The following is a 53,735-nucleotide window of genomic DNA, read 5'->3' as shown; positions in this document are numbered from 1 at the left end:
TCATCGGCTAACCGGAGAAGACGATGATCAAGATCCAGTTCAGCGGCCCCGCCCTGCCGATGGACGACCGGCGCTGGATGGCCTGCGCGCAGGCCGAGATGGACGCGATGATGCTACGCGACCACCTGCCCCTCGACAGCGCCTTGCGCAGCGTGCCCCACAGGATGAGGCAGCTCCTCGGCGCCGACGCGGCCGCACCCGGGGTCGTCGAGGCCGCGGTGGTCGCGGTCTACCTCGCGCGTGGCGTCTGATGAGCAAGATCACCCCCGAGCAGTTGGCAAGGTTGTCTGCGCGAGTCGATGCGCGTGTCCACGCCTACGGAGGCGCCCCGATCGAGGTCGCGCTGCGATACAGCAGGGATCACCTCGCGCAGCAGTTCGGCGCGGCACCCCTACCCGAGATCGTGGTGCTCTTCTACGCCGAGCTTGCGGCAGACCGCGAGCTGGAGCGGCGGAAACGCCGGGACGTCACCACCGCGGCTCGCCGCTACCCCGACGCGGTGCGCCTCCTCAAGCGGGTTCAGAAGCGCGCTCGCGCGACGGCGCGTCGGCTATCTCGATGAGAATCGCCTCGATCGCCGCGACGCGCGCGGCCTCGTCTTCGGGATGGGCGTCGGCGTAGTCGGCCAGCAGCGCGACGGGGTCGGGGACGCCGGCCTTCTTCAGGGCTTCGAGCAACATGGTGACCTCCGTGGTGGAATGCTTCATGCTGCCGCAGCTCTTGCCCGGTGTGGAGTAGCGGGCGCTACGATTCTCGCTACTGCCTCTCTGCGCTTGCGAACTCGATCACGCGGCTGGCCGGAGAACTGCCGGCGGCGGCCGACGTGGCCGGAGAGCTTCCGCTTCATCGCAGGCCGAACCAGCTATCGCTGCCGGGGTCCGGCAGCTGCAGCGCGGCATCTCGACTCTCGTCGATACGCTGCCGCACGCGTCGGATTGCCCGCTGCTCGTCGGTGAACTCTTGCACCTTGTGCGGGCTCTCGACGCCGGTAAGCGCGCCTCGCGCCCAACGGATGGAGCCGAAGGCCGCGCGCTGGGCATCGGTCATCGGCTTCATTGCCTACCCCAGTAACGTGGCGCCGCCGGTCGCCGCCTTCTCGGCCTCACGCGACTGGGCATCAGCAAGCAGTCGGTTTGCGGTGGCCAGCAGCTGGTCGGCGGGCACGGGCTCGCCGTCGGCGGTCACGGCGAGGTCGCCTTTTTCGACGAGGTAGAGCAGGGTCGACCACGCACCAGCGAGCTGCTGTGCGGCGCCGCGATGCCGATCGCCCTCTTCGCGATCGCGCTGGCCGTTCTGCTCGACGCGCTTCGAGTGGCTGGCCGCCGCGGCGACCTCGGTGAAGACCTCGTCGAGGTCGAAGGCCAGCCCGTCGAGCCCCTGCTCGCGTGCAAGGTCGACGGCCTCACGCAAGGCCTTGGTGTGCTTGGCTTGTAGCGCCATGACGTGCTCCTTCAGTGGTAGATCGACGGGGTGGCGATGTGACCGGGCGATGCTGCCGAGGCCGACACGTCCGAGACCCACGCGAGGGCATCGCTTCGGTTCAAGACGGCCTGCCCACGCTCGTAGCGGCGCCCGATCTTGATCGGGATGTTCGTGTCGGGTGGCACGACGACCGGTCCTTCGTGGCGGTCCAGCTCGCGGATGGCCTGCTGGGCGAGCACCCACCGGTCGCGCCGCGACTTCATGCGTAGCGGCCCGGCGTGCGCGGCGGCCGAGCGGGCGACAGCAGAGTCTTGCCGACAGGTTTGTTGGCCTGCTCCCACATCTCGCGAGCCCGCAGGCGGTGGCCGTCGAGCAGGGGCACGCTCACGATCACCTCGATCTCCGCGGCCGTCAGCCCCGGGGCCGCTGCGATCGCCGCGCGGGCGTTGCGGGCCGCGCGGTGGAGCACGAAAGCACAGCTGATGCTCGGTCGCATCACAGCCCCCCTGCAGCCGACCAGCGCGGACGCACGGCGTAGGCATTGCCGCCCGACGGGTCGTGGCTGGCGCCGGCCTTGTCGTGCGTGCTGCGGTTCGAGTCGCGCTGCGCACTGTTGTCGGCCAACGTGCGGTTCCTGACGAAGTCGCCCGACTGGCCCGCCGCGATCTTGACCGCCTTCGGGAGAGAGGCTGCCTCGCCCGCGGAGACGGTGCTCGCAGGTTGAGTGGGCGACTCGACTGTGGTGCCCGGCTCGATCAGCTTGCCGTCGACGAAGGCCGGCTCGACGTAGGTGAACTTCGCCATGGCTCAGGTCTCCTCGGTGCCGACGACCAGCTCGCCGCGCCCGATCCGGGCCTCGATCTCCTGCTCGTCGTGTTTCGCGGCGATCTCGTCCGCGAGGCTCAAGGTGAGATCGAACGCGCCCGCCATTGCCCGCTCGTGGTCATTGGCTGGGTCGCGGGTCAAGAGACCGGCGCGCACGTACTGGCCCGCGAGGAGCAGCAGGTTGAACAACCTGTCGATTTGCCCGCAGTAGTGGACGAGCACGTGGAGGCGCTCGCCTGCAGCGTCCCACCTGTCGTACATGGTCTCGTGGAGCTGGTCGATCTGCTCGTCCTTCACCGCCGCCTCCTGTTGCAGCTGCTCGACCTCGGCTTCGAGGCGGGCGACCTCGGCTTCGAGACGGGCCACTGCGCCGCGGGTGTCGTCCAACTCGGCCTCCGACATGCGCAGCAGACCTTGGACCTCGTCGCGCTGCTCGCGGGCACCGCGCAACTCGGCATACAGCTTGCGCTCCTGCATTGGGGTCATCGCTGCGCCTTCTCGATGATCGCCGCGGTCTCGTCGTCGAACGACCGCAGGTCGGCAGCCGCTGCCCGAAGCTCGGCGGCCGAGGCGAAGCCGATGGCCTTCTCGATGAAAGCCTTGAGCGACAGCAGCGAGGCTGTCGGCCTGTAGCGCGCGCGAGACAGGTGCTTGCTGTGCGCCGGCTTGGTGGCGGCGTCGATCCGATCGACCTCGGTGGCGATCGAGTTCACGAGCGCGGCGATCACCTCGTCGGTCGTGATGGTGGTGGTCTTGGTCATGCTTGGTCCTCCAGCCGCAGAACGGCTTCATTGAGTTCGCGTTGGGTGCTGCGGTTCTTCATCGCGGCGATCCCGTACAGGAACGCATGCCTCTCAACCGGCAGCTGCTCGCCGGCCTTCGCGAGGTTCGCGACGCGCACGCCCTCGGCCCAGTCGACGGCGGTCCTCTTGGGCGACATGGCGACCATGTCGGCCAGCTCGCTGATCGACGTCGCCGTGGCGAAGTCGGGCTCGTGATCCGCCTGCGGATCGAGGCAGTGGCCAATCACGACCGGCCTCGCTGCTTCAAGTAGGCATTCGTGAGGCCGACCAAGACGCCCGTGTCCAGACCCGCAGAGCTGCGGCCCAGCGCGGCATGGACACCGGGCGCGGTCTTGCGCAGCCACCCGTCGGTCTCGCGCAGCAGCTTCTCCGCCGCGGCGCGGCCACCGTGCATGTCGGCGAGCCGCGTCAGCGACTGTCGCTTCAGGTCGGCAATCTCGGTCTGGGAGCTGGGGAGCGGCCGGGAGAGCGCGCTGACCAGCTCGGTGGTCGACAGATTGGCGCCGATGCCGTTGATCTCGGCATCGACGCTGCGCGCAGCCGCGGTCGCCTGCTCGGGGTCGACGCCGTGCTCTTCGAGCAGCGTGCCGATGGCCGCGGCGGGGCCTGAGATCGTGTTCCCGAAGAGCGCGGCGCCGAGGTCGGCCTTGGCCGGATCGTTGCGCACGACGTTCAGCTTGGTCGCGCCGTACAGCACGTCGGCAGAGCGGCTCGTTGCCGCATCGACGTGGCTGGTGTCCTTGTGCGACGCGTCGGCGTTGTCGCCGCCGTAGATGGTGTCGGCCGCGTTCATCGCGCACCCCCAGCCAGTTCATCGCGGTGCCGCGTGGCCTTGGCCAGCGCCGCCTTGGCGGCCTCGGCGGCGGCGTGCGCCTTGCGATAGGCCTTGGGGTCGTCGACAGCGGCCAGCCGGGCGAGCACGGCGACGTCGAGCTGGCGCGCGGCCTCGATGACAGCGCCCTCGGCAGCCTGCAGCTCGGCAGCTGCGCGCTGCGCAGTGGCCGCATCGGCGGCCTCCTGCGCTGCAACCTGCGCGTCGAGCGCGGCCTGCAGCTCGTCGACGATCGACTGGGCCTCGGCGGCCTTGCACTCGGCCTGCGCGGCATCGGCTTCGCTGGGCGGGTTGATCACCACGCCCTGAAGGCCATGGCGGGCCTTCTCGATCGCGGCGCGCAGCTCCGCTGCCTCGCGACGGTGTGACTCGGCGACCTGCTTGCGGCTGTACAGCGCGTCGGCGAGGCCGAGACGCTCGACGGCTTGCTGGGCGGCGGTTGAAAGTTGACTCACGTGATGCTCCGGTGATCGTGTCCGGACATCTTCTTCGAGTATCAGAAGTATCACTGGTGGCAGTGCGCGGCCTTGTGCGATCCGCCTACACCTCACCGCGGGGCCAGATCCCCTCGCCGGTTTTTGGGTGAATCACTGGCCCCACGAACCAAACCGGCACGGCGCTGCGCACGCGCCAGCGTCCGGTGCCGCCCCACTCGACGGAGATCGCGTCAGCCAGTCGCGTACAGGCGTCCGAGATAGCCTCGCGGGCCCGCCGCAGGTCGGTCAGCACCTGTTGCTGCGGCACCGATTTTTCAGGCGCCATCCAGCCATCGTGCGCGATCTGCGCCAACACCCTGAAGATCGGCACCGTGTTCCTCACCGACACGCCGTCGATGGTCACGACCGCCGCGCTAGGCTGCACGATGACCGGGGCCTCGGCAGTACGGCGCGCCAGCTCGGCGTTGGCGAGGTCGTACAGCACCGGCTTGACACGGACGAGATAGGCGAGATCCTCGTCGAGCATCTCGTCGACGGTGGTCGGGGACTTGGCAGTCAGTAGGCTGGGCATCTGGCGTTCCTCGGCGACGGGGTGAGGGTCTGGTGTGGGTTGGCGGCGCCCGATGCGGCCGATCAGCTGTAGACTTTGGCGGATATCCTGTCCGCTTAACGGGCGCAGGAGCGCGTTAGCAGATGTCTGCATGCCCTTCCCCTTCCGACGAGTCGATCGGCGCGCCTGCGGCCTCCTGAGCGGCCGCAGGCACCTCGATGAGCGGGCCGGGATCGACGACCGGCACCGGCAGCTGCCCCTGCACGCGATTGGCGAGCTGCGCGTGAAGGTTGTTCAGCTGGTCTGCGAGCCGCACAGCGTCGACATCGGGCACGGCCGACTGCGTGGTGTTGACCTGCAGCGCCACGTTGGTGCCGGCGGGGCGCAGCGCGGGCTCGATGACCTTCATCGACAGGGTCAACATCGAGGTCTCGCCGGCCAGCGCCATCTCGCGCACCTTGGCGCGGATCGCGTCGTTGGCCGCTTCGATCGCCTCATCGACCGCGCCGAGGAACTCCTCGTCGCCGCGCCAGTTGCCCACGGTCTTCGTGGTGACGCCCGCAGCCTTGCGGGCCTGCACCTGCGAACCGGTCTTCGCGAGCACTTCGAGGTAGTGAAGCTGGCGCGCGTTCATTCGGCCCCTCCCTTGCGCCGCTTGGCGTTGTGCGCGGCCCAGCGCGACGGCAGGCCAAGCGCCCGCCTGCGCACCGAGTCCGCGTTCTTCGGCTCCCGGCCGGTGCCCGGTGCCCGGAGCAACACCAGCCGAGAACCCGGCAGAAGGCGCCCGCGCTCGTCGCGCTTCACGACGACGGGCTGGCCATCGGCGGCCACGTAGCGGTGAGCCACGGTGCCCGAGTTGGATTCGACCGGCTCACCGGTCTGGGTTGTGCTTACGAATTTCATGCTGTTCTCCCTCCTTGTGATCTGACGACCGGATCTGTCCCGTCGTCCCTTCCTGACCCTTCCTTTTCCCTATGTAGGCTGAATCCCCTCCCCCTGCTTCTCCCTTCTCTCCTCTTCACTCCTTCCCTTTTTCAGCGCACATATAGAAGAGGAAGGGACAGGATGGGTCAGCGGGACAGCCTTCACCGTTTTCTCTCCCAGAAACGCCCGCGGACACCGTCGACCCGCCGACGCAGTGACTCGTAACCGAGGCCGCGAAGGATTTTTCCGACCCGGTTCTCGTCGGCGCGTTTCACCTTCGTCGCGTCTGCGACGTCGATGCCCAGTGCGCTGACGAGGATCTGGGTCATCGTGAACGGCCTGTCCCCCGGTCGCACCCCATCGAGACCCGCGGTGTCGAGGAAACTGACGATCCGGTCTTCCCACAGGTCCGGGGCCTTGTAGGCCTCGTGCTCACCCGCGGCCAGTTGCTCCGCCCGTTGCCACTCGATCCCGTTCGCGCGGAACCGAGCCAACCCCTCTGCCCAGAGCTGCAGTCGATCCCGCTCGACGAGGTCTGGCCGGCATTCACCGACCGTGACCGGCAGCCACCGCCGCTCACCGGTCTTGTCGGCAAGGAACTGCTCTTCGTTGGTCGATCCGATGAACACGCACCGTCGCGCGAACCTCACCGGGATCTCCTTGAACTTCGGGGTCCATGTCTCGTGCCGCTGGGTGATGAAGTTCTTGATCGCCTCGATCTCCTTGGTGCCCAGCCCGCGCAGCTCGGCCAGCTCGCCGACGAGCAAACCCTTGAGCTTGCGAGACAGATCCGCGTCTTTGGTATCGAAGGCGATCTCGTTGAAGAAGTCCGGCGAGGGCGAGATCGCGGCGATAGACGACGACTTCCGCGCGCCCTGCGCGCCGACCAGAACGGGCACCATGTCGACCTTGATGCCGGGCACCATCACTCGCCCGGCCGCCGCAGTCCACAGGAACGCGCTCACCGCACCCGTGTATTCGCGGTCTTCGGCCCCAAGGTAGGTCGCACAGAATCGGTCGACCCGGGGCACTCCGTCCCAAGGGGGGAGCGACTCCAACCATTTCTGTGCGGAGTCGAAGGAGTTGTGCTGCCCTGCCGCGTAGACCTGCCGGCGCAGCAACTCCATCGGGATCGGCATGAACCGGTGCTCGTTCACGAGTCGCACCTCGATCTGCGCGTAGTGCTCGTCGCGGAACGACGCCCAGTTCTGGCCCCCGTCGTGCGACAACATCAGCTCGTCGCGGAAGGAGTCGAAGCCGATCACACAGCCGATCATGTCCGGCGACTGGCAAGCGAGCGCCACGTTGGGCGCGGTGGCGAGCGCGCGACGCTTGTCGTTGTAGGCGATCGCGCTCGGCAGTTCGACCGTGAGACCCACCGAAGACAGCAACTTCCTCTGCGCGCCAGTCTTGCTAGCCCGCACCGCCTCGATCGCCTCGGCAGCCTGCGCGATCGCCCGAGCATCGGCCGCCCCGACCCGATCGGCGACGGTCGCGCGCACCGGCGCCGGCAGCTCGGCAGCGCGGGCGATGCCGGCCTCGTCGAGCCCGGCCACTTCCCAGCCCGGCACCGCGGCGAGGAACGCGTCGGCCCGCGCCTCGTCGTTCGCGGCGAACAGCTGCTGCAGCTGCGGGTCGCGCCAGCCGGCCTTCTTGGCCACCGCGAAGAGCGTGTCGACCGTCACCCCGCCCGGGCGAGCGGGGTCGCACCACGCCCACTGCTTGTCCGTCTCCGCCTCGTCGTAGACACCGGCGCGGCTCGACCACTCGTGGAAGATCGCCAGCCCGGCGTCGCTGCCACCGGTGCCATGGCTGACTGCCATCAGCATGCGCAGCCAACCGTCGTAGTCGAGCGTATTCGGGTCGATGGCCGCCAGCGCAGACTGGATGCTCGCGACCGACGCGTCGGTCACCTCGATCGGCTCGACGGGGTCGCGCTGCTCATCGGGCGGCAGCACCTCCACGTCGCCCGACATGCGCCAGTCGACCGATGCCCACGCGATCACCTCGCCTGTCACCGAGCCGAGCGCAGCGGACTTGCCGCTGCCCGGCAGCACGAACATCGAGCCCCACCCGTCGGTTGGCACCGAGTCTTGCTTCGGGAAGACCTCGACGAAGCCGCCCTTCACCCCGCCCTTGCCTGCGCCGTCCTTGAGCCGGCAGCTGGCGAGCAGCTCACGCATCGCCACGCGTACGCTGCGCGCGTCCTGCGGCTCGGCCCACAGCGCGTAGAGGTGGATGCCTCGGCCGCCGGTGGAGCGGAAGGGGATCAGCTTCAGGTCGAAGACCGCCTCGGCCACCTCGATCAGCTGCTTGGCGCAGGCCCACATCTCCGGCCACGTGGCCTCGCCTTTGTGGGAATCAAGGTCGAGCACCGCGATGCGCGTCGTTCTGCCGCCCCGCTCGATCGGGCAGGCGCCGACGCCGTTGCCGGCGGCCCACTCGCGCTCTATCGTCAGGTCCGCGAGCGGGAGCTTCGTGTGGACCGGGCCGCTGCCGTTGGGTTTGCGCCAGTGGTCGCCTCGACGAACGCGGTCGAGTAGCGGCTGGATGTTGGCGATGGTCGGCGCCTGATCGTCTGGGTCGACGACCGTGGGCACGACGGCCAGCGCCGGGGCCTGCGCGCGCTGCCTCGCGAGCAGAGCGCCGATCGACGGTGATGGCCTCGGCGTCATCGCTGCCCCTGCTGCGCGAGGAAATCGCGCACGTCACCTGCGCGCCACACTCCCGGCGCTATCGGCGCAGGCGCGCGTCCTTCGCGGACCCATTTGTAGAGCGCCGATCTGCCAAGGTTGAGCAGTGCCGACATGTCCGCGCTGCCGATGCGAGCGCAGGCGGGCAGGTCGTTGATGCGAAGCGCGCGCTCGGTGAGCGGGCGGCCGCGATAGGTACTGCGGGTGGTGCTACGCGGCGCGTGAACGCCAGAACTCTGAACGGACATGACATGGAACCTCCCCCCGCAGACGTGGGTAAGCCGCACGTCTGCGCGCGAGCGGGGAAGATCGCGCCGACGCTTTTAGCCTGTTGGTTCCCGTCGGCAAGTCGCGGATAAATCCACGGGGCCAGTGAGTCACTGGCAACGGACCTACGCCACTATATGTGGTCGTGTTAGGCCGTATGTGCACTAATTGTAGCGGTTGCGCGTGCTGGCGATCACGTGCGATCGAACCGATTCGGATCCCGCGTGCGGCTGGCAGGCGCACGGCGCCTACATCCACACGAGCGAGGCGCGCACCGGCGCGGGCTGCAACGCAATTTACCCCCGAAACCCGCGAAATTGTTACCCCCGACCCGGACTCGATCATGCTGCGAGGAGTGCGGCACAGCGAGACACGGACAGCCGGCCTGAAGCTCCCCGACAGTGAACGAAGCCCGCGACGTCCTCGCAACGCGGCGGCTACACTGGGGCGTAGCCATCGCTGAAGGTCCTCCCATGCGCGCCGCCATCTACGCCCGCTTCAGTACCGACAAGCAGAACGACAAGTCCGCTGACGACCAGCGCAGATTGTGCGAGCAGCGGCTTCCAGCAGACGCCACGCTCGTGGCATTCCACGCAGACGACGGCATCAGCGGCTCCGTACCCGTCCTGAGCCGGCCCGGCGGCCGTGCGCTCATGGCTGACGTCCTCGCTAAGCGCGTCGACCTACTTCTCGTCGAGTCGCTCGACCGCATCAGCCGAGATCAGGTCGACCTCGAACAGACGGTGCGCAGAATCGAACGCGCTGGCATCCGCCTTGTCGGCGTGTCGGACGGCTACGACTCGCAAGCTGGTGGTCGGAAGGTCCTGCGCACGATGCGGGGCCTGATCGGCGAGTTGTACCTCGACGACTTGCGCGAGAAAACGCACCGGGGCCTCGTCGGCAAAGTGTCGCGCGGCTTCGTCGCCACCGGCCCCTCGTATGGGTACTCGATCGAGAAGGTCGATGGCGGCAGCCGCTACGTGATTGCCCCCGAGCAGGCCGACGTAGTGCGCGAGATCTTCGAGCGATACGCGAATGGGTCGAGCGTGCAAAAGATCGCGCACGAGCTGAACCGACGCGCAGTGCCCTCCCCTCGCGGCAGCTCATGGGCAGTGTCCGCGATCTACGGAAGCCCCGTGAAGGGCTCCGGCATCTTGAACAATACGATGTACGTCGGCCGTCTGGTCTGGAACCGGAGCCAATGGCTGAAGGATCCCGACACCGGCCGGCGCCAGCGAATAGACCGGCCACGCGATGAGTGGATCGAGTCGATCGACGACTCGCTGCGGATCGTGGACGAGGAGACTTGGGCAAAGGTGCGCGCGCGGATCGACAGGGGGCGCGACGAGGTCACCGGCAGGAAACGGGCTGGGCGTCAGCCCCGCACCATTTTCGGAGGCCTGCTTCGCTGCCCCCACTGCCACGGCGCGGTGGTAGCGGTTGACGCCCGGTCCTACGGTTGCGCGGCTCGAAAGGACCGCGGCCCTTCGGTATGCCCGGGCATCATTCTTCGGCGCGATCGGGTCGACAAGCTCATGCTGGGCCTGCTCCGACTTGCACTTGAGGACCCGCGGTTCGCCCAGTCCTTCCAGCGCGAGCTGCGCGAACAGCTGGCTGCGGACGACGAGGATCGGGGCAAGCTCGCCGACCGCCTACGTGTGCTCGGAGGGCAGATCGACCGACTGGTCGACGCAATCGCGACAGTTGGTATCTCGGACTCGCTCGCAACCCGTCTGAAGACCGCCGAAGCGGAGCGTGATGCCGTGCGCGAGCAGCTGGCGGCGGCACCGGCCCCAGTCGACGTTGCTGCGCTCTGGGTGGAGGTCAAGGCGAGGCTTCAGATCGTGCTGGCCTCGGGTGACCCCGCTGAGATTCGTGCCGGTGTTACCGATCTACTGGGGCCCGTGCTCCTGCGCGTCGACCCTTCGACTGGACACACATGGGGCGACGTCGCGGTGCGCGCGCTCGTCGACGAGCAGACCGGCAACAAAAAACGCCGGCCCGACGAATCGGAACCGGCGCTTCTAAAAGTGGTTGCGGGGGCAGGATTTGAACCTGCGACCTTCGGGTTATGAGCCCGACGAGCTGCCAGACTGCTCCACCCCGCGTCTGAGAACGAGACTATAGCACCGTTTCGCTGCGCTGCGCAAATCGGGGCCTGTGTCCCCCTCTCGGGGAGCGCGCTGCTACACTGCGCCGAACCCCGATCCGACCCCATGAAATTCTGTTCGCTCTGTGGCAACGAGGTCTCGCTGGGCGTGCCGCCCGGGGACAACCGCCCCCGCTATTCCTGCGCACGCTGCGGCACGATCCATTATCAGAACCCGAACATGGTGCTTGGCACCATCCCCGTGTGGCAGAACCGGGTGCTGCTGTGCCGGAGAGCCATCGAGCCGCGCTATGGCTACTGGACGCTCCCGGCCGGCTTCATGGAGAACGGCGAGACCACCTCCGAGGGCGCAGAGCGCGAGACGACGGAAGAGGCCGGCGCGCGCATCCGCATCGGCGAGCTCTTCTCGATGATCGACGTGCCGCAGGTGCAGCAGGTGCACGTGTTCTTCCGGGCCGACATGCTGGGCCCCGAGCTGGACCCCGGCCCGGAGAGCCTCGAGGCGAAGCTGTTCTCGGAAGAGGAGATTCCCTGGCCCGAGATCGCCTTCCGCACGGTGGAGCAGACCCTGCGCTGGTACTTCGAGGACCGGCGCAACGGCAGCTTCGGCACGCACACCGGGGCGGTGCGCTACTCGCGCAGGTCCGGCAGCTGAACCTGGCGGGCCCGATCCGTTCGCCGGGGAAGCGCGACAACAGACGAACGCAGGAGGCAGCGACATGGATCGTCGAGGATTCCTGATCGGATGCGCGGCCGCCGGCGCGGGTGCCGGCGCGACGGACTCCGCCGCGCTGGCCCAGGCCATCGGCCAGGCGGCGGCGCAGGCCCCGGGCGGCGAAGCCCAGCCCTGGCATCGCGCGCTGCTGGTCGGCGAGAGTGGCGAGCCGCTGAGGGCCTCGCAACTGCCCGAGCGGCGCAACCTGCTCTTCCACTACCCCTTCGTGGGCACGCCGGCCTTCCTGCTCGACCTGGGCAAGCCGACCCGGCGCAAGGTGGCACTGAGCACCGAGGACCGCGACCGCTACACCTGGGCGGGCGGCGTGGGCCCGAAGCGCTCGATCGTGGCCTACTCGGCGATCTGCGCCCACCAGATGGCCTACCCGGCCAAGGAGATCAGCTTCATCAGCTTTCGGGCCGAGGCCTCGCCCATTTCGAAGCGCGCCGACGTGATCCACTGCTGCGCCGAGCACAGCCAGTACGACCCGGCCGACGGCGCGCGAGTGCTGGCCGGTCCGGCCACCCAGCCCCTGGCGGCGGTCCTGCTCGAGCACGATCCGGCCACCGACCGGCTGTACGCCACCGGCACTCAGGGCGGCGAGCTCTTCGACCGATTCTTCGAGCGCTTCGCGATGAAGCTCTCGCTCGAGCACGGCGGGCGCGAGCGCCAGCCCGCCGGCGAGCGCTGCCTGGTGCAGCCCATCGAGAATTACTGCCGGCAGCTGATGCGCTGCGCCTGATGAGCGGCCGCCTGCGTACCCCTCTGCCCTGGGTCGGCGCGCACGAACCGTTGCCCGATCCCCGGCTGGCCTGGCACGAGCCCAACGGGCTGCTCGCGGCCGGCGCCGACCTGTCGCCCGAGCGGCTGCTGGAGGCCTATGCGCGCGGCATCTTCCCCTGGTATTCCGACGGCCAGCCGGTGCTGTGGTGGTCGCCGGATCCGCGCATGGTGCTGTACCTGGACGAGTTCCGGCTGCACCGCTCGCTCGCGAAGACGATCCGGAAGAACTGCGCGGCCGAAGCGCCGCGCTGGCGCGTCACGCTCGACCAGGCCTTCGGCGAGGTGATGCGCGCCTGCGCCGCCCCGCGCGACGAAGACGGCGGCACCTGGATCACCGCGCAGATCCTGTCGGCCTACCAGGGACTGCACCGGATGGGCCGCGCCCACTCGGTCGAGGTGTGGGAAGGCGCGCGCCTGGTGGGCGGGCTGTACGGCGTGGCGATCGGCCGGATGTTCTACGGCGAGTCGATGTTCGCGCGGGTGACCGACGCGTCGAAAGTGGCGATCGCGGCGCTGGTTTGCACGCTCGAGAAGCAGGATTTCCGCGTGATAGACTGCCAGCAGAATACCCGCCATCTGGCCTCGCTGGGCGCGCGCGAGATTCCGCGCGAGGCCTTCCTGAACGAGCTGGCCGGCCTGATCCGGCAACCCGGTCCCGACTGGCGGGCAATGCGCATCGAGCTGCCTCACGCATGACGCACCCGAAGGAACTGCCGTTCGCGGCCCTGCAGTTCTACGCCACCGCCCCCTATCCCTGCAGCTACCTGCCCGGGCGGCAGGCGCGCTCCCAGGTCGCCACGCCGAACCACCTGATCAACGCCGACGTCTACGGCGAGCTGGTGCGCGCCGGTTTCCGGCGCAGCGGCATCTTCACCTACCGGCCCTATTGCGACGGCTGCAAGGCCTGCGTGCCGGTGCGCGTGCCGGTGGCGCGCTTCGCGTCCACCCGCAGCCAGCGCCGCGCCTGGGCGCGCCACGCCGACCTGAAGCCGCTGGTCACGCGGCTGGGCTTTTCGGCCGAACACTACGAGCTCTACCTTCGCTACCAGTCGAGCCGGCACGCCGGCGGCGGCATGGACCACGACAGCCGCGAGCAGTACGCGCAGTTCCTGCTGCAGAGCAAGGTCAACACCCGGCTGGTCGAGTTCCGCGACCCCGCCGCGGAGTTGCGCGCGGTGTCGATCATCGACGTGCTCGACGACGGGCTCTCCTCGGTCTACACCTTCTTCGACCCCGACACGCCGCGCGCAAGCTACGGCACCTGGAACATCCTCTGGCAGATCGAACAGTGCCGCGAACTGGGCCTGCCCTACCTGTACCTGGGCTACTGGATCGCCGAGAGCCCCAAGATGGCCTACAAGGCGAGCTTCCGGCCAATCGAGCGACTGGTGGCAGGCAACTGGGAACCGATGCCGGACGTCTTGCCCGCCCCCGGGCCCTCCCCCCTGGCGGCCGCGGCGCCCGACGCGCCGCCCGCCTCCTCCTCCGACGCATGAACCCCTATCCCTTCGCCCGCCCGCTGCTCTTTTCGCTCGATCCCGAACGCGCCCACGAACTGACCCTGAACGCCCTCGACGGCGCGGCCTGCAGCGGCGTGCTGCGGCTGGTGGCCGGCGCGCCGGTCGAGGATCCGGTGGAGGTCATGGGCCTGCGCTTTCGAAACCGGGTGGGCCTGGCCGCGGGGCTGGACAAGAACGGCGCGCACATCGACGCCTTCGGCGCGATGGGCTTCGGCTTCGTCGAGGTGGGCACGGTCACGCCGAAGCCGCAACCGGGCAATCCGAAGCCGCGCATGTTCCGGCTGCCGGCCAGGCGCGCGCTGATCAACCGGTTGGGCTTCAACAACGAGGGCGTGGACGCCTTCGTGCGCAACGTGGAGCGCGCCAGGTGGCAGGGCGTGCTGGGCCTGAACATCGGCAAGAACGCCAGCACCCCGATCGAGGACGCGGCCAGCGACTACCTGCTGTGCCTCGAGCGGGTCTATCCGCACGCCAGCTACGTCACCGTGAACATCTCCTCGCCCAACACGAAGAACCTGCGCGACCTGCAGGGCGGCGACGCGCTCGACGCGCTGCTGGGGGCGCTGGTCGATCGGCGCGAGGCGCTGGCCGCGCGGCACGGCCGCAAGGTGCCGCTGGCGCTGAAGATCGCGCCCGATCTCGACGAGTCGCAGGTCGACGCGATCGCCGGGCTGCTCGCGCGCCACGGCATCGACGCGGTGATCGCCACCAACACCACGATCTCGCGCGAGGCGGTGGCCGGGCTGCCGCACGCCGACGAGGCCGGCGGGCTGTCCGGCGCGCCGGTGTTCGAATTGTCGAACCGGGTGATCCGTATGCTGCGCGCACGGCTGCCGGCGGCCTTCCCGATCGTGGGGGTGGGCGGCGTCATGAGCGCGGCCGACGCGCGCGCCAAGCTGGAGGCCGGCGCGACGCTCGTGCAGCTCTACACCGGGCTGATCTACGAGGGGCCGGCGCTGGTGGGGGCCTGCGCGCAGGCGCTGCGCGAGGCGGCTCGGGCGGGCTGAATCAGTCCGCCTTGAGCAGGCTCGCCGAAGGCGCCACCCGCGCGTAGGCGCGGATCGCCTCGCGGTGCGAAGCGAGCTGCAGCGGGCCCGCCAGTTCCTTGTCGTGCAGAAGCCGTTCCAGCGCCGCGAGCCAGTGCAGCCAGTAGGTGTCGCCGAGGTCGGGATCGCCCGCGGCCTGCGCGCCGCGGATCGCCTGCGACAGATAGCCCACCCACTCGGGCCACGAGAAATGGCCGGCCTCGTGCATGGCCAGCGTGATCGCGAAGAGCTGGGCCTGCCAGGGCTCGGCGAAGGCCGCGCCGGTGCTCTCGGGCAGGCCGCAGGCGGCCACCGCGTCGGCGATCGAGCGGATCGGGCGGTCCGGCGCCGAAGCGGCCATGGGCGCCCTGCCCGCGATTTCCACGGTTCTGCCGCTCACGCCGGCTCCAGGTACGGCTCCCAGCAGTCCACGTGCACCGCCGAGGCGGTGGTGTCCGGGCCCCAGAGCTCGTGCGCGTCGAAACGCACCGAGTACAGCCACTGCGGGTTCTCGCCCCGGCCGTTGCCGCTGGAATCGGGGAACACGTGCACGCCGTGGACGATGGCGATGGTGCCGCGCCTGCCGCGCGCGTAGCGCGGCAGGCGGGTGTGGCCGCTCGGGTTCATCGCGTGCGTGCGCACCGCATCGCCCACCTTGAATCGCGCCGGCTGATTCGCCTCGCGCTCGGTGGGTCCGCCGCGGGCGAGCATCGGCCCGACCTTGTCGGCGGTCAGTGCCGGCGGGATCGAGGCGCGGGGCGCGAGCGGCTTGCCGGCGGCGATCTCCTCGGCGCTCAGGATGCCGCGCTCGGCCATCAGCTTTTCGAGGCCCGCGAGCCAGATCTCGTAGTAGCTGCTCGACAGGTACTGCACCGGCGGCAGCGATTCGCGCGCGGCGCGCGACTGGTCGATGTTCCAGCCGCCGATCGGTCCCATCAGGATGGTGAGCGCCATCGCGCGGCGCTCCCACTCGTCGTGGAACAGCGGTTCGTTCGACTCGGGTGCGACCGGACCGAAGCCGTGCTGGCCGCCGAGGTCTTGCGCGCCGTTCATCGTGCGGCTCCCTGTCTCGAGGTGCCCACCTTCGCGGCCGGCATCCTCGCCTCGCTGCCGGGCAGCCGGACCAGCGCCGTGCCGATCATCGCGTCGCGCGTGACCAGCTCGGCCAGCGCTTCGGCGCTCCAGCCTTCCGTGCCGGCAGGGCGCACCGGAATCACCAGGTAGCGGATCTCGGCGGTGGAGTCCCACACGCGCACCTCGACCCCGGCCGGCAGCTCGATGCCGAAATCGGCCAGCACGCCGCGCGGATCGGCCACTGCCTTCGATCGATAGGGCGCGGACTTGTACCAGACCGGCGGCAGGCCCAGCACCGGCCATGGATAGCAGGAGCACAGCGTGCAGACCACGAGGTTGTGCACGGTGGGCGTGTTGCGCACCGCCACCATGTGCTCGCCCTGCCGACCGGTGTAGCCCAGGGATGCGATCGCGGCGGTGGCGTCGCGGTCGAGCCAGCGGTCGAACTCCGGGTCGGTCCAGGCGCGCGCCACGACCCGCGCGCCGTTGCGCGGTCCGATGCGGTTTTCGTAGGTGTCGAGCAGCGCGTCGATCGCGGCAGGGTCCACGTAGCCCTTGGCGACCAGCAGCGACTCGATGGCCTTGACCCGCACCGCGACGGGCGAGGCCGGCTCGCCGTGCGCCCCTGTTCGCGTGGCGCCCGCCGCCGCGTCGGCGCCCGGCGCGGAACCCATGTTCGTTCTCGTTGTCACGTGACGTTTCCTCCTCGGTGCGAGAATAGCGCGATGGCCGACATCCTGCTCGTGACGCTGAACGCGCGCTACAGCCACGCCTCGCTGGCGCTGCGCTGGCTGAAGGCCAACCTCGGCGAACTCGAGCCCCGCAGCGAGATCCTGGAGTTCGTGGCCGGCGCACGCGCCGAGGCCATGGCGCAGCGGATCCTGGCGCGCAGGCCGCGCGTGGTGGGCTTCGGCGTCTACATCTGGAACGTGGACGAAACCGCGCGGCTGGCCGCGATGCTGCGCGCGATCGAGCCCTCGCTGAAGATCGTGGTCGGCGGCCCCGAAGTGAGCCACGAGACCGACGCGCAGCGCATCTGCCGCGAGGCCGACCACGTGATCACCGGGCCCGGCGAGCTGGCCTTCGCCGCGCTGTGCGGGCAGCTGCTTGCCGGCGACGGCACCTCCCCGAAGATCATCGCCGGCGCCACCCCGGACCCCGACGCGCTCGCCCTGCCCTATCGCCTCTACGACGATCGAGACCTGCGCGAGCGCTACCTGTACGTGGAGGCCTCGCGCGGCTGTCCCTTCAAATGCGAATTCTGCCTGTCCGCGCTTGACCGCACCGCGGTGCCCTTCGACACCGACCGGCTGCTGGCGGAGCTCGACGCCTTGCACGTGCGCGGCGCGCGCACCTTCAAGTTCGTGGACCGGACCTTCAACCTGAAGGTGGACACCAGCCGGCGCATCCTCGAGTTCTTCCTGGCCAGGATCGAGGCCGCGCCCGACGACCCGGTGTTCGCGCACTTCGAGCTGGTGCCCGATCATCTCCCTGATCGCCTGCGCGAGGCCATCGCGCGCTTTCCCGCCGGCGCGCTGCAGTTCGAGATCGGGATCCAGACCTGGAACCCCGAGGTGCAGAAGCTGATCAGCCGCCGGCAGGACGATGCGAAGGCCGAGGCCAACATCCGCTGGCTGGTGGCGCACACGCAGGCGCACCTGCACGTGGACCTGATCGCGGGCTTGCCCGGCGAGGACCTGGCCAGCTTCGGCGCCGGCTTCGACCGCTTGCTGGCGCTCGGGCCGCACGAGATCCAGCTCGGCATCCTGAAGCGGCTGCGCGGCGCGCCGATCGCGCGGCACACCGAGGCTTGCGGTCTGCGCTTCAACCCCGACCCGCCCTACAACGTGCTGGCCACCGACCGTATCCCCTTCGAAGCCATGCAGCGGATGGCGCTGTTCGCGCAACTCTGGGACCGGATCGCGAACTCGGGGCGGCACGCCGCAGCGCTCGCGGCCATGCTGGGAACCGGGGCCGGCGCTCGGCCCGCCTCGCCCGTCCCCGATTCGCCCCTCCCCGCCTCGCCCTTCTGGCGCTTCATGGCCTTCGCCGACTGGATGGCCGCGCGCGACGACGGAACCGGCCGCTGGTCCGAAGAGCGGCTGCGCACGTCGATCGGGCAATGGCTGCGCGAGGCGACCGGGGCCGATCAGGAAGCGGTGGACGCCGCGCTGGCCGCGCCCGGACGCGCCGCGCGGGCGGCACGCGCGGGCCTGGAGCGTCAGTCGCGCCGCTGATCCGCGTCGGGCGAAACGTCCGAAGCGACCGGCCGGGTCTCACCCTGCGGGGCGGGCGCCGTCGACGAAGCGGGCGCCCCGGGCGACTGCCCGCGCGCGCGCTGCTGCCACTGCTCCTTGAAGGTCGCCGTGGCTGGCGCCGGCATGTCGCGCGTGCCGGTCCAGCCGCCGGCCAGCGGCAGCGAGCGCAGGCGGTGACGGTCGCCGCCCATCCAGCGCAGCACGCGGGAAGCCACCTTCACCATCGGACGGTAGAGCGCCGGCCGCTTCGCGGCGAAGGCCCAGGCCGCCAGGCCGAGCCGCTCGGTCATCGGCCTCAGGTGACGATCGAACTGCTTCTCGCGCAGCTTGCGCAGCAGGTCGGGCAACGGGATCTTCATCGGGCAGACCACGTGGCACTCGCCGCACAGGGTGCTGGCCTGCGGCAGGTCGAGCGCCTTGTCGATGCCCACGTAGGACGGCGTGAGCACCGAGCCCATCGGCCCCGGATAGACCCAGCCGTAGGCGTGGCCGCCGATCTTCTGGTAGACCGGACAGTGGTTCATGCAGGCGCCGCAGCGGATGCATCGGAGCATGTCCTGGAACTCGCCGCCGATCAGGCCGCTGCGGCCGCCGTCCACCAGCACCACATAGGAATGCTCGGGGCCGTCGCTGTCGCCCTCGCCGCGGGTGCCGGTCAGGATCGAGAAGTAGTTCGAGATCGACTGGCCGGTGGCGGAGCGGGGCAGCAGCCGCGCGATGGCCGCCAGGTCGTCGAGCGTGGGCAGCACCTTCTCGATGCCGGTCACCGCCACGTGCACCTTGGGCAGGATGGTGCACATGCCCTCGTTGCCTTCGTTGGTGAACAGGGCCACCGAGCCGGTCTCGGCGATCACGAAGTTGCCGCCCGACACGCCCATGTCCGAGGACAGGAAGTGCGGGCGCAGCACCTCGCGGGCCTCGTGGGTCAGCTCGGTGATGTCGGTGAGCTTGGGCTTGCCGTGGACCTTGGCGAAGAGCTCCGAGACCTCTTCCTTGTCCTTGTGCACCACCGGCGCAATGATGTGCGAAGGCGGCTCGGAGTCGTTGATCTGCAGGATGTACTCGCCGAGATCGGTCTCCACCGGCTGGATGCCGGCGGCCTCGAGCGCCTTGTTCAGCGCCATCTCCTCGGAGACCATCGACTTCGACTTGGTCACCTTGCGCACGCCGTGCTTCTTCGCGATCTCCACGACCAGGCGCGAGGCCTCGGCCGGGGTCTCGGCGAACAGCACGGTGGTGCCGCGCGCGGTGGCGGCCTTCTCGAAGCGCTCGATCCAGACGTCGAGATCGGCCAGCGCCAGGTTGCGCCGCGCGACCGCGTCGTCGCGGGTGGCTTCGAAATCGTCGAGCTCGGTGATCGCCTGCGCGCGACCGGCCACGAACTTGGTGGACAGCTTGCGCAGGTTGTTCTGCAGCCGCACGTCGGCCAGCTTCTGGCCGCTGCGCGGCTTGAAATGCATCGACTGGACCTGCATGGCTCAGGCCTCCCCTGCCAGGACCTGGGCCACGTGCAGCACGCGGGTCTGCTCGTCGCCCTGGCGGCGCAAGCGGCCCTCGATGTTCAGCATGCAGCCCAGGTCGCCGAGCACCACGCACTTCGTGCCGGCGCCGTGGATGTTCTCGATCTTCTCGTCGACGATCGCGGTGGAGATGTTCCCGTACTTGATCGAGAAGGTGCCGCCGAAGCCGCAGCAGGCGCGCGCATCCTTCATCTCGGTGACCCGGATCTTCGGATTGAGCGCCATCAGCGCGCGCGGCTGATTCTGCACGCCCAGCTCGCGCAGGCCGCTGCAGGAGTCGTGATAGGTGACCTCGCCCTCGAACTGGCCGGGCAGCGAGTCGATCTTCAGCACGTCGTGCAGGAAGGAAGTCAGCTCCCAGGTGCGTGAGGCGAGCGCCTCGATCCGGTTGCGGAGGTCGGGGTCGTCGCGGAACAGGTCAGGATAGTGGCAGCGGATCATGCCGCCGCAGGAGCCCGAGGGCGCCACCACGTAGTCGAAGCCCTCGAACTCGGCCAGGTACTTCAGCGCGAGGTCGCGGGCCGCGCCGCTGTCGCCCGAGTTGTAGCCGGGCTGGCCACAGCAGGTCTGGTTCATCGGCACCTCGACGGTGCAGCCGGCCGACTCGAGCAGCTTCACGGCGGCCATGCCGATCTCGGGTCGCATCACGTCGACCAGGCAGGTAACGAACAGTCCGACTCTCATGGATTCTCCTCCGGGCACGGGATTATCGGCGCACTCGGCCGCGGGGCCAACTGCCGTGACATGAATTTCACTTGGTGGTATAAGATTCCCGATCGGATGCTGCACCGCCGCATCAGAAGGAGCCCGCACCGACCATGGCCAGACCCCGCACCACGACCAACGAAGAAGGGAAGACCGCGATCCAGGTAATCGAGCGGATGGTCTCGCTGCTCGACGCGCTCGCCGAGCAGCCCGACCCGGTCAGCCTCAAGGAGCTGTCGGGGCGCACCGCGCTGCATCCGTCGACGGCCCATCGCATTCTCAACGACCTGGTCACCGCGCGGCTGGTCGACCGCGCCGAGCCGGGCACCTACCAGCTGGGCATCCGGCTGCTCGAACTGGGCAACCTGGTCAAGGCGAGGCTCAACGTGCGCGACGCGGCCCAGGGGCCGATGCGCGAGCTGCACCGCGCGACCGGCCAGCCGGTCAACCTGTCGATCCGGCAGGGCGACGAGATCGTCTACATCGAGCGCGCGGTGTCCGAGCGCTCGGGCATGCAGGTGGTGCGCGCGGTGGGCGGGCGGGCGCCGCTGCACCTGACCTCGGTCGGCAAGCTGTTCCTGGCCTTCGACGACCCGAAGAACGTGCGCGCCTACATCACCCGCACCGGGCTGGCCGGCCACACGAAGAACAGCATCACCGACGCCGCGCGGCTCGAGCGCGAACTGGCGCTGGTCAAGGCGCGCGGCTACGCGCGCGACAACGAGGAGCTGGAGCTGGGCGTGCGCTGCATTGCCGCCGGCATCCGCGACGACACCGGCAAGCTGGTGGCGGGGCTGTCGATCTCGGCGCCGGCCGACTTCGTGCAGGATGCCTGGATCGACCAGGTCTGCCGGACCGCGGCCCAGATCTCGTCCGCGCTGGGTTACGAGTCGCGCGAGACCTGAGCGGCCGCGTGCGGGGCGCCGTCGCTGCGCGGCCGGGCCTCGATCCAGTCGCGCAAGCGCTGCGCGTCGCCGAAGCGCGACAGCTTGCCGGTGGCGTCGAGCAGCACCAGCACCACCGGACGGCCTTCCACGCGCGCCTGCATCACCAGGCAGTTCCCCGCTTCGGAAATGTAGCCGGTCTTCTGCAGGCCGATGTCCCAGTCGTCGCGCGACACCAGGCGATTGGTGTTGCGGAAGCTGACCGTGCGGGCGCCGGCCGCCTCGACGGTGAGCGACGCGGCGGTGGAGTACTCGCGGATCAGCGGGTAGCGCGAAGCCGCGCGCACCAGCCGGGCCAGGTCCATCGCGCTGGAAACGTTGCGGCTCGACAGGCCCGTGGGTTCGACGAACCAGGTGCTTTCCATGCCGAGCTCGCGCGCCTTCTCGTTCATCCGCGCAACGAAGGTGTCGAGCCCGCCCGGGTAGTGCCGGCCGAGCGCATTGGCCGCCCGGTTCTCCGACGCCATCAGGGCCAGGTGCAGCATCTCGTCGCGGGTCAGCACCGTGCCGGGCCGCAGCCGCGAGCGGGTGAACTTCTCGGTGTCGATGTCGGCCTCGCTGATCGTCAGCCGCTCGTCGAGCGACTGTCCGGCTTCGAGCACCACCAGCGCGGTCATCAGCTTGCTGATCGACGCGATCGGCAGCACCGCCCGCGCGTTCTTCTCGAACAGCACCTCGCCGGTGGCGGCGTCGACCGCGAGCGCGACGGCCGAATGCAGCGACAGCGGATCGTAGGCCTCGTGCAGGCCGATGGCCTGGCCGATGGACAGGCGCGCTGCCGGCACGCTGGCCACCGCGGCAGCCTTCACGGTCGAACGGGCAGGCGCCTTGGCCGGCAGGACTTTCCGGTTGCGCGCGACCTGCGACTTGCGGGGCGAGCTGCCCTTCCTGGCGACCGGCTTCGAGGCCTTGCCCGCGGCAGGCTTGATCGCGGCAGGCTTGCCCGTGTCCGAGGCGGCCACCCGGGTCGGTTTCGCGGCGGACTTGGTTCCCGTGCCCGCCACCCTGGACTTCGCCGGGGAGGCCGCGCAGGCCTCGCCGGCTGAGATCATGAGCGCGAGGCTCGCCGACGCCGCGAAAAACGCAGCCAGCACGCCCGGCGCCAGTCTGCGGAATAGCGTCGCCCGAAAGCGCAGCCGGCGGCCCTGCCCGCCGATAGCATCTGCCTGATTCACCCGAATTCCCCCTCGCCCGTTCGCGCCGACTCGGACTCGCGCCCGATTGGCCGACAGTCTAACCAAAAAACCCGATAAAACAGAGAGGCTTAGCGAAGGAATTTGAGCCCGAATCTCGGAAGCCGCGTGGAGCGGCCGCCGGTCGGCGCCCCGAGACGGACCGGCGGCGCCTCGCAGACTCCTCGGCGACCTCACCAGCCCTCGAAGCGTGCGAAGGCCGAGACCGGCTCGCGCTCGGTGACCAGGCTGTTCTCCGGCGCCTGCGGGTCGGCGTAGCCGAGCGACATGCCGCAGACCAGCATCCGTTCGTCCGGAATCGCCAGGTGTTCCGCGATGACCCGGTGGAAGTGGGTGAAGGCGGCCTGCGGGCAGGTGTCCAGCCCGCGGGCGCGGGCCGCGATCATCACGTTCTGCAGGAACATCCCGTAGTCGAGCCAACTGCCCTGGCGCATCACCCGGTCGATCGTGAAGATCAGGCCCACCGGCGCGTCGAAGAACCCGAAGTTGCGCGCGTGCTGGGCGTGCATGCGCGCCTTGTCGGCCTTGGCGATGCCGAGCAGGCCGTAGAGATCCCAGCCGACCTTGCGACGGCGATCGATGTAGGGCGGCACCCATTCGCTCGGGTAGTAGTGGTACTCGGCAGTCTGGGCGGCGGCGGCCACCGGGTCGTGATAGGCGGCCAGGATGCGGCGGCTCAGCTCGGCCTTGGGTTCGCCGGCGAGCACGATCGCCTGCCAGGGCTGCGTGTTGGTGCCCGAGGGCGCCCGGGCCGCGACCTCGAGGATGTCCTCCACGATCGACCGCGCCACCGGCTTGTCGAGGAAGGCCCGGATGGAGCGGCGGCCGACGATCGCCTCGTCGACGTACCGATAGTTGTGCGGATAGTCCATGCCGCTCATGCCGCGAGCGCTTCGAGGGCGGCGCGCAGCGGCGCCGGCAGCGCGATCGGCCGCTGCGTCGCGCGGTCCACGCACACGTGGACGAAGTGCCCGAACGCGGCCGCCTCGTCGGCGTCGTCGGCGAACAGCCCGATCTCGTAGCGCACGCTGCTGTTGCCCAGGCGAGCGACCCGGATCCCGGCCGTCACGGTCTGCGGGAAGGCGATCGGCGAGAAATAGCGGCACCCGCTCTCCACCACGAACTGGACCACCTCGCCGGCCGCGTAGTCGAGCACGCCTCGCTCGATCATGTACTGGTTCACGGCCGTGTCGAAGTAGCTGTAATAGACGACGTTGTTGACGTGGCCGTAGACGTCGTTGTCCATCCAGCGGGTGGTGATCTGCAGGAAGTGCCTGAAGTCGCCGCGCCCGGGCCGCGCCTCGCGGTCGGCGGCGGCGCCCGCCCGTGCGGCGCCGGCCCGGGCGGCGCCGGCCCGGGCGGCGTCGGGCAGCCCTTGTGTCGATCGGGGATTCGGGTCGGTCATCGGTTCTCCGTTCCAGGGTTTGCGCCGGCCCCCTGCCCCGCTCGCGCAGCGTCCAGGCTCTCCGGCATGGCCGACATGCTGCCATGCGCGTGCGACCAGGCCTGCCGGACCGTTTCGAGATGGATCTCGACGATGTCCTCGATGCGCGGACAATAGCCGCCGCCCATCGCGACGGCCACCGGCAGGCCGGCCCGGCGGGCGAAGGCGAAGACCCGTCGGTCGCGCTCGGCGATGCCGGGCCGCGTCAGGGAGAGCCGGCCCAGGCGGTCGCCCTCGTAGACGTCGGCGCCGGCCAGGTAGAGGACCAGGTCGGGGGCGAAGCGGCGAGCCAGTTCCGCCAGAGCGCGGTCGAGCGCCTCGAGGTAGGCGTCATCGCCGGCGCCGTCGGGAAGCGCCACGTCGAGGTCGCCCACCGCCTTGCGGAACGGGTAGTTCCGCTCGCCGTGGATCGACAGCGTGAAGACGCTGTCGTCGCGCGCGAGGATCTCGGCGGTGCCGTTGCCCTGGTGCACGTCCAGGTCGACGATGGCCACCCGCCGTACGCGGCGCTCGGCCTGCATCAGCCGCGCCGCCACCGCCAGGTCGTTGAAGCAGCAGAAGCCCTCGCCGCGATCGGCCGAGGCATGATGCGTGCCGCCCGCCAGGTTCGCGGCCGCGCCGTCGCGCAGCGCACTGCGCGCGGCCGCCACGCTCGCCCCGGCCGACCGGCGCGAGCGCTCGACCATCTCCGGGCTCCAGGGAAAACCGATCGCGCGGATCTCGTCGGCCCGCAGCCGGCCCTCGACCAGCCGGGCCACCCAATCGGGATGGTGGGCGAGCGCCAGCACGCCGTCGGTCGCCGCCTCGGGCTCGCGCAGGCGCACGCCGGGCAGGGCCTCGCCCACCCGCTCGCGAAGCTGGCCGTACTTGGCCATCGGGAAGCGGTGGCCGGCCGGCAACGGCAGCACGAAACGATCGCTGTAGAAGGCGTCCAGGATGCTCTCGGCGGGGCGGGTGGTGCGCTGCAGGAGGTGCCGCGGCGCGGCCGCGGCGCGGCGACCCGCGGCGCGGCGACCGAGTCTAGCACCCGACTTCGGACGGGATCGTCATCGCCCTGAAAACTCCCTTATGCATCATCGACTTGCCATCCCCGGAAGAGGTCTTTCAAAGTCGTATGCTGCGCTGCGGAAATTTTTCTTGACATCGCTCCACAGCGGTCTACAATTCGTTTTGTTGCGATGCACAAATGCATCGATCCCAAGGTCCAGCCCTATATGGAGGCTCTCATGATCTCTACTCCCGAACAGTTCGTGCAGCTGCACAAATCCGCTCTCGACTCGTTTCAGGCTGCCGCGCTGGCGTCGATGGAAGGCATCGAGAAACTGGCCGAGCTGAACATGCAGGCCGCTCGCGCCTCGATCGACGAGTCGACCGAGGTCGTCAAGTCGCTGATCGAAGCGAAAGACGTCAAGGCCTTCGCCGACCTGGCGAGCACCGGCGCCCAGCCGGCCGCCGAGAAGTTCGCGGCCTACGCCAAGCACGTCTTCGAAATCACCAGCGCCACCAACGCCGAACTGGTCAAGCTGGTCGAGAAGCAGTTCGCCGACTCGAACAAGCAGCTGTACAGCGCGATCGACGCCATGGCCAGGAATGCCCCGGCCGGCAGCGAAGGCGTCGTGAACATGGTCAAGCAGGCCGTCTCGTCCGCGAACACCGCGTTCGACCAGGTCAGCAAGGCCACCAAGCAGGTCGTGGAACTGGCCGAGGCCAACATGGCCGCGGCTGCCAAGAGCTCGCCGGTGCGCGCCGCCAAGAAGGCCGCCTGAGTGCTCTGAAGTTCCGGAGGACAATCTCCTCCTGGCGCCGCCGCTCCTCCTCCTCGGGCGGCGCCATTGGGCCCGGTCACTGACCGGGCTTTTTCTTTTCGGGGCCCGGTCGGTGACCGGGCCTTCTATTCCTGGCGTGCGGCCAGCGCCTCGAAGCCCGGATACCGATCGGCCACGATGCAGTACTTGCGCGCGAACGGCCCCCAGGGCTCGCCGCGTGTCATCGCCGCCACGAAGCCCTCGCGGTCCACGATCGCGCTGCCGCCCAGCACGGTCACGCCGCGCGCGAACAGCGGATCCGGCAGGCAGCCGCCGCCCGGGCCGACCAGCGCCACCCAGCGGGCGCCGGCGCAGGCGGCCAGCACCGAGTCGACCGTGTCGTTGAGCAGGATCGTGGTGGTCGACAGTACCTTGGCGCAGCCGGCCAGCGCCGCCGGGTCGGTGGTGACGCGCCAGCCGCCGAAGTCGCCCGCCAGCTCGGGCTTGAGCTCCAGCACGGTCAGGTGCGCGCCCTTGCCGACGATCCGCTCCACCAACCCGCGAAACAGTCCCACCATCCCGATGCGCTCGCCCGGTTGCGGATCGAGCAGGCCGATCGAGTCGGTGGTCCAGTCGACTGGGTAGCCGGCGGCTTCCAGAAAACGCTGCGAAATCGCGTTGACCGCGGCGAAGCCCAGGGTGCGGCGCACCGGATCCGGGTCGGCATACCAGCCGGCCAGCTCGCGCGCGGGCATGCCCGCCAGCTCGGCCCCCGGCCGGCTGGCCAGCAGCACCTTCAGCGTGTCGCCGAGCAGCAGGTAGGACAGGCCCAGCGAACCGTCTTCCAGCTCCACCGCGCAGAATTCGCCATCGCGCGTGCCTTCGACGGCGGGGGTGGGCAGGTGCAGGGCACTGACCGCCGGCAGCGGGCCGAGCGCCGCCGCGCGGTCGACCAATGCAAGCAGCTCGGCGGTCAGCTTGCCCAATGCCCTTGCCTCAGGCCGCCGCCTTCATCGGCCGCGCGGCCTCGAAGGCCTTCAGCAACTCGGCCTGTCGCGCCTTGGCCGCGGCCAGGTTGCGCGCCTTCACGTGGCCGTAGCCGCGGATCTCCTCGGGAATCGAGGCGATCTTCACCGCCACCGACAGGTTGTCGCGATCGAGCCGGCCGAGCAGGCCCTCGATCGTGCGCTGGTAGGCCTCGATCAGTGCCCGCTCCTCGCGCCGCTCCTCGGTGCGCCCGAACGGATCGAGCGGCGTGCCGCGCAGGCCCTTGAGCTTCGCGAGGAGGCCGAAGGCCTTGAACATCCACGAGCCGTACTCCGCCTTGACCAGCTCGCCCTTGGCGTTGCGCTTGGCCAGCATGGGCGGCGCGAGGTTGAAGCCGAGCGTGAAGTCGCCCTCGAACTGCTGGTTCAGCTTGTCGAGGAAACGCCCGTCGGTGTAGAGCCGCGCCACCTCGTATTCGTCCTTGTAGGCCATCAGCTTGGAGAAGTAGCGTGCCACCGCCTCGGTGAGCTTGAGCGGCGCGCCCTCGCCCACCACCCGCTTCTCGGCCTCGCGCACCTTGTCCACGAAACTCGTGAAGCGCTTCGCGTAGCGGCCGCTCTGGTAGCCGGTGAGGAACTCGGCGCGCTGCGCGATCAAGTCGTCGAGCGAGACCGGCGCGGGCTTGCGCACGATGCTGATCGGGGTGGCCGGCGAGGCTGCCTTCTCGACGCGATCGAGGTCGACGGCCGCCACGCGGCCCCAGGCGAACGCGTTCTTGTTCGCCTCGATCGCCACCTCGTTCAACTCGATGGCCCGCTCGATCGCCTTGGCCGAGACCGGCACCAGCCCGCGCTGCCAGGCATAGCCGAGCATGAACAGGTTGGTGGCGATCGCGTCGCCCAGCAGCGCCGTGGCGAGCCGCTGGCCGTCGATGAAATCGGCCGCCTTCTCGTCGCCGATCGCGGCCACGATGGCCGACTCCATCTCGCCCAACGGGAACTTCCAGTCGGCGTTGCGGGTGAAGTCGGCCGTGGGCGTCGAGGCCACGTTGGCCACCACGCGGGTGCGGCCCGGCACCATCCGCGCCAGCGCCTCGCGGCCCGCGGTGACCACGATGTCGCAGCCCAGCACCGCATCGGCCGCGGCGGTGCCGATGCGCGGCGCGTACAGCGGTTCGCCGGCGCGGCCGATGCGCACGTAGCTCATCACCGCGCCGTTCTTCTGCGCGAGGCCGGCCACGTCGAGCACGGTCACGTTCTTGCCTTCCAGGTGCGCGGCCATGCCGATCAGCGCGCCGATGGTGACCACGCCGGTGCCGCCGATGCCGGTGATCAGCATCGCATAGGAGCCATCGATGCCTGGCAGCGAGGCCGCCGGCAGGCCGGCCGCCAGCGACTGCGCGATCGGCGTCCGGGACGTGGCGGGCGCCTCGGCGCCGGCTTGCGCGGCGCCCTGCACGCCCGCCGCCTGGCCTGCTCCTGCGCCGGCCGCCCGGCGCAGCTTGCCGCCGTGCACGGTCACGAAGCTCGGGCAGAAACCGTTCACGCAGGAGTAGTCCTTGTTGCAAGCCGACTGGTTGATCTTGCGCTTGCGCCCGAACTCGGTCTCCACCGGTTCGATCGACACGCAGTTCGACTGCACGCCGCAGTCGCCGCAGCCCTCGCAGACCGCCTCGTTGATGAACACGCGCTTCTGCGGGTCGGGGAACTCGCCGCGCTTGCGACGCCGGCGCTTCTCGGCCGCGCAAGTCTGGTCGTAGATCAGGACCGACACGCCCGGATACTCGCGCAGCTCGCGCTGCACTTCGTCGAGCTTGCTTCGGTGATGAACCGGGATGCTCGACTCGAAGTAGCCGGCCGGGTACTTCTCGGGCTCGTCGGTGACCACGACGATCTTCTCGACGCCCTCGGCGGCCACCTGCCGCGCGATCATCCGCGGCGAGAGCTGGCCATCGTGCTTCTGGCCGCCGGTCATCGCCACCGCGTCGTTGAACAGGATCTTGTAGGTGATCGGCGTGTTCGCGGCCACGGCCTGGCGGATGGCGAGCGAACCGGAGTGGAAGTAGGTGCCGTCGCCCAGGTTCTGGAAGACGTGCTTCGTCTCGCTGAACGGGAACTGGCCGACCCAGCTGGTACCTTCGGCGCCCATGTGGGTGAAGGTGGCGGTGCTGCGATCCATCCACATCGACATGTAGTGGCAGCCGATGCCGGCCAGCGCGCGCGAGCCCTCGGGCACGCGGGTCGAGGTGTTGTGCGGGCAGCCCGAGCAGAAGTACGGGATTCGCTCGATCGACGGCGGCTGCACGGCCAGCGCCTGCTCGCGGGCCTCGATCTGCCCCAGGCGCGCGTCGCAGCGGGCCAGCACCTCGGCCAGCGAACCGCCGCGGGCGTCGGCGCCCGCCGAAGCGAATCGGCGCAGGCGGGCCACGATCGCGCGCGCGCAGATCGCCGGCGACAGCTCGCCCCACTCGGCGAGCATGGGCGCGCCGCGCTCGTCCTGCTTGCCGGTGACCAGCGGACGCTGCGCGAGCGGATACAGGACCTCCTTGAGCTGGGCCTCGATCAGCGAGCGCTTCTCCTCGATGACCAGCACCTCGTCGCAGCCGGCGCAGAACTCGCGCACGCCCTCGGGCTCGAGCGGCCAGGGCATCGCCACCTTGTAGACGCGCAGGCCGATCGCCTTCGCGGTGGCATCGTCGATGCCCAGGTCGGCCAGCGCCTGCATCGTGTCGAGCCAGCTCTTGCCGGTGCTCAGGATGCCCAGCCGCGCGGGCTCGCCATCGGCGCGGCCCAGCACGTGTCGGTCGAGCCGGTTGGCGCGCGCCCAGGCCAGCGCCGCCGGGATCTTCCAGCGGCTCAGGCGCTCTTCCATCTTCAGGAAGGGCTCCTCGGGCCAGCGCAGGTTCAGACCGCCCTCGGGCATTTCGACGCCTTCGGGGGTGACCAGCTTCAGACGGTCGGGCGAGACGTCGACGATGCCCGCGACCTCGATCGTGTCGGTGACCGCCTTGAAGCCGACCCACAGGCCCGAGAAGCGGGACATCGCGAAGCCCTGCAGGCCGAGGTCGATGTAGTCCTGCACCGTGGCCGGCGCGAGCACCGGCATCGACACCGCCTTGAAGATGAAGTCGGTCTGCGCGGCCATCGTCGAGGACTTGGCGCCGTGGTCGTCGCCGCCGATCGCCAGCACGCCCCCGTGCTTCGAGCTGCCGGCCTGGTTGGCGTGGCGCAGCGCGTCGCCCGAGCGGTCCACGCCCGGCCCCTTGCCGTACCAGATGCCGAACACGCCGTCGTACTTCGCGCCGGGGAACTCGTTGAGCTGCTGCGAACCCCAGATCGCGGTGGCGGCCAGGTCCTCGTTGACCCCGGGCACGAACTTCACATGGTGCTTCTCGAGGTGCTTGCGCGCCTTCCACAGGGCTTGGTCGTAGCCGCCTATCGGCGAGCCGCGATAGCCCGAGATGTAGCCGGCGGTGTTCAGCCCGGCGGCCAGGTCGCGCTGGCGCTGCATCAGCGGCAGGCGCACCAGCGCCTGCGTGCCGGTGATGTAGACCGCGCCTTCGCCGGCCTCGTACTTGTCATCGAGGGTGGCCTGCCTGAGGGCGGGATCGACCGGTGCGTTCATCGTCGGGGTCTCCTTTGCGGGTGTTGCGTGTCGTTCGGTGGCTCGCCCCGGAGGGCCGTCAGCGGGCGCCGTCGATGAAGCCCAGCTTGCGCGAGACCCGCAGCGCGGCGCCGCGGATCATCTCGACATAGCCGGCCTCGCCGTCGGCGAAGCGATAAGTGGGGATCGAGACGCTCATCGCGGCGATCGCCTTGCCTTCCTCGTTGCGGATCGGCGCGGCCACGCAGGTCAGGCCGGGCACGATCTCCTCGCGGTCGAAGGCGAAGTCGCGCTCGCGGATCGCCGCCAGCTCGCGCTGCAGCACCGGCAGCTCGGTGATCGTGGCAGGCGTGAAAGGTTTAAGTTCGATATTGTCGAACAATCTGAAGACCTCGTCCCAGGGGCGCAAGGCCAGCAGCATCTTGCCGCAGGCCGAGCAGTGGGCCGGCTGGCGCAGGCCGACGCGCGACATCAGGATCTGCGTGGCCAACGAGGCCTGCACCTTCTCGACGATCACCGCGTGCTGGCGCTCGAGCACCATCAGGTGGCTGGACTCGCCATGACGCTCGACCAGCTCCTGCATCGCCCGCCGGCCCTCGCGCACCATGGGCGTGGCCTCGAGCAGCATCTGGTTGAGCTCGAAGAAGCGCCAGCCCAGCCGAAAGCGGCCCCGGGGGGTGCGCTCGACCAGTCCCTGCCCGGCCAGGCTCGACAGGATCTCGCTGACCGTCGACTTGGGCCAGGACAGCTCGGTCGACAGCTCGGTGACGCCCAGCTCGGTGCGATCGAAGGAAAATAGGGACAGGATCGTGCCGATCTTGTCGACGATCTGGCGCATCCGCGTCGTTCCATGTCAAGGAAGACCCGAGTATGACGCGCCCGGCCAGACGGAACAAGACGAATGTTCGTCATTGACGAACATTATCGAAAGATCGCGAAGCTCTCGGCGGCATCTCGGTCGAGCGGCGCCGGCACTTCGGCCGGACGGCCGGCGGCGCCAGCGCGGGTTGGCCGGCCGCGCCTCAGCCGATCTCGGCGCCCAGTGCCCGGGTGCCCGCCTCCAGCCGCTCGAAGGCCGGCGCCACCAGGTGCTCCGGCCCCTTGACCCCCAGCTCGATGTGCCTGCGGCTACCGTCGTCGCCCACCGACGGCAGGCTGAACACCCGGATGCCCGGGAAGTCGCGCTCGATCTCCTCGAGCAGCGGGGTGACCACGGATTCGGGCAATTCGAACGCCAGGAAGGAGCGCTCGGCCCGCCGCTCCCGGTGGAACAGGTCGGCGAAGCGGTTGTCGAGCACCCACTCGATCATCGGCCAGGCCATGACCGGAAAACCCGGCACGAAGAAGTGCTTGCGGATCTCGAAACCGGGAATCCGGTTGTAAAGGTTGGGGATGATCCCCGCGCCGGCCGGGAACTCGCCCATCTTCAGCCGCTGCCGGTTTTCCGGCAGGCTCATGTCGGCGCTGCCGCGCCCCTCGGCGGCCATCTCGGCGGTGCGCTGGGCGATCAGGCAGGCCGCCTCGGGGTGCAGCTCGAGCGCCAGTCCCAGCGCGATGCCGGCCGCCTGGCGCGTGTGATCGTCGGGCGTGGCGCCGATGCCGCCGCAGGAGAACACCGCGTCCCCGGAATCGAAACTGCGCCGCAGCGTGGACACCAGGCGCTCGCGATCGTCGCCGACGTACTCGGCCCAGGACAGCTGAAGCCCCCTCGCCGCGAGCAGTTCGACCACCTTGGGAAAGTGCTTGTCCTGTCGCTTGCCCGACAGGATCTCGTCGCCGATGACGATCAGTCCGAAGTTCATGAGGGTTCCGGGTTCGAGGATGGGTCGTGCGGCGTGGCTCAGGGCCGGGCGAGCACCGGCGGCGCCGCGCGCCGTTCGGCGAGCATGGCCAGCGAGTAGTGGCCGAAGGCCAGCGCCGACAGCACCGGCGTGACCAGGAAGAGCGGCGGCACCAGGTTCAGCGCGCTGACGAGCATCGCCAGCAGCAGGTACTCCTTGCGGTAGCGCGCCTCGATCGCGAGACGCTCGCCGGGGTCGGCGTATTCGACCAGGCTGTCCATCCGCATGACCCGGGCGGTGAGCCAGCTCCACCAGAACCAGGGCACCACCAGCGCCAGCGGTGGGATCAGCCACAGCGGCAACGTGAGCAGGTAGCCGACGGCGAACAGCGGGATCGCGACCAGCACGTTCAGCAGGCCCGGCAGCGGCGAGCCGGTACCCTGCCGGACCACGCCCGGGTAGTCGCGCGCGACCAGGAAGCGCATGACCAGCGGCATCGCGAACACCGAGACGATCGCGATGGCGGTCACCCAGCTGGCCGGCACCACCAGCAGCAGCGCGATGAGCGCCGGAATCCAGTCGCGGATGCCGCCCAGGCCGATGCCCTGCGCCCAGCCGTAGAAACTGCCCAGCCAGCCCCCCTCGAACAGGGCGGCGGCGAGCCAGTCGGTGAGCGGCGTCCAGACCAGCCACGCGGCCAGGATCCAGAACAGCAGGGACACCACGAAGGGCAGCACCAGCAGCCCCAGCATCTTCGGATGCAGCTGGCTCGCGATCGAACGGCCGAAGGCCTTCAGCACTCTTTGCATGACGACGATGATACCGGCGCGCCCGGACGCGCTCGATCCGGGCGCGCCGGTGCGTCCGCTCGCGGCCCCCTATGCCCGCCCGGCCCAGCGCCGCAGCGCGAGCCACTGCTGCGACCAGAAGCCACGCCCGTAGTCCCGGCCCTCGAGCTGGTCGCGGATGCCGGTGGGCACCCAGCCCGGCCGGAAGTCGGCAGTGCCGCCGAGAACGTCCCAGATCGGGAACAGCACCGCGAAGTTACAGCCATGCCGGCGCCCCTCGTGACCCACGCCGATCGCGTGGTGGCGGCGGTGGAACGAGGGGCTCACCAGCAGGCGCTCGCCGACGGCGCCGAAGCGCCAGCGCAGGTTGGCGTGCTGCAGGCTCTGCAGCACGCGCGACACCACGACCAGGGCCACGAACTGGCCGGGTGCCACGCCGATCGCGATCGCGAGCAGGGCCAGCAGGCCGTCGCGGATCAGGTCGTCGAGCAGGTGGTTGCGGTTGTCGCTCCAGAAGGTCATCTGGCGCTGGCTGTGGTGCACCGCGTGCAGCGTCCACCACCAGCGCCAGGTGTGCTGGGCGCGGTGGATCAGGTAATCGGCCGCATCGAGCACGATCAGGTAGGCCAGGAAGGCCATCAACGGGCGGCCGTCCAGCCAGGGCAGAAGCGTTTCGAGGTTCAGCCGCGAGAAGCCGGCGAGCCGAAGCCAGGCCTCGAGCGCGTCGAAGAGCGGCGTGACCAGGAAGAAGACCGCGACCGGGATCGCACCCAGCCGGTGCAGCAACGTGTACAGGATGTCGGTGCGCACCGCGCTGCGGTCGGTCATCGGCTCGGCCGGCCACAGGCGTTGCGCGCCGCCCAGCAGCAGGGCGAGCAGGCCGACCTCGAGCACACCGATCACGAACCACTCGGTGGCGTCGAAGGCGTCCTCCTGCCAGCGCATCAGCCCCACGGCGAACAGCAGCGGCTGCACGAAACCCTCGAAGATCCACTGCTGCAACGCGGCCACGAACTCGATCATCCAGCCGGACACCGTCTCGAACATCCTCGCCTCACCTTTCTCCCGCCGCCCGCCAGCGCGGGTGCTCCGGGATCGTCGCGAAACACAGCCCCCTGGCCTTGAGCCCCGCGATCAGCGGGTCGAGCATCGGCGCGTAGGGCTCCTTGCGCGACCAGATGCCAAGGTGCGCGAGCAGGATGTCGCCGTCGCCGATGGCCTTCAGCTGCTGCGCGAGCAAGCGCTCGTTGGGGAACTTCTCCGAGGGCAGTTCGTCGCCCAGGAAGCCGGCCGGCGTCCAGGGCACGTGCGACCAGCCGCAATCCGACGCGAAGCGCTCGACCGGCCTCGGCAGGCGCCCGCCCGGCGCGCGCCAGATCGCATCGAGCGGCCGTCCGGCCAGCTCGCGAAAGCGCGCATCGACCCGGCCGATCTCGGCGCAGACCTCGCCGGCACCCCAGCGCTGCTCGCGCCCGGCCCGCTCGCCGAACTGCGGCTTCGCCCGCGCCCGGCCGCCGGCCATGCCGGCGAAGTACACGTGGTCCATGGTGTGCGAGCCGAAGGCATGGCCCTCGGCCGCCCGGGCCCGCCACCAGTCGCGCCAGCCGTCGTCCAGTGCGTGGTCGCCGCGCGTGGTGCGCTCGTTGGCCAGGAAGAAGGTGGCGCGCACGTCGTGCCGCGCCAGCGTGGCGGCGATCCGCTCGGCATCGCGCATGTTGCCGGTGTCGAAGGTCAGGTAGACGGTGCCGAGGCAGGCTGCGGCGGACGACGAAACGGCGCCGGCCAGCGCAACGGCCACTGCCAGCGCGCCTCCCGCCCTGCCCGCCCGCAAGCGAGTCTCTCGTCGCGACGTCGCGGCCATGGAGATCAGAGCAAGGGCGCCCGGTCGTGCAGGTACAGCCCGTGCGGCGAGCGCCCGACCGGAATCGTGCGCACCACCTTGCGCTGGGTCAGGTCGACCACCGCAACCCGCTTGGCCCAGCGGGTGGTAACCCAGAGCTCGCGGCCGTCGGCGGTGACGTCCATGCAATCGGGACCGCCCGGCACCGGGATGGCGCCCACGACGGAAAGCGCCTGCATGTCGACGATGGAAATCGTGTTGTCCACACGATTGGACACGAACAGGTGACGGCCATCGCCCAGCCCGCGGAAATTGTGCGCGCCCTTGCCGGTGACGATGCGGGCCACCGTCTCCCGGCTCCGCCAGTCGATGACGTGAACGTAGTCCTCGCCCATCGCACCCACCATCAGCCGGCGGTCGTCCGGGGTGACCACGATGCCGGCCGGCTGCCGGCCGGTGGGCAGCTTCCAGAGGAGTTCGCCGCGCGCCACGTCGATCGCGGCGATCTCGTCGCTCTCCTGCAGCGTGACGAAGACCGTGGCGCTGTCGGCCGAGAACCAGAGGTGGCTGGGCGCCTTGGGCAAGGAGATCTGCCGCGCCGGCTGCAGCCCGCCCTGCTCGTGGCGGTAGAGGTCGACCCGGTCGAGCCGCAGCGCCGCCACCGCGAACCAGCGGCTGTCCGGCGAGAACCCGATCTGGTAGGGATCCGGAATGCCGGGGACGCGCTTCTGAAGCGCGCCGGTGAGCGGATCGAAGTAGTGCAGCTCGTCGCTGACCGCATTGGCCACGATCAGCGACCTGCCGTCCGGCGTGGGGTACAGGTGATGCGGCTCCTTGCCGACCGGGATGCGCTCGACCTCGGTCAGCGCCCTGCGGTCGATCCGCGAGACGTTCGCGTCACGCGAGTTCAGCACGAAGAGGGGCGGCAAGTCGGACGACGGGCTCGCCGGCGCCGGCCCTGCTGACGCGGCGCCGGCCGCGGCCGCATTGGCCCAGGCCGCGCGCGGCCCGACGGCGCCGGCCAGAAGCGAAGCGGCGGGCAGCAGCGAAGCGGCGGCCAGCGCGCCGGCGAGCGCGCGCCGGCGCCCGGCAGGGGGAACGCGCTTGCGGGGGGAACGGAATCGGAGGGAACCGGAGAGCGCCATCTGGACAGACATCCGGAACGTAACGGGCCGAAGATCATGCCACACCGGCATACACTTCGGGGGCCATGCTCGCGGTCCTCGAAGTCACCCTGCCGGTGTTCGCGCTGGTCTTCTGCGGCTATGTCGCGGCGGGCCGACGAATGCTGCCCGAGAAGGCGGTCGAAGGCATCAATGCCTTCGTGTTCCGCTTCGCGCTGCCGGCGATGCTGTTCCGGGTCGTGGCGCTGCGCCCGATCGGCGAACTGATCGACTGGCGCTACACGATCGGCTACGTCCTCGCGGCGCTCGGCGCCTACCTGTTCGTCTACCGGATGGCCCGGCGGGGCCGGCTGGGCGGACCGCCCGCCGACGGCGCGCATGCCGCAGCGCTGTCGCTGCACATCACCCACGGCAACATCGGCTACCTGGGCATCGCGCTGATCGCCGAGGTCAGCGCCAAGGCGCTGCCCACGGTGGCACTGACGATCATCCTGGACATCGTGGTCATCGTGATCCTGTCCATGGTGCTGATGGAGCTGCAGCGCGGCCGGGAGCGTGGCGCCGGCAGCCGGGCCTCTCCCTGGGTGCCGGTGTTCGCCAGCCTGGCGCGCTCGCCGCTGGTGCTGGCCATCGCCGCCGGCCTGGTGGTCTCCGTGTTCGGCTGGTCGCTGCCTTCGGTGGTCGACAACTTCACCCGGCTGCTGGGCGGCGCGGCGGGACCCGGCGCGCTGTTCGCGATCGGTGCCGCGCTCGGCGGCCAGCGCCTGCGGATCGACCGCGAGATCGGCGCGCTGGTCGCCGCCAAGCTGGTGCTCTACCCGATGGCAGTGGCCCTGTCGCTGTACCTTGTGTTCCGTCCCGACCCCTTCGTGGCCGCCATCGGCGTGCTCTGCGCGGCCATGCCCGGCGCGAGCAACAGCTTCATCATCGCCGAGCGTTACGGCGTGCCCACTGGGGCGATCAGCGCAGCGATCGCGGCCGGCACCGTGCTCTCGGTGCTCACGATCAGCCTGACGATCTGGCTGCTGGGGTTGCGCTGATCATGGCGACGCGCTCGCAAGGCCTGCTCGCCCGGATCGCCGAGGGCGCAGCGGATCTGTCCCCCGCCAGCTTTGGAATGGTCATGGCCACCGGCATCATCGCCCTGGCCGCGCACCGGCAAGGCTGGGCCGCGCTCGCGCGGCCGATGTTCGCCATCGACGTCACGGCCTGGCTGGTGCTCTGGACGCTGACCGCATTCCGGCTGCTGCGGCACAGCCGCCGCTTCCTTGCGGACCTGGTGGACCACCTGCGCGGGCCCGGCTTCTTCACGATGGTGGCGGGCACCGCGATCGTGGGCTCGGAGTTCACGCTGCTGGCCGACGACCTGCGCACCGGCGTGGCAATGTGGTTCGGCGCGCTCGCGCTCTGGCTGCTGCTCACCTACACCGTGTTCGCCGCCTTCACGATCAAGGAAGACAAGCCACCGCTCGACCGCGGCATCAGCGGCGGCTGGCTGCTGGCGGTGGTGGCCACCCAATCGCTCGCGGTGCTCGGCGCACTGATCGCCGCCCGCATCGGCCAGCCCTGGCGGCTGGAACTGAACTTCTTCGCGCTGTCGATGTGGCTGTGGGGCGGCATGCTCTACATCTGGATGATGTCGCTGATCTTCTACCGCTACACCTTCTTCCGCTTTTCGCCGGGCGACCTGGCGCCGCCCTACTGGATCAACATGGGCGCGATGGCGATCTCGACGCTCGCCGGCTCGCTGCTCATCCACAACGCGCCCGACGCCCCCTTCCTGCAATCGCTGCTGCCCTTCCTGAAGGGGTTCACCGTGTTCTACTGGGCCACCGGCACCTGGTGGATCCCGATGCTGCTGGTGCTCGCCTGCTGGCGCTACGTCTACAAGCGCCATCCGCTGCGCTACGACCCGCTCTACTGGGGCGCGATCTTCCCGCTGGGCATGTATGCCGCAAGCACCCGCGAGATGGCCGAGGCCATGGGCTTCGAGTTCCTGCACTGGGTGCCGGAGGTCTTCCTGCCGGTGGCGCTGGCGACGTGGGCCACGGCCGCCATCGGGCTGGCGCGGCAGATCGCCAGGAAGCTCAAGCCCGCAGCGCCTCCAGCGCCTTCTGGAGCCGCTTGACCGACACCGGCGTCGGCGTGCGCAACTCCTGCGCGAACAGCGACACTCTCAGTTCCTCGAGCAGCCAGCGGAACGCTTCGAGCCGCGGATCGGCCTGGCCGCGGCGCTGAATCGCGATCCGCCGCCAGGCCTGCAGCAGCGGCGCCAGCTCGGCCATCTTCTGGGCGTCGCGCGCGGGCTCGGTGCGCAGCTTGTCCAGCCGCGCCGACACCGCCTTCAGGTAGCGCGGCAGGTGGCGGAAGCGCTCGGGCGGCGTGGCCGACACGAAGCGCTTCGGCAACAGTTCCTCGAGCTGCTTGCCGACGTCCTCGGCGGCCTGCGCGTGGGCGCGCGCGGCCTGCAGCTTGCGCAGGATGCCCTGGTGCTCGGCGAGTATCCCCGCCAGCGTGCGTGCGACCTCCTGGCCGATCAGGTTGACGCGCGGTCGCGCCTCGGCCAGCCGGGCCACAAAGGACTCGGCGTCGTCGGGCGACGGCTCGCCCAGGCAGGCGCGCTCGATCAGCGCCGCCACCAGCTCGCGCTTCAGATCCTCGCCGCTGCCGAAACTCGCGAACTGCAGCGACATTTTCTGGAAGTCGGGGATGTTGCGCTCGAAGAACTTGATCGGCTCCTTCAGCGCCAGCGCGAACAGGCGGACCGTGCCGGCGCGCTGTGCAGCCTTGGCGGCCTCGGGCTCGTCGAAGAGTTGCAACTCGACTGCGTCGCCGACGTCGACGACGGCCGGAAACCCGATCAACGCCTGCGCGCGGGGGCCACGCCCCGGGATCTCGAGCAGTTCCGGCAGCCTGCCGAAGGACCAGTCGGTGAAGCGCTGGCCGGGCGACAGGCCGGCCGGCCCGGCCGCGGCGTCTGCCCCGCCCTGGCCGGCGGCCGCGGCGCCGGCCCCGGCGCCCGGCGCCCTCACCGTGCCCGTCGTGGCCGGGCCCGCGCCAGCGTGCGGCCCCGCGTCCGCGGCCCCGCCCGCAACCGCCCCGGCCTCGCCGATCCCCTCGTCCGGCGCGGCCGAAACCCTCAGCCGGTCACCCAGCTGGGCGAGCGCCGCCTGGAAAGCCGTCTGTGCGCGCGCACCGTGGTCGGCCTTCAACTGAGGCAGGTTGCGCGAAGCGGCGATGCGCGCGCCGTGCGCATCGATCAGCCGGAAGTTCATGAACAGGTGCGCCGGCAGCGTCTCCGGCCGGAAGTCCTCGCGCAGCAGACGGATGCCGTGCCGATCGTGCAGGTCGTCGATCAGCGCGTCGATCAGCGGCTTGCCGGGAATCCAGTCGCCGGCCGCGGATCCCGGATCCGCTGCCCGCGCCGCCACCCGCCCCACGAATGCCCCGGCGCTGTCGGGCAAGGGCACCAGGTGCCGCCTGTGCTTCTGCGGCAGCGACTTGTAGAGCGCCTGGACCTTGTCCTTCAGCATGCCGGGCACCAGCCACTCGCAGCGCAGCGGATCGACCTGGTTCAGCGCGGCGATCGGCACGGTCATGGTCACGCCGTCGTCGGCCGTGCCCGGCTCGAAGCGGTAGTCGAGCTCGAAAGCCACGCCTGCCATCGCGAGCCGGCGCGGGAAGGCGTCGCTGCCGATGTCGCCGGCGTCCTTCTTCAGCAGCGCGTCGCGCGACAGGAACAGCAGCTTCGGGTCGTCGTGCGACGCCGCCCGCCACCACTGCTCGAGCGCCTGAGCGGACCAGACCTCGGCCGGGATCTTCGCGTCGTAGAAGTCGAAGAGGTAGCGGTCGTCGACCAGCAGGTCGGGCCGGCGGATCTTGTGCTCGAGCTTCTCGATCTCGGCGATCAGCTTGCGGTTGTGCACGAAGAAGGGCAGCTTGCCGTCCCAGTCGCCTTCGACCAGCGCGGCGCGGATCATCGTCTCGCGCGCGAGCGCCGGGTCGCGCGGACCGTAGCTGACCCGCCGCTGCGCGTAGATCGTGAGCCCGTAGAGCATGCCGCGCTCGTGGGCGACCACCTGCCCCGAGTTCTTCGACCACACCGGATCCGACCAGCTGCGCTGGATCAGGTGATCGGCGGCCTTCTCGATCCACTCCGGCTCGATCTTCGCCACGGTCCGCGCATACAGCCTGCCGGTGTCGACCAGCTCGGCGGCCATGATCCAGCGCGGCGCCTTCTTCGTCAGGTACGACCCGGGATGGATCGCGAACTTCACCTGATGCGTGCCGGCGTACAGCGGCTCGTCGAGCGGCTTGAAGCCCAGATTGCCGAGCAGGCCGGTCAGCAGCGCGCGGTGGATCCCCTCGGGCGTGGCCGGCTTGTCGTTGGCCTTCCAGTGCATCTCGCCCAGCGTCTCGACCAGCTGCGAATGCACGTCGGCCCACTCGCGCAGCTTGCGGGGCGACAGGAACTCGCGCTCGAGCTGGTTCGCGAGCCGGCGGTTCGACTCCTTGCCGGCCTGCGCCCTCTGCCAGTGGTTCCAGAGCTCGAGCCAGCCGACGAAGTCGGAGCTCTCGTCCGCGAAGCGCTTGTGCGACTGATCGGCCGCCTGTTGCGATTCGGGCGGGCGCTCGCGCGGGTCCTGCGAGGACAGCGCCGCGGCGATCACCAGCACCTCGCGCAGCGCGCCCAGCTCGCGGGCGGCCAGCAGCATCCTGCCGATGCGCGGGTCGAGCGGCAGCCTGGAGAGCGTGCGGCCGACGTCGGTCAGCTCGCGGCGCTCGTCGACCGCGCCCAGCTCGTGCAGCAACGCGAAGCCGTCGGCGATCGCCTTGCGCGGCGGCGGATCGAGGAAAGGGAAAGCCTCGATGTCGGGCAGCCGCAGCGCCTTCATCCGCAGGATCACGCCGGCCAGCGAGGAGCGCAGCACCTCGGGATCGGTGAAGCGCGGCCGCTTGAGGAAGTCGGCCTCGTCGTAGAGCCGGACGCAGATGCCGTCGGACACCCGACCGCAGCGCCCCGAGCGCTGGTTGGCCGCCGCCTGCGAGATCGCCTCGATCTGCAACTGCTCGACCTTGTTCCGGTAGCGGTAGCGCTTGACCCGGGCCAGGCCCGAGTCGACCACGTAGCGGATGCCCGGCACCGTCAGCGAGGTCTCGGCCACGTTGGTGGCCAGCACGATGCGCCGGCCGCGCGAAGGCGAGAAGACCCGCTGCTGGTCGGCGGCCGACAGTCGCGAGTACAGGGGCAGGATCTCGACCGGCCCGCGCGCCCAGATGGATCCACCGAGCGAGCCACCGTGGGATCCGCCGCCCGACCCGCCGCGCGCGCTCGCGCGCGCGATGAGCCGGCGCAGGTGCTCGGCCACGTCGCGGATCTCGCGCTCGCCCGGCAGGAAGACCAGCACGTCGCCGGGCGCCTCGCGCCACAGGCTCTCGATCGCCTCGTCGATCCGCGAGGGGAGGTCGTCCTCGTCCTCGTCGTCGCGATGGCTGTCGTCGAAGCCCTGCCAGCGGATCTCCACCGGGTAGAGCCGCCCCGACACCTCGACGACCGGCGCGGGCTCGACGATCGCCTTGCCGTGCTCGTCGACGCGTCCGGTGTCGCGCCCGAAATGCCGGGCGAAGCGCTCGGCATCGATCGTGGCCGAGGTGATCACGATGCGCAGGTCGTCGCGCCGCGGCCCCTCGAGCAGCTGCTTCAGGTAGCCGAGCAGGAAGTCGATGTTCAGGCTGCGCTCGTGCGCCTCGTCGACGATGATCGTGTCGTAGTCGCGCAGCAACGGGTCGGACAGCGTCTCCGCCAGCAGGATGCCGTCGGTCATCAGCTTGAACGAGGCGCCGGCGGCGAGCTTCTCGTTGAAGCGGATCTTGTAGCCCACGTGCGTGCCCAGCGGCGACCCGAGCTCCTCGGCGATGCGCCTCGCCACCGCGGTGGCGGCGATGCGCCGCGGTTGGGTATGGCCGATCAGCCCCGCCTGCCCGCGACCCGCCATCGCGCAGATCTTGGGCAGCTGGGTGGTCTTGCCCGAGCCGGTCTCGCCGCTCACGATCACGACCGGGTGCGCGCGGATCGCGGCCGCGATCTCCTCGCGCCGGGCCGAGACCGGCAGGGATTCGGGAAAGCTCAGTGGCGGCAGCGGCCGCGGCTCGAAGCGCCGCGCCGGCCCGGGCCGGGGGCGGCGGTCGGATTTCCGCGCGGAAGCGCCCGGCCGCGGCGAATCCTGCTGCTGTGCGCGAGGGCGCTGGGGCGAAGACATGGCGCGAAATTATAATGAGCGGATGAACACGCCCCCCCGCGCCGCCGCCGACGTCGCCCCTGCCGACGTCCCATCCGCCAGCGGCGATCTCGCCCCGGTGGCTTCCAACCTGCCGGCCCTGCCCGAACCGGAGCAGTTCGTCGCCTGGCTGCGCACCGTGGCGCCCTACATCCACGCCTTTCGCGGCAAGACCTTCGTGGTCGGCGTGCCTGGCGAGCTGATCGAGGCCGGCCGGCTGAACGCGCTGGTGCAGGACCTCAGCCTGCTGCACGCCATGGGGATGAGGATCGTGGTCGTGCACGGCTCGCGCCCGCAAGTCAACGAACAGCTCCGGCTGCGCGGCGTGGAGCCGCAGTATTCCGATGGCCTGCGCATCACCGATCCTGCCGCGCTCGAATGCGCAAAGGAAGCCGCCGGCGAGTTGCGCCTGGACATCGAGGCGGCGTTCTCGCAGGGCCTGCCCAACACGCCAATGGCCCACTCCTCGGTACGGGTGGTTTCGGGCAACCTCGTGGTCGCCCGCCCGGTGGGCATCGTCGACGGCGTCGACTTCCAGCACACCGGGCTGGTGCGCAAGATCGACATCCAGACCATCCGCTTCGCGATGCAGAGCGGCGCGATCGTGCTGCTGTCCCCGCTGGGCTACTCGCCCACCGGCGAGGCCTTCAACCTGACCATGGAAGACGTGGCGGTGAGCACCGCGGTCGCGCTCGACGCCGACAAGCTGATCTTCCTGGCCGAACCCGAGGCACTGACCGCGGTCGAAGACGAGCTCCTGCGCGAGATCTCCGAGGCCGACGCGCAGCGCCTGCTCCGGTCGGAACTGCTGACCCCCGACGCCGCCTTCCTGCTGCGCCACGCGCTGCGCGCCTGCGACGGCGGCGTGGCGCGCGCGCACATCATCCCGCTGCAGCTCGACGGCAGCGTGCTGCTCGAGCTGTTCCAGCACGACGGCGTCGGCACGATGCTGGTCGAGGAAACCCTCGAGGAGCTGCGCGAGGCCACGCCCGACGACGTGGGCGGCATTCTGGCGCTGATCCGACCGCTCGAGGAAGACGGCACGCTGGTCAAGCGCGACCGCTCGCTGATCGAGCGCGAGGTCGAGAACTTCACGGTGATCGAGCACGACGGCGTGATCTTCGGCTGCGCCGCGCTCTACGCCTTCCCCGACGAGCGGATCGGCGAGATGGCCTGCCTGGCGGTGAACCCGAAGGCGCAGAGCCGCGGCGACGGCGAGCGCCTGCTCAAGCGCATCGAACAGCGCGCCCGCGCCGCGGGGCTCAAGCGCCTGTTCGTGCTCACCACCCGCACGATGCACTGGTTCCTGAAGCGCGGCTTCGTGCTCGCTTCCGTCGAACAGTTGCCGCTGGAGCGGCAGAGCATGTACAACTGGCAGCGCCGCTCGCGCGTGCTGATCAAGCAACTCTGAGGAATCGAATGTCCCGCACCGTTTTCTGCGTGAAGCTTCAACGCGAGGCCGAAGGCCTCGACTTCCCGCCCTACCCCGGCGAGCTCGGGAAGAAGATCTACGAGAGCGTGTCCAAGGAGGCCTGGCAAGGCTGGGTCCGGCACCAGACCATGCTGGTCAACGAGAACCGGCTGAACCTGGCCGACGCTCGGGCGCGAAAGTACCTGGCGACGCAGATGGAGAAGTACTTCTTCGGCGATGGCGGCGACGCGGTCGCCGGCTACGTGCCGCCGTCGGCCTGAGGGCGCGTCTCGTCGCGCGCGAACAACGCGAGCGCCCTGGACCAACGGGTCTGCTCCTGCGCCCGGTCCAGGGGCTGGGGCGAGGGCTGGCGCCGGACATACGGCTGCGCCCCTCGCCTGCGGCGAGGGGTTCCCGCGTCTGCCTCGTCACCGGCGGGTCGGGCGCAACTCGCGGGCCCGGTGGGCCCGCTCAGACAGCGCCCTCCCTGATCGCCGGTTCCTTCGTCAGCACGCGGCTTGCCGAAATGTCCGGCGCCAGCCCTCGCCCCAGCCCCCGGACCTGGATCTTCCGGACTGCCACGCGTTGCGCGGGGCGCTCGCCTCGCTCGCGCGCGACGCCGTACGGGCCGCTCGGATCCTTTGGCCAACCATTGGCTGATGCGCGTTCGCGGGCGGGGCGCGGCCGCATGCGCAAACGGGTCCCGGCGGGCGGGGGGAGGCGGGCTTTCTGCAAGCGCGTGTGCGCTGGCGCGGGAGCGCAGCGAAGACCCGGCGAGCGAAGCGAGAGCGGAACGCTGTCTGAGCCCGCCGCAGGCGGGCGAGTTGCGTTCCGCGGTCGGGGCTGAGCGTCCGCGCGACCAAGCGTTTCCGCGAAGCGGACAGCGCACCCGCGCTTGCGCGCGCCATTCCGGCCTCGCGCCCGCCCCGACGAAGAGAAGCGGCCGCGCCCCGAACGAGAAGCCGTCAGCCGCCCTTCTTGCGCCAGCGCCACACGTGCATCGGCGGAATGTTCAGGAACTCCATGCGCTCGTACTCCGCCGCGCCGAACACCTGACGCGCATGGCGCGCGACCACGTCGCGAAACTGGTAGGCGACGAAACAGCCGCCCGGGGCGAGCGCCGCCCCCACGCCCTCGACGATGCGCAGGCCGAGGTCGGCCGGCATCGTGGAAAACGGAATGCCGGAGATCACCGCCTGCGGCGACTTCTGGCGATACGCGGCCAGGGTCTCGACGATGTCCTCGGCGCTGCCCTGGTGGACCACCAGGCGGGGGTCATGAATGGCGCTGCGGACATGGTCGGCAAAGAGCCCGTCGAGCTCGATCGCCATCAGCGCGGAACCGGCCGGCATGGCCTTCAGGAAGGCCCGGGTGGTGCCGCCGGTGCCCGGCCCCAGTTCGACCACCGAATCGGCCGTGGCGAGGCCCGCAACCTCGACCAGCCTGCGCTCCATGAATCGCGAGCTGGGGATCACCGAGCCGACGCCCTTGGGCTCGCGCAGGAAGCCTTGCAGGAAGGTCAGTTTCTCGTCGCGCTGCGGTCGTACCGCATGGTCGCTCTGGATGATGGTTTCGTTGTCTCCGGCCAGATCCGTTCGCGGCGATCGAGATGACACGCGGCTCTCCTGTCTGTCTTTCTTGGCTTCAGCCGCGCGACGGCCTGCGCTCGATGCCGTCCGGCTTTGCTATCAATACCACGTCGGCAGGGCGGCTCGCAAACAGGCCGACGGTCACGACGCCCGGCCACTGGTTGATGCGGGTTTCCATGGCGACCGGATCGTCGATGCCCAGCCCGGCCACGTCGAGGATCAGGTTGCCGTTGTCGGTCACGAAGCCGGCCCGCTCGACGGGCCTGCCGCCCAGTTCGCGCAGCCGGCTCGCGACCAGCTCGCGGGCCATCGGGATGACCTCGACCGGCAGCGGAAAGGCGCCCAGCCGCTCGACGAGCTTGGAGGCATCGACGATGCAGACGAAACACCCGCTGGCCGCCGCGACGATCTTTTCGCGGGTCAGCGCCCCGCCCCCGCCCTTGATCATCCGCAGGCCGGTGTCGATCTCGTCGGCGCCATCCACGTAGACCGGGATGGGCCTGCCGGCAGCCACGACATCGTTCAGCTCCAGGACTTCGATGCCGCGCTCGCGCAGGCGCGCGCTGCTCTTCTCCGAACTGGACACGGCGCCCGCGATCCGCTCGCGCCGCTCGCCGAGGTAGTCGATGAAGAAGTTGACGGTGGACCCGCTGCCGACCCCGACGATGGCGCCGTCGACGAGTTCGTCGAGCGCGGCGCGGGCCGCGGCCCGCTTGAGTTCGTCCTGATTCATCCTCGAAGTCTAGCCGATTGCGCTGCGGCGCTCCGTCTCCGGCTTCCGAAGCGGAATGCGACAATTCGCGGCATGTGGAAGCGACTGTCGGCCCTCTGGCTCCTGGTGCGCGGCGACGCGAAGACCCTCTGGCGCGCGCTACGCCATCCCGGCGCGCCGTTCTGGCTCAAGGCCGGCACGGCACTGCTGCTGCTCTACCTGGTCTCGCCGATCGACCTGTTGCCGGAGCTCACCCTTCCGTTCCTGGGTCTCGTCGACGACCTGGTGCTGGTCCCGGCCGCGATCCGGTGGATGCTCAATCGGCTCCCTGCCCGACTGCGCGAGGATCTCGCCGCCACCGGAAGGAAGCATCCCGCGCGCTGACCGGGCGTCATCCGGCTCGCCTGCGCGTCCGCCCACCAACGACGGAGCACCCGACTTGGACTTCCCGATTTCCCCCGAGCTGATCGCGCCGGGCGTTCGCTCCCGCCAGTTCATCGCCGGGCAGGCGATCCCGTTCGAGAACGACGCGCGCCAGGATTCCCACGGCCCGAGCGCGGTGCACCGATGGCGCATGGCGCGCAAGACCGTGCGGGGCACAGAGCGGGAGCGAGGCGCGCAATGAGCGACGCCGCGGCATTGATCGTCGCCCTGCGCGACTGCGTCGGCGCCCCCCACGTGCTGGCCGGCGCCGACGACACGGCGCCCTACACGCGCGACTGGCGCGGCCGCTACGGCGGCGAGGCGCTGGCGGTCGTGCTGCCGGGCAGCACCGAGGAGGTCTCGGCAGTCGTGCGCGCCTGCGCCGCGGCCGGCGTTCGGGTCGTGCCCCAGGGCGGCAACACGGGCCTGGTCGGCGGCGCCGTGCCGATGGGTGACCGGATCGCCGACGACAACGCGCCGGTCGTGGTCGCGCTGCGCCGGATGAACCGGATTCGCGACGTCGACCCGCTCGGCAACACGCTGGTCGCCGACGCCGGCTGCGTGCTCGAGACGATCCAGCAGGCGGCCGACGCGTGCGACCGGCTCTACGGCGTGAGCCTGGGCGCGCAGGGTTCGTGCCAGATCGGCGGCAACGTGTCGACGAACGCCGGCGGCACCGGCGTCCTGAAGTACGGCAGCACCCGCGAGCAGGTACTCGGGCTCGAGGTGGTGCTGCCCGACGGCCGCGTCTGGGACGGCCTGCGCCGGCTGCGCAAGGACAACACCGGCTACGCGCTCAAGCAGCTGTTCATCGGCGCGGAAGGCTCGCTGGGCATCGTGACCGGCGTGGCGCTGCGCCTGCATCCGAAGCCCGCCGCGATCGCTGCCGCCTGGCTGACCGTCGACACCGTCCACGATGCGCTGGCGGCCCTGGAGCTGCTGCAGGCCATGGCCGGCGAACGGATCGCGGGCTGCGAGCTGCTGAACCGGGCCGAGCTGGAGACGGTCGCCGCGCAGTTTCCGGACGTCCGGCTGCCGACCGATCCCGAGGCGCCCTACGCAGTGCTGGTCGAACTGGCCGACACCTGGGCGCGCGCCGACCTCTCGGGCCTGCTGGAAGACGCGCTGGGCCGCCTGGCCGAAGCGGGGCGACTGCGCGACGCTGCGATCGCGGCCAGCGAGGCGCAGCGGCAGGCCTTCTGGTTCATCCGCCATTCGATCGCCGAGGCCAATCGCAAGTCCGGCATGGGGCTGGCCTGCGACGTGGCGGTGCCGGTGCGCGCGCTGCCCGCGTTCATCGACCGCGCCGGCGGAGCGGTGCGGGCGCGCTGGCCGAACGCCACGATCGTGCTGGTCGCGCACATGGGCGACGGCAACGTGCACTTCATCCCGCGCTTTTCTTTCGAGGACTGGCAGGCGCTCGAGGATCCCGCCGCCTTCGCGGACATCGTGCGCGCGGTCGTGCACGACGAGGCTGCTGCCCTGGGCGGGACCTTCAGCGCCGAGCACGGGATCGGCCGCGTCCTGCCGGGCGAGCTGGCGCGCCTGCGCTCGCCGCTGGAGCTCGAACTCATGCGCCGGGTTCGCGATGCACTGGACCCGGCGCGGACCATGAACCCGGTGATCCTGGGTGCCAGCTGAGCCCGCCGGCCTTGCAGCGGGCTCCAGTGGCCCCGTGAGGGGCCGAAGCGGGAGGCGCGCTGCGCGCGTCGGCTCAGCGCACGACGAAGTCGATCACGATCGCGCCGGCCTCGCGCTGCAGGTAGGCGATGTCGACATTCTCGCCATAGCGGGCGCGAAGCTGCTCGAGCAGCGGCAGCGGGTCGTGGTCGTTGACGAAGCGCATGGTCTCGCCCGGGCGGAGCGAATCGAGCGCGCCGAAGATCGCCGCGTGACGAAAACGCTTGGCCACGCCCCGCGCATCGAAGGGGTAGACGGCGGTCGGGGAAAGATGCTGGTGGGCTTGCGACATGATCGGGCTCTCTCGGGATTCGATGGACGAGGATCGGTGGGTCGTCAGTTCGATGCCGCGGCGACAAGCCACCGCAATGCGATGGCGAGCCATAACATGCATCGTCTGTACATCTATATTAGCCCTCGCGGCGCCCGCCACGCAAGCAGGTGCTCGAAGGCGTGCGGCGCGCCCGATCAGCCCGAGCGCTTGGGTGGCGCGCGCTTTCGGCTCACCGGCGGAGCGATCTTCGCCAGGATCGGCCCGCTCGCTGCACGGCGCGGCGTGCCGCGAGGCTCCGGCGGCAGCGGCGCGATGTCGGCCAGCGTCGCGCCGTCGAGCTCCCTGAAATAGGCGGCCAGCGCGCCTTCGAACAGGTGCCTGAGCCGGCAGGTCGGCGTCAGCGTGCAGGTGTTGGTGCGCCCGTCGAAGCACTCGACCAGCCGGAAGTCCGTTTCGGAGCGCCTCACGATGCCGCCGACGCGAATCTCGTCGGGTGCCCTGGACAGGCGCAGCCCGCCACCCCGGCCGCGAATCGTCTCGAGGATCCCCTGGTTGGCGAGGTCGCTGACGATCTTCATCAGGTGGTTCTTCGACACGCCGTGCTGCTCCGCGAGCTCGCCGACAGTGACGAGGCGGTCGGCATTGACCGCGCAGTACATCAGCACGCGCAATGTGAAGTCGGTGTATTCGGCGAGTCGCACGGCCTTCCTCGATGCAGCATGCCGCCGATCGCCTCATGGGGCGCGGCGACACGACATGACATAACATGTCTGACTTTCGCATCTTATCGGATGCGCTCCACCTGACAACCGTTTTCGCGCCGAGGGCCGTCATGTCATCCCAACGATCGCTGGACGAGGTCATCCTCGGCCAGCTCGCAGAGGCCGTCGTCTACGCCGACCGGGGTGGCGTCATCCGGCGATGGAACGCCGCCGCGACAGCGATGTTCGGCTTCACCGCCGCCGAAGCGATCGGGCAGCGGCTGGATCTGATCATTCCGGAGCACCTGCGCGAGGCCCACTGGCGCGGTTTCGACCTCGCCCTGGCGCGGGGCCGGACCCGGCTCGGCGGGCGCCCCACCCTCACCCGGGCCCTGCACCGGTCCGGGCGCAGGCTCTACGTGGAGATGAGCTTCGCGCTGGTCGTGGACGATGGCGGCGTGGCCCAGGGGTCGGTGGCGGTGGCCCGCGACGCGACCGGGCGCATCGAGCGCGAGAAGGCAGCGAGGGCAGGCGCCGCGGCGCCGCGTTGACCGGCTCGCCGCGCCACGCGGCGGGCCCCTTGCCGGCTCCGGCGGAATCCTCGTGCCATCGCTTAAAGATGCATGTTGCATATTGCTTTAAACACGCAAGGCGTTTAACATGCATCAATCTTGCTTCTTTGAAGAACGTGCTCGAGTCAGAGGCATGCCCGAGCGTCCCCTCCTGTCTCGACCCGCAATCCGATGCCGGCCCCTCACGAATCCACCATAGCCGCCAGCGCCGTGACCGAGGCAAGGCCATGACCCACGTCGTCACCGAAGCCTGCATCCGCTGCAAGTACACCGACTGCGTCGACGTGTGCCCGGTGGACGCCTTCCGCGAGGGACCGAACTTCCTCGTGATCGACCCGGACCTGTGCATCGACTGCGCGGTATGCGTGCCGGAGTGCCCGGTCGAGGCGATCTTCCTCGACGAGGACGTGCCCGCGGACCAGCAGGACTTCATCCCCCTCAACGCCGAACTGTCCACGATCTGGAAGCCGATCACCCGGACCCGCGCGCCGCTGCCCGACGCGGACGCGTGGGCGGGGGTCCCGCGCAAGCGCGACGAACTGCGGCGCGACGGGTCCGGCACGGCCGCGGCGACCGCGGCCGAAGCGCCTGCCCTCGTGCAGTCCGAAACCGAGGCCCGCCCTGCCGAGGAATCCGCGTGAACACGGTCGCCATCCTGCTGTCGGCCTTCGTGCTGTCCTTCGTCGCCCTGCTGGCCTTCGTCTGGTCGCAGCGCACCGGGCTCTTCGACCGCAGCAGCCGGGGCGCCGAGGTGATCTTCGCCCCAAGGGAGATCGGCCGCATCGAGGAGCCGGCCGCCACCGCAGCCGAGCAGGGCTCGCTGCAGCAGGCGATCGACGCCGCGAGCGGAGCGTCTTCGACCCACGCCGAGTCCGACGAACTCGTCGATCGCGCACGGGCCGACGCCTCCACCGGGCCGCTGGTGTTCTTCTTCTTCTGTTGCGCCATCGTCTGGCTGCTCGTGGCCTCCGCCGCAGGCCTGGTCTCGTCGATCAAGCTGCACGAACCCGACTGGCTGGTCGGGCAGGCGTGGCTGACCTTCGGCCGGATCCGCACGATCCACCTGAACGCGGTGGCGTACGGCTGGGCGCCGATGGCGGGGCTGGGCATCGCGATGTTCGTCATCCCGCGCCTGCTGAAGACGCCGCTGCTCGGCTCTCGCTTTGCCTTCGCCGGCGCCGTGCTGTGGAACGCCGCGCTGATCGCCGGACTGGGCAGCATCGCCGCGGGCATCAGCGACGGCCTCGAGTGGCTGGAGATCCCCTGGCAGATCGGCGCCCTCTTCGCGGTCGGCGGCGCGCTGATCGGCCTGCCGCTGGTGTTCACACTGGTCAACCGCAAGGTCGACCATCTCTACGTGTCGGTCTGGTACATGGCCTGCGCGCTCTTCTGGCTGCCGGTGCTGTTCGTCGTGGCCAAGACCCCGGGCCTGCATCACGGGGTTCAGCAGGCGGCGATGAACTGGTGGTTCGGCCACAACGTGCTGGGCCTGTTCTACACGCCGCTGGCCCTCGCCTCGGTCTACTACTTCCTGCCCAAGGTGATCGGGCGACCGATCCAGTCGTACAACCTGTCGCTGCTCGGCTTCTGGGGGCTCGCCTTCTTCTACGGGCAGGTCGGCGGGCACCACCTGATCGGCGGGCCGGTGCCGGAGTGGATGATCACCCTGTCCATCGTGCAGAGCATGATGATGATCATTCCGGTGGCCGCCTTCACGGTTAACCAGTACCAGACGCTGCAGGGGCGGCTGTCGGCGCTGCGCTTCTCGCCGACGCTTCGCTTCATCGGCGTCGGCGGCCTGATGTATACCGCAAGCTCGGTGCAGGGCTCGTTCGAGGCGCTGCGCAGCATCAACGCGGTCACCCACTTCACCCACTACACGGTCGCGCACGCCCACCTGGGGCTCTACGGGTTCGTGAGCTTCGTGTTCTTCGGCGCGATCTACTTCACGATGCCGCGGATCACCGCGCGCGAGTGGCCCTTTCCCTGGCTGATCACCGCGCACTTCTGGCTCGTCTCCGCCGGCTTCGCCGTCTACTTCGCGAGCCTGACGACTGCCGGCTGGCTGCAGGGGCAGGCAATGCTCGACGCCGCCCGGCCGTTCATGGATTCGGTCACGGTGACCCTTCCCTGGCTCAAGGGGCGCAGCGTCGGCGGCGCGATGATGGTGGCCGGACACCTGGCCTTCGCGGCCCACTTCGTGCTGATGGTGCTGAACGCGGGGCCGCAACGCGAGAAGCCGGCCCTCTTCCGCCGGCCTTTCGGGCGGATCGTCGAGAACGAGGCCGCGGGATGAACAACGAGATCAAGCTCGTCTCCGGAGCGATGGTGATGCTGGCGCTGGCGACCAGCGCGCTGGTCGTGCTGCCCTACCTCCAGGTGCGCGACACACCGCCGCTGCCCGGCCTGAAGCCCTACAGCAGCGCCGAGTTGCGCGGACGCGAGGTCTACATTGCCAATGGCTGCGTCTACTGCCATTCGCAGCAGCCGCGCGCAAGGAACTTCGCGCCGGACCACGCACGCGGATGGGGGCGGGCCACGGTGGCCGGCGACTACGCCTACGACCAGCCGCATCTGCTGGGAACGATGCGCACCGGACCCGATCTGATGAACATCGGCGTACGCCAGCCCAGCGAGGCCTGGCATCTCGGCCACCTGTTCCAGCCGCGCGCCTACGTGCCCGACAGCATCATGCCCAGCTACCCCTTCCTGTTCGAGCTCAAGGCCCGCGCCGACCGGGACGATGTGGTGGTGAGCCTGCCGGCGGGCCTGGCCCCCGCAGGCAGCGTGGTCGTGGCGCGCCCGGAAGCCGTGGACCTGGTCCGGTACCTGCAGTCGCTGGACCGCAGCTATCCGGGAGTTGCAGCGCAATGACCCGGTCCGACGTTCGCCCGCAGCAGGCGCGCGAGAATCCCGAGCCGAGCGAGGCACCCAACCCGATGCCCTGGTTCGTGCTGCTGCTCACCGCGGCCCTGCTGGGGTTCGGCATCGTGTACATCGCCCGGGCCTCGCTCGACGAGGCGCCCGAGCTCGGCGACGGCCGCACGCTCGCCGAGCTGCGCGGCCCCGCCGTGGCGCCTGCGGGCGCCGCGATCGACGGCGCCGCGGTCTACGCGGCACGCTGCGCTGCCTGCCACCAGGCCGGCGGCACCGGCCTGCCCGGCGCCTTCCCTCCGCTGGCTGGCGCCGAATGGGTCACCGGCAAGGCCGAAACGCTCGTGTCGGTCGTGCTGCACGGTATCGCCGGCCCGCTCACCGTCAAGGGAACGACCTACAACGGCGCGATGCCGGCCTTCGGGGCCCAGTTGCAGGACGCCGAGATCGCCGCCGTGCTGACCCACATCCGTGGCCAGTGGGGGAACCGGGCCGCCCCGATCGACGCGCCAACCGTGGCCGCGGTCCGCGAGGAAACGGCCGGCCGCACCGAGCCGTTCAAGGGCGACGCCGAGCTCGCCGCCCCGGAGTGAACGGGCGCCGACTGAGCGCCGTGCTGTGCCTGGCGATCCTGTTCGGTGCGACCTGGATCGTCCACGAGCTCAGCTTCGGTTTCGAAGTCTGGACCTTCGAAGACCGACGGCAGCGACTCATCGCCATCGGCAGCTTGCGCGCGCCGCAGGTCCCGCTTCGCTTCGCGCTGGAACCGGCTCCGCCGCTCTGGCGCGACGACCCGCCAGGCCGGCACGGCGCCGCCCGGAACCGGGCGGCCTACCTGGTGGACTTCGTCTACACCCGATGCCCCGGCGTTTGCCGCGCGCTCGGCAACGAGTACCAGCAGATGCAGCGGGCGCTTGCCTCTGACCCGCCCGAGGGCGGCATCCGCCTGGTGTCGATCTCCTTCGACGTCGCGTACGACGAGCCTTCTCGCCTCGCCGCGCAGGCCGCCCTCCTGCATGCCGATCCCCGACGGTGGTCGTTCGCCGTGCCGGCCACCATGCGCGACGCCGAGGCATTGCTCGGCAGCCTGGGCGTGATCGCGATACCCGACGGGATGGGCGGCTTCGTGCACAACGGCGACATCCACCTGCTCGACGGCCGGGGGCGATTGCGGGCCGTCTTCGCCTTCGACCGCTGGTCCGACGCGCTCGAGGCCGCCCGCAGGCTCTCGGCGCCGGAGCACGCCCTGCACGCCGCTCGGCAGGGCAGGCCATGAACGGCCCGGCACTGCCTGCCCGCCGCGAGCGGA

General features: G+C 70.0%; 61 protein-coding genes, 1 tRNA gene and 2 pseudogenes (1 of these 64 running past the window's edge). 25 read left to right on the top strand and 39 right to left on the bottom strand.

The window, feature by feature from the left end; translation table 11 throughout:
* The first annotated feature begins 23 nt into the window (after positions 1-23).
* Both FHP08_RS17200 and FHP08_RS17195 read left to right on the top strand, forming a co-directional pair.
* The gene (locus FHP08_RS17200; protein WP_147705725.1) at positions 24-251 is read left to right on the top strand and encodes a hypothetical protein; all 228 of its coding nucleotides are present in this window, start codon (positions 24-26) and stop codon (positions 249-251) included.
* Positions 251-562 (top strand): hypothetical protein, encoded by a 312-nt coding sequence (locus FHP08_RS17195; RefSeq protein ID WP_147705724.1) that lies wholly within the window; start codon positions 251-253, stop codon positions 560-562. Before FHP08_RS17200 ends, FHP08_RS17195 begins: the two co-directional genes overlap by 1 nt.
* Here the strand turns inward: FHP08_RS17195 and FHP08_RS17190 are convergent.
* The 16 genes from FHP08_RS17190 to FHP08_RS17115 form a co-directional block, all read right to left on the bottom strand.
* Entirely contained in the window at positions 510-707 is a 198-nt protein-coding gene (locus FHP08_RS17190) for a hypothetical protein (protein ID WP_147705723.1), read from the bottom strand. The genes FHP08_RS17195 and FHP08_RS17190 overlap by 53 nt on opposite strands.
* Before the next feature lie 136 nt (positions 708-843).
* Complete coding sequence (locus tag FHP08_RS17185) at positions 844-1,056, bottom strand: hypothetical protein (RefSeq protein ID WP_147705722.1); 213 nt, start codon at positions 1,054-1,056, stop codon at positions 844-846.
* Positions 1,057-1,059: 3 nt separating this feature from the next.
* Positions 1,060-1,440 (bottom strand): hypothetical protein, encoded by a 381-nt coding sequence (locus tag FHP08_RS17180; protein ID WP_147705721.1) that lies wholly within the window; start codon positions 1,438-1,440, stop codon positions 1,060-1,062.
* An 11-nt stretch (positions 1,441-1,451) separates the two neighbouring features.
* Entirely contained in the window at positions 1,452-1,685 is a 234-nt protein-coding gene (locus FHP08_RS17175) for a hypothetical protein (RefSeq protein ID WP_147705720.1), read from the bottom strand.
* Positions 1,682-1,918: a hypothetical protein gene (locus FHP08_RS17170; protein WP_147705719.1), complete on the bottom strand. Its 237-nt coding sequence runs from the start codon at positions 1,916-1,918 to the stop codon at positions 1,682-1,684. The genes FHP08_RS17175 and FHP08_RS17170 overlap by 4 nt, the downstream gene beginning before the upstream one ends.
* Positions 1,918-2,226 carry a hypothetical protein gene (locus tag FHP08_RS17165; protein WP_147705718.1) on the bottom strand — a complete coding sequence of 103 codons (309 nt, stop codon included), beginning with the start codon at positions 2,224-2,226 and terminating at the stop codon, positions 1,918-1,920. The genes FHP08_RS17170 and FHP08_RS17165 overlap by 1 nt, the downstream gene beginning before the upstream one ends.
* Positions 2,227-2,229: 3 nt before the next feature.
* Positions 2,230-2,733 (bottom strand): hypothetical protein, encoded by a 504-nt coding sequence (locus tag FHP08_RS17160; protein ID WP_147705717.1) that lies wholly within the window; start codon positions 2,731-2,733, stop codon positions 2,230-2,232.
* A complete protein-coding gene (locus tag FHP08_RS17155) occupies positions 2,730-3,008 on the bottom strand; it encodes a hypothetical protein (protein WP_147705716.1) in 279 nt (92 codons plus the stop codon). The genes FHP08_RS17160 and FHP08_RS17155 overlap by 4 nt, the downstream gene beginning before the upstream one ends.
* Positions 3,005-3,277, bottom strand: a complete 273-nt coding sequence (locus tag FHP08_RS17150) for a hypothetical protein (RefSeq protein ID WP_147705715.1) — start codon at positions 3,275-3,277, stop codon at positions 3,005-3,007. The genes FHP08_RS17155 and FHP08_RS17150 overlap by 4 nt, the downstream gene beginning before the upstream one ends.
* Positions 3,274-3,843 (bottom strand): hypothetical protein, encoded by a 570-nt coding sequence (locus tag FHP08_RS17145; protein ID WP_147705714.1) that lies wholly within the window; start codon positions 3,841-3,843, stop codon positions 3,274-3,276. Before FHP08_RS17145 ends, FHP08_RS17150 begins: the two co-directional genes overlap by 4 nt.
* Positions 3,840-4,337, bottom strand: a complete 498-nt coding sequence (locus FHP08_RS17140; RefSeq protein ID WP_147705713.1) for a hypothetical protein — start codon at positions 4,335-4,337, stop codon at positions 3,840-3,842. The genes FHP08_RS17145 and FHP08_RS17140 overlap by 4 nt, the downstream gene beginning before the upstream one ends.
* A gap of 85 nt (positions 4,338-4,422) precedes the next feature.
* Positions 4,423-4,890 carry a hypothetical protein gene (locus FHP08_RS17135; RefSeq protein ID WP_147705712.1) on the bottom strand — a complete coding sequence of 156 codons (468 nt, stop codon included), beginning with the start codon at positions 4,888-4,890 and terminating at the stop codon, positions 4,423-4,425.
* A 115-nt stretch (positions 4,891-5,005) separates the two neighbouring features.
* Entirely contained in the window at positions 5,006-5,503 is a 498-nt protein-coding gene (locus tag FHP08_RS17130; RefSeq protein WP_147705711.1) for a hypothetical protein, read from the bottom strand.
* On the bottom strand, positions 5,500-5,772 hold the full coding sequence (locus tag FHP08_RS17125; protein ID WP_147705710.1) for a hypothetical protein: 273 nt from the start codon (positions 5,770-5,772) through the stop codon (positions 5,500-5,502). The genes FHP08_RS17130 and FHP08_RS17125 overlap by 4 nt, the downstream gene beginning before the upstream one ends.
* Before the next feature lie 182 nt (positions 5,773-5,954).
* Complete coding sequence (locus tag FHP08_RS17120; RefSeq protein ID WP_147705709.1) at positions 5,955-8,468, bottom strand: VapE domain-containing protein; 2,514 nt, start codon at positions 8,466-8,468, stop codon at positions 5,955-5,957.
* Positions 8,465-8,734: a helix-turn-helix transcriptional regulator gene (locus FHP08_RS17115; protein WP_147705708.1), complete on the bottom strand. Its 270-nt coding sequence runs from the start codon at positions 8,732-8,734 to the stop codon at positions 8,465-8,467. Before FHP08_RS17115 ends, FHP08_RS17120 begins: the two co-directional genes overlap by 4 nt.
* Before the next feature lie 492 nt (positions 8,735-9,226).
* On the opposite strand from FHP08_RS17115, the gene FHP08_RS17110 reads away from it, so the two are divergent.
* Positions 9,227-10,828 carry a recombinase family protein gene (locus FHP08_RS17110; RefSeq protein WP_147705758.1) on the top strand — a complete coding sequence of 534 codons (1,602 nt, stop codon included), beginning with the start codon at positions 9,227-9,229 and terminating at the stop codon, positions 10,826-10,828.
* Here FHP08_RS17110 and FHP08_RS17105 read toward each other — a convergent pair.
* Positions 10,785-10,861: transfer RNA gene (locus FHP08_RS17105), tRNA-Met, on the bottom strand. The genes FHP08_RS17110 and FHP08_RS17105 overlap by 44 nt on opposite strands.
* A gap of 108 nt (positions 10,862-10,969) precedes the next feature.
* On the opposite strand from FHP08_RS17105, the gene FHP08_RS17100 reads away from it, so the two are divergent.
* The 5 genes from FHP08_RS17100 to FHP08_RS17080 all read left to right on the top strand — a co-directional run bounded on the left by FHP08_RS17100 (position 10,970) and on the right by FHP08_RS17080 (position 14,888).
* Positions 10,970-11,518 carry an NUDIX hydrolase gene (locus tag FHP08_RS17100; RefSeq protein ID WP_147705707.1) on the top strand — a complete coding sequence of 183 codons (549 nt, stop codon included), beginning with the start codon at positions 10,970-10,972 and terminating at the stop codon, positions 11,516-11,518.
* A gap of 64 nt (positions 11,519-11,582) precedes the next feature.
* Positions 11,583-12,320: a Rieske (2Fe-2S) protein gene (locus FHP08_RS17095; RefSeq protein WP_147705706.1), complete on the top strand. Its 738-nt coding sequence runs from the start codon at positions 11,583-11,585 to the stop codon at positions 12,318-12,320.
* On the top strand, positions 12,320-13,057 hold the full coding sequence (aat, locus tag FHP08_RS17090; protein ID WP_147705705.1) for a leucyl/phenylalanyl-tRNA--protein transferase: 738 nt from the start codon (positions 12,320-12,322) through the stop codon (positions 13,055-13,057). Before FHP08_RS17095 ends, aat begins: the two co-directional genes overlap by 1 nt.
* Positions 13,054-13,857 (top strand): arginyltransferase, encoded by an 804-nt coding sequence (locus FHP08_RS17085; protein ID WP_147705704.1) that lies wholly within the window; start codon positions 13,054-13,056, stop codon positions 13,855-13,857. The genes aat and FHP08_RS17085 overlap by 4 nt, the downstream gene beginning before the upstream one ends.
* The gene (locus tag FHP08_RS17080) at positions 13,854-14,888 is read left to right on the top strand and encodes a quinone-dependent dihydroorotate dehydrogenase (RefSeq protein WP_147705703.1); all 1,035 of its coding nucleotides are present in this window, start codon (positions 13,854-13,856) and stop codon (positions 14,886-14,888) included. The genes FHP08_RS17085 and FHP08_RS17080 overlap by 4 nt, the downstream gene beginning before the upstream one ends.
* A gap of 1 nt (position 14,889) precedes the next feature.
* Here FHP08_RS17080 and FHP08_RS17075 read toward each other — a convergent pair whose 3' ends face one another.
* From FHP08_RS17075 to nthA, 3 genes are read right to left on the bottom strand one after another with little or no spacing between them, the layout of a single operon-like run.
* The gene (locus tag FHP08_RS17075; RefSeq protein WP_225879186.1) at positions 14,890-15,306 is read right to left on the bottom strand and encodes a nitrile hydratase accessory protein; all 417 of its coding nucleotides are present in this window, start codon (positions 15,304-15,306) and stop codon (positions 14,890-14,892) included.
* A complete protein-coding gene (gene nthB, locus FHP08_RS17070) occupies positions 15,303-15,959 on the bottom strand; it encodes a nitrile hydratase subunit beta (protein ID WP_147705702.1) in 657 nt (218 codons plus the stop codon). The genes FHP08_RS17075 and nthB overlap by 4 nt, the downstream gene beginning before the upstream one ends.
* Complete coding sequence (gene nthA / locus FHP08_RS17065; RefSeq protein ID WP_225879185.1) at positions 15,956-16,672, bottom strand: nitrile hydratase subunit alpha; 717 nt, start codon at positions 16,670-16,672, stop codon at positions 15,956-15,958. The genes nthB and nthA overlap by 4 nt, the downstream gene beginning before the upstream one ends.
* A 33-nt stretch (positions 16,673-16,705) precedes the next feature.
* Between nthA and FHP08_RS17060 the strand changes: the two genes are divergently transcribed.
* Positions 16,706-18,217 carry a B12-binding domain-containing radical SAM protein gene (locus FHP08_RS17060; RefSeq protein WP_147705701.1) on the top strand — a complete coding sequence of 504 codons (1,512 nt, stop codon included), beginning with the start codon at positions 16,706-16,708 and terminating at the stop codon, positions 18,215-18,217.
* Positions 18,218-18,315: 98 nt separating this feature from the next.
* Here the strand turns inward: FHP08_RS17060 and FHP08_RS17055 are convergent.
* Together FHP08_RS17055 and FHP08_RS17050 are read right to left on the bottom strand one after the other, a co-directional pair.
* A pseudogene (locus FHP08_RS17055) lies at positions 18,316-19,713 on the bottom strand (LutB/LldF family L-lactate oxidation iron-sulfur protein); the annotation flags it as partial.
* 3 nt (positions 19,714-19,716) lie between these two features.
* The gene (locus FHP08_RS17050; protein ID WP_147705699.1) at positions 19,717-20,442 is read right to left on the bottom strand and encodes a (Fe-S)-binding protein; all 726 of its coding nucleotides are present in this window, start codon (positions 20,440-20,442) and stop codon (positions 19,717-19,719) included.
* Positions 20,443-20,576: 134 nt separating this feature from the next.
* Here FHP08_RS17050 and FHP08_RS17045 point away from each other — a divergent pair, with 134 nt between their 5' ends.
* Positions 20,577-21,368: an IclR family transcriptional regulator gene (locus tag FHP08_RS17045; RefSeq protein ID WP_147705698.1), complete on the top strand. Its 792-nt coding sequence runs from the start codon at positions 20,577-20,579 to the stop codon at positions 21,366-21,368.
* Here FHP08_RS17045 and pbpG read toward each other — a convergent pair.
* The 4 genes from pbpG to FHP08_RS17025 all read right to left on the bottom strand — a co-directional run bounded on the left by pbpG (position 21,347) and on the right by FHP08_RS17025 (position 24,979).
* Positions 21,347-22,459, bottom strand: a complete 1,113-nt coding sequence (pbpG, locus tag FHP08_RS17040) for a D-alanyl-D-alanine endopeptidase (RefSeq protein ID WP_147705697.1) — start codon at positions 22,457-22,459, stop codon at positions 21,347-21,349. The two genes, FHP08_RS17045 and pbpG, sit on opposite strands and share 22 nt — an antisense overlap.
* Before the next feature lie 314 nt (positions 22,460-22,773).
* The gene (locus tag FHP08_RS17035) at positions 22,774-23,481 is read right to left on the bottom strand and encodes a nitroreductase (protein ID WP_225879184.1); all 708 of its coding nucleotides are present in this window, start codon (positions 23,479-23,481) and stop codon (positions 22,774-22,776) included.
* Positions 23,478-24,005: an acyl-CoA thioesterase gene (locus tag FHP08_RS17030; RefSeq protein ID WP_147705696.1), complete on the bottom strand. Its 528-nt coding sequence runs from the start codon at positions 24,003-24,005 to the stop codon at positions 23,478-23,480. The genes FHP08_RS17035 and FHP08_RS17030 overlap by 4 nt, the downstream gene beginning before the upstream one ends.
* Positions 24,002-24,979 carry a histone deacetylase family protein gene (locus FHP08_RS17025; protein WP_147705695.1) on the bottom strand — a complete coding sequence of 326 codons (978 nt, stop codon included), beginning with the start codon at positions 24,977-24,979 and terminating at the stop codon, positions 24,002-24,004. The genes FHP08_RS17030 and FHP08_RS17025 overlap by 4 nt, the downstream gene beginning before the upstream one ends.
* A 291-nt stretch (positions 24,980-25,270) precedes the next feature.
* Between FHP08_RS17025 and phaP the strand changes: the two genes are divergently transcribed.
* Positions 25,271-25,810 carry a TIGR01841 family phasin gene (gene phaP / locus FHP08_RS17020; protein ID WP_187272343.1) on the top strand — a complete coding sequence of 180 codons (540 nt, stop codon included), beginning with the start codon at positions 25,271-25,273 and terminating at the stop codon, positions 25,808-25,810.
* A gap of 125 nt (positions 25,811-25,935) precedes the next feature.
* On the opposite strand, the gene FHP08_RS17015 is transcribed toward phaP, so the two are convergent.
* The 8 genes from FHP08_RS17015 to FHP08_RS16980 form a co-directional block, all read right to left on the bottom strand.
* Positions 25,936-26,775, bottom strand: coding sequence for a Rossmann-like domain-containing protein (locus FHP08_RS17015; RefSeq protein WP_225879183.1), 840 nt, complete (start codon positions 26,773-26,775; stop codon positions 25,936-25,938).
* Between the two features lie 10 nt (positions 26,776-26,785).
* Entirely contained in the window at positions 26,786-30,400 is a 3,615-nt protein-coding gene (locus FHP08_RS17010) for an indolepyruvate ferredoxin oxidoreductase family protein (protein ID WP_147705693.1), read from the bottom strand.
* A 58-nt stretch (positions 30,401-30,458) separates the two neighbouring features.
* Positions 30,459-31,217, bottom strand: coding sequence for an IclR family transcriptional regulator (locus FHP08_RS17005; RefSeq protein WP_147705692.1), 759 nt, complete (start codon positions 31,215-31,217; stop codon positions 30,459-30,461).
* Between the two features lie 184 nt (positions 31,218-31,401).
* On the bottom strand, positions 31,402-32,181 hold the full coding sequence (locus FHP08_RS17000) for a competence/damage-inducible protein A (protein WP_147705691.1): 780 nt from the start codon (positions 32,179-32,181) through the stop codon (positions 31,402-31,404).
* Positions 32,182-32,219: 38 nt separating this feature from the next.
* The gene (locus tag FHP08_RS16995; RefSeq protein WP_147705690.1) at positions 32,220-32,969 is read right to left on the bottom strand and encodes an EI24 domain-containing protein; all 750 of its coding nucleotides are present in this window, start codon (positions 32,967-32,969) and stop codon (positions 32,220-32,222) included.
* 69 nt (positions 32,970-33,038) lie between these two features.
* Positions 33,039-33,995 (bottom strand): sterol desaturase family protein, encoded by a 957-nt coding sequence (locus tag FHP08_RS16990; protein ID WP_147705689.1) that lies wholly within the window; start codon positions 33,993-33,995, stop codon positions 33,039-33,041.
* Between the two features lie 7 nt (positions 33,996-34,002).
* On the bottom strand, positions 34,003-34,809 hold the full coding sequence (locus FHP08_RS16985) for a polysaccharide deacetylase family protein (RefSeq protein WP_147705688.1): 807 nt from the start codon (positions 34,807-34,809) through the stop codon (positions 34,003-34,005).
* 5 nt (positions 34,810-34,814) lie between these two features.
* The gene (locus FHP08_RS16980; protein ID WP_147705687.1) at positions 34,815-35,933 is read right to left on the bottom strand and encodes a YncE family protein; all 1,119 of its coding nucleotides are present in this window, start codon (positions 35,931-35,933) and stop codon (positions 34,815-34,817) included.
* A 65-nt stretch (positions 35,934-35,998) separates the two neighbouring features.
* Here FHP08_RS16980 and FHP08_RS16975 point away from each other — a divergent pair, with 65 nt between their 5' ends.
* Complete coding sequence (locus FHP08_RS16975) at positions 35,999-36,952, top strand: AEC family transporter (protein ID WP_147705686.1); 954 nt, start codon at positions 35,999-36,001, stop codon at positions 36,950-36,952.
* A gap of 2 nt (positions 36,953-36,954) precedes the next feature.
* Positions 36,955-38,040 (top strand): tellurite resistance/C4-dicarboxylate transporter family protein, encoded by a 1,086-nt coding sequence (locus FHP08_RS16970; protein WP_147705685.1) that lies wholly within the window; start codon positions 36,955-36,957, stop codon positions 38,038-38,040.
* Here FHP08_RS16970 and hrpA read toward each other — a convergent pair.
* Positions 38,000-42,172, bottom strand: a complete 4,173-nt coding sequence (gene hrpA / locus FHP08_RS16965; RefSeq protein WP_147705684.1) for an ATP-dependent RNA helicase HrpA — start codon at positions 42,170-42,172, stop codon at positions 38,000-38,002. The two genes, FHP08_RS16970 and hrpA, sit on opposite strands and share 41 nt — an antisense overlap.
* Positions 42,173-42,194: 22 nt before the next feature.
* Here hrpA and argA point away from each other — a divergent pair, with 22 nt between their 5' ends.
* Both argA and FHP08_RS16955 read left to right on the top strand, forming a co-directional pair.
* The gene (gene argA, locus FHP08_RS16960; RefSeq protein ID WP_147705683.1) at positions 42,195-43,601 is read left to right on the top strand and encodes an amino-acid N-acetyltransferase; all 1,407 of its coding nucleotides are present in this window, start codon (positions 42,195-42,197) and stop codon (positions 43,599-43,601) included.
* Between the two features lie 8 nt (positions 43,602-43,609).
* Complete coding sequence (locus FHP08_RS16955; RefSeq protein ID WP_147705682.1) at positions 43,610-43,882, top strand: oxidative damage protection protein; 273 nt, start codon at positions 43,610-43,612, stop codon at positions 43,880-43,882.
* Between the two features lie 684 nt (positions 43,883-44,566).
* On the opposite strand, the gene FHP08_RS16950 is transcribed toward FHP08_RS16955, so the two are convergent.
* Positions 44,567-45,217 carry a class I SAM-dependent methyltransferase gene (locus FHP08_RS16950; protein ID WP_222707924.1) on the bottom strand — a complete coding sequence of 217 codons (651 nt, stop codon included), beginning with the start codon at positions 45,215-45,217 and terminating at the stop codon, positions 44,567-44,569.
* A 28-nt stretch (positions 45,218-45,245) separates the two neighbouring features.
* Positions 45,246-45,923 (bottom strand): ribose-5-phosphate isomerase RpiA, encoded by a 678-nt coding sequence (rpiA, locus tag FHP08_RS16945; RefSeq protein WP_147705681.1) that lies wholly within the window; start codon positions 45,921-45,923, stop codon positions 45,246-45,248.
* Positions 45,924-45,995: 72 nt separating this feature from the next.
* Between rpiA and FHP08_RS16940 the strand changes: the two genes are divergently transcribed.
* From FHP08_RS16940 to FHP08_RS16930, 3 genes are read left to right on the top strand one after another with little or no spacing between them, the layout of a single operon-like run.
* Positions 45,996-46,286, top strand: coding sequence for a YkvA family protein (locus FHP08_RS16940; protein ID WP_147705680.1), 291 nt, complete (start codon positions 45,996-45,998; stop codon positions 46,284-46,286).
* 55 nt (positions 46,287-46,341) lie between these two features.
* Positions 46,342-46,527, top strand: a complete 186-nt coding sequence (locus FHP08_RS16935) for a hypothetical protein (protein ID WP_147705679.1) — start codon at positions 46,342-46,344, stop codon at positions 46,525-46,527.
* Positions 46,524-47,966 carry an FAD-binding oxidoreductase gene (locus FHP08_RS16930; protein ID WP_147705678.1) on the top strand — a complete coding sequence of 481 codons (1,443 nt, stop codon included), beginning with the start codon at positions 46,524-46,526 and terminating at the stop codon, positions 47,964-47,966. The genes FHP08_RS16935 and FHP08_RS16930 overlap by 4 nt, the downstream gene beginning before the upstream one ends.
* A gap of 73 nt (positions 47,967-48,039) precedes the next feature.
* Here the strand turns inward: FHP08_RS16930 and FHP08_RS16925 are convergent, their stop codons facing one another.
* Complete coding sequence (locus FHP08_RS16925; RefSeq protein WP_147705677.1) at positions 48,040-48,297, bottom strand: DUF2249 domain-containing protein; 258 nt, start codon at positions 48,295-48,297, stop codon at positions 48,040-48,042.
* 176 nt (positions 48,298-48,473) lie between these two features.
* Positions 48,474-48,980, bottom strand: a complete 507-nt coding sequence (locus FHP08_RS16920) for an RrF2 family transcriptional regulator (RefSeq protein WP_147705676.1) — start codon at positions 48,978-48,980, stop codon at positions 48,474-48,476.
* 131 nt (positions 48,981-49,111) lie between these two features.
* Between FHP08_RS16920 and FHP08_RS16915 the strand changes: the two genes are divergently transcribed.
* From FHP08_RS16915 to FHP08_RS16885, 7 genes and pseudogenes are all read left to right on the top strand, one after another.
* Entirely contained in the window at positions 49,112-49,531 is a 420-nt protein-coding gene (locus FHP08_RS16915) for a PAS domain S-box protein (RefSeq protein ID WP_147705675.1), read from the top strand.
* A gap of 248 nt (positions 49,532-49,779) precedes the next feature.
* Positions 49,780-50,100, top strand: a pseudogene (fdxA, locus tag FHP08_RS16910) (ferredoxin FdxA); the annotation flags it as partial.
* 89 nt (positions 50,101-50,189) lie between these two features.
* Complete coding sequence (locus FHP08_RS16905; RefSeq protein ID WP_147705673.1) at positions 50,190-51,848, top strand: cbb3-type cytochrome c oxidase subunit I; 1,659 nt, start codon at positions 50,190-50,192, stop codon at positions 51,846-51,848.
* On the top strand, positions 51,845-52,426 hold the full coding sequence (locus FHP08_RS16900; protein WP_147705672.1) for a cbb3-type cytochrome c oxidase subunit II: 582 nt from the start codon (positions 51,845-51,847) through the stop codon (positions 52,424-52,426). Before FHP08_RS16905 ends, FHP08_RS16900 begins: the two co-directional genes overlap by 4 nt.
* A complete protein-coding gene (locus FHP08_RS16895) occupies positions 52,423-53,019 on the top strand; it encodes a c-type cytochrome (protein ID WP_147705671.1) in 597 nt (198 codons plus the stop codon). The genes FHP08_RS16900 and FHP08_RS16895 overlap by 4 nt, the downstream gene beginning before the upstream one ends.
* Positions 53,016-53,702 (top strand): SCO family protein, encoded by a 687-nt coding sequence (locus FHP08_RS16890; RefSeq protein ID WP_147705670.1) that lies wholly within the window; start codon positions 53,016-53,018, stop codon positions 53,700-53,702. Before FHP08_RS16895 ends, FHP08_RS16890 begins: the two co-directional genes overlap by 4 nt.
* Positions 53,699-53,735: the beginning of a hypothetical protein gene (locus tag FHP08_RS16885; protein ID WP_147705669.1), read on the top strand. The gene runs 629 nt beyond the window's last position; the window shows 37 of its 666 coding nt (coding positions 1-37); the start codon lies at positions 53,699-53,701; its stop codon lies beyond the right edge, outside the window. The genes FHP08_RS16890 and FHP08_RS16885 overlap by 4 nt, the downstream gene beginning before the upstream one ends.

It is taken from the genome of Zeimonas arvi, assembly GCF_008039575.1.
Lineage (GTDB): Bacteria > Pseudomonadota > Gammaproteobacteria > Burkholderiales > Burkholderiaceae_E > Zeimonas > Zeimonas arvi.
Note: the sequence above shows the minus strand (reverse complement) of the source record. Positions and strands in the feature narration are given on the sequence as shown.

Coding starts and splice junctions, on each gene's coding strand:
- FHP08_RS17200 (WP_147705725.1), top strand. CDS start 24: ATGATCAAGATCCAGTTCAGCGGCCCCGCCCTGCCGATGGACGACCGG.
- FHP08_RS17195 (WP_147705724.1), top strand. CDS start 251: ATGAGCAAGATCACCCCCGAGCAGTTGGCAAGGTTGTCTGCGCGAGTC.
- FHP08_RS17190 (WP_147705723.1), bottom strand. CDS start 707: ATGAAGCATTCCACCACGGAGGTCACCATGTTGCTCGAAGCCCTGAAG.
- FHP08_RS17185 (WP_147705722.1), bottom strand. CDS start 1,056: ATGAAGCCGATGACCGATGCCCAGCGCGCGGCCTTCGGCTCCATCCGT.
- FHP08_RS17180 (WP_147705721.1), bottom strand. CDS start 1,440: ATGGCGCTACAAGCCAAGCACACCAAGGCCTTGCGTGAGGCCGTCGAC.
- FHP08_RS17175 (WP_147705720.1), bottom strand. CDS start 1,685: ATGAAGTCGCGGCGCGACCGGTGGGTGCTCGCCCAGCAGGCCATCCGC.
- FHP08_RS17170 (WP_147705719.1), bottom strand. CDS start 1,918: ATGCGACCGAGCATCAGCTGTGCTTTCGTGCTCCACCGCGCGGCCCGC.
- FHP08_RS17165 (WP_147705718.1), bottom strand. CDS start 2,226: ATGGCGAAGTTCACCTACGTCGAGCCGGCCTTCGTCGACGGCAAGCTG.
- FHP08_RS17160 (WP_147705717.1), bottom strand. CDS start 2,733: ATGACCCCAATGCAGGAGCGCAAGCTGTATGCCGAGTTGCGCGGTGCC.
- FHP08_RS17155 (WP_147705716.1), bottom strand. CDS start 3,008: ATGACCAAGACCACCACCATCACGACCGACGAGGTGATCGCCGCGCTC.
- FHP08_RS17145 (WP_147705714.1), bottom strand. CDS start 3,843: ATGAACGCGGCCGACACCATCTACGGCGGCGACAACGCCGACGCGTCG.
- FHP08_RS17135 (WP_147705712.1), bottom strand. CDS start 4,890: ATGCCCAGCCTACTGACTGCCAAGTCCCCGACCACCGTCGACGAGATG.
- FHP08_RS17130 (WP_147705711.1), bottom strand. CDS start 5,503: ATGAACGCGCGCCAGCTTCACTACCTCGAAGTGCTCGCGAAGACCGGT.
- FHP08_RS17125 (WP_147705710.1), bottom strand. CDS start 5,772: ATGAAATTCGTAAGCACAACCCAGACCGGTGAGCCGGTCGAATCCAAC.
- FHP08_RS17120 (WP_147705709.1), bottom strand. CDS start 8,468: ATGACGCCGAGGCCATCACCGTCGATCGGCGCTCTGCTCGCGAGGCAG.
- FHP08_RS17115 (WP_147705708.1), bottom strand. CDS start 8,734: ATGTCCGTTCAGAGTTCTGGCGTTCACGCGCCGCGTAGCACCACCCGC.
- FHP08_RS17110 (WP_147705758.1), top strand. CDS start 9,227: ATGCGCGCCGCCATCTACGCCCGCTTCAGTACCGACAAGCAGAACGAC.
- FHP08_RS17100 (WP_147705707.1), top strand. CDS start 10,970: ATGAAATTCTGTTCGCTCTGTGGCAACGAGGTCTCGCTGGGCGTGCCG.
- FHP08_RS17095 (WP_147705706.1), top strand. CDS start 11,583: ATGGATCGTCGAGGATTCCTGATCGGATGCGCGGCCGCCGGCGCGGGT.
- aat (WP_147705705.1), top strand. CDS start 12,320: ATGAGCGGCCGCCTGCGTACCCCTCTGCCCTGGGTCGGCGCGCACGAA.
- FHP08_RS17085 (WP_147705704.1), top strand. CDS start 13,054: ATGACGCACCCGAAGGAACTGCCGTTCGCGGCCCTGCAGTTCTACGCC.
- FHP08_RS17080 (WP_147705703.1), top strand. CDS start 13,854: ATGAACCCCTATCCCTTCGCCCGCCCGCTGCTCTTTTCGCTCGATCCC.
- nthB (WP_147705702.1), bottom strand. CDS start 15,959: ATGAACGGCGCGCAAGACCTCGGCGGCCAGCACGGCTTCGGTCCGGTC.
- FHP08_RS17060 (WP_147705701.1), top strand. CDS start 16,706: ATGGCCGACATCCTGCTCGTGACGCTGAACGCGCGCTACAGCCACGCC.
- FHP08_RS17050 (WP_147705699.1), bottom strand. CDS start 20,442: ATGAGAGTCGGACTGTTCGTTACCTGCCTGGTCGACGTGATGCGACCC.
- FHP08_RS17045 (WP_147705698.1), top strand. CDS start 20,577: ATGGCCAGACCCCGCACCACGACCAACGAAGAAGGGAAGACCGCGATC.
- pbpG (WP_147705697.1), bottom strand. CDS start 22,459: ATGATCTCAGCCGGCGAGGCCTGCGCGGCCTCCCCGGCGAAGTCCAGG.
- FHP08_RS17035 (WP_225879184.1), bottom strand. CDS start 23,481: ATGAGCGGCATGGACTATCCGCACAACTATCGGTACGTCGACGAGGCG.
- FHP08_RS17030 (WP_147705696.1), bottom strand. CDS start 24,005: ATGACCGACCCGAATCCCCGATCGACACAAGGGCTGCCCGACGCCGCC.
- phaP (WP_187272343.1), top strand. CDS start 25,271: ATGATCTCTACTCCCGAACAGTTCGTGCAGCTGCACAAATCCGCTCTC.
- FHP08_RS17010 (WP_147705693.1), bottom strand. CDS start 30,400: ATGAACGCACCGGTCGATCCCGCCCTCAGGCAGGCCACCCTCGATGAC.
- FHP08_RS17005 (WP_147705692.1), bottom strand. CDS start 31,217: ATGCGCCAGATCGTCGACAAGATCGGCACGATCCTGTCCCTATTTTCC.
- FHP08_RS17000 (WP_147705691.1), bottom strand. CDS start 32,181: ATGAACTTCGGACTGATCGTCATCGGCGACGAGATCCTGTCGGGCAAG.
- FHP08_RS16995 (WP_147705690.1), bottom strand. CDS start 32,969: ATGCAAAGAGTGCTGAAGGCCTTCGGCCGTTCGATCGCGAGCCAGCTG.
- FHP08_RS16990 (WP_147705689.1), bottom strand. CDS start 33,995: ATGTTCGAGACGGTGTCCGGCTGGATGATCGAGTTCGTGGCCGCGTTG.
- FHP08_RS16985 (WP_147705688.1), bottom strand. CDS start 34,809: ATGGCCGCGACGTCGCGACGAGAGACTCGCTTGCGGGCGGGCAGGGCG.
- FHP08_RS16980 (WP_147705687.1), bottom strand. CDS start 35,933: ATGGCGCTCTCCGGTTCCCTCCGATTCCGTTCCCCCCGCAAGCGCGTT.
- FHP08_RS16975 (WP_147705686.1), top strand. CDS start 35,999: ATGCTCGCGGTCCTCGAAGTCACCCTGCCGGTGTTCGCGCTGGTCTTC.
- FHP08_RS16970 (WP_147705685.1), top strand. CDS start 36,955: ATGGCGACGCGCTCGCAAGGCCTGCTCGCCCGGATCGCCGAGGGCGCA.
- hrpA (WP_147705684.1), bottom strand. CDS start 42,172: ATGTCTTCGCCCCAGCGCCCTCGCGCACAGCAGCAGGATTCGCCGCGG.
- argA (WP_147705683.1), top strand. CDS start 42,195: ATGAACACGCCCCCCCGCGCCGCCGCCGACGTCGCCCCTGCCGACGTC.
- FHP08_RS16955 (WP_147705682.1), top strand. CDS start 43,610: ATGTCCCGCACCGTTTTCTGCGTGAAGCTTCAACGCGAGGCCGAAGGC.
- rpiA (WP_147705681.1), bottom strand. CDS start 45,923: ATGAATCAGGACGAACTCAAGCGGGCCGCGGCCCGCGCCGCGCTCGAC.
- FHP08_RS16940 (WP_147705680.1), top strand. CDS start 45,996: ATGTGGAAGCGACTGTCGGCCCTCTGGCTCCTGGTGCGCGGCGACGCG.
- FHP08_RS16930 (WP_147705678.1), top strand. CDS start 46,524: ATGAGCGACGCCGCGGCATTGATCGTCGCCCTGCGCGACTGCGTCGGC.
- FHP08_RS16925 (WP_147705677.1), bottom strand. CDS start 48,297: ATGTCGCAAGCCCACCAGCATCTTTCCCCGACCGCCGTCTACCCCTTC.
- FHP08_RS16915 (WP_147705675.1), top strand. CDS start 49,112: ATGTCATCCCAACGATCGCTGGACGAGGTCATCCTCGGCCAGCTCGCA.
- FHP08_RS16900 (WP_147705672.1), top strand. CDS start 51,845: ATGAACAACGAGATCAAGCTCGTCTCCGGAGCGATGGTGATGCTGGCG.
- FHP08_RS16895 (WP_147705671.1), top strand. CDS start 52,423: ATGACCCGGTCCGACGTTCGCCCGCAGCAGGCGCGCGAGAATCCCGAG.